The 57,671-nt window shown below is 55.4% G+C and carries 55 protein-coding genes (1 of these 55 running past the window's edge); 27 read left to right on the top strand and 28 right to left on the bottom strand.

The features are described 5' to 3' along the window. Positions 1-578, top strand: partial view of a type I glyceraldehyde-3-phosphate dehydrogenase gene (gap, locus tag DL239_RS15710; RefSeq protein WP_167685052.1) — the 3' portion only. The gene continues 451 nt to the left of window position 1, outside the view; only the last 578 of its 1,029 coding nucleotides appear in the window; its start codon lies off the left edge, out of view; it ends in the stop codon at positions 576-578. 247 nt (positions 579-825) lie between these two features. After that, positions 826-2,775 carry a cache domain-containing protein gene (locus DL239_RS15705; protein WP_167685051.1) on the top strand — a complete coding sequence of 650 codons (1,950 nt, stop codon included), beginning with the start codon at positions 826-828 and terminating at the stop codon, positions 2,773-2,775. 87 nt (positions 2,776-2,862) lie between these two features. Here DL239_RS15705 and DL239_RS15700 read toward each other — a convergent pair whose 3' ends face one another. The 9 genes from DL239_RS15700 to DL239_RS15665 all read right to left on the bottom strand — a co-directional run bounded on the left by DL239_RS15700 (position 2,863) and on the right by DL239_RS15665 (position 11,408). Continuing rightward, a complete protein-coding gene (locus tag DL239_RS15700) occupies positions 2,863-4,212 on the bottom strand; it encodes a sigma-54-dependent transcriptional regulator (protein WP_167685050.1) in 1,350 nt (449 codons plus the stop codon). Further along, positions 4,212-4,346 carry a hypothetical protein gene (locus DL239_RS21810; RefSeq protein ID WP_255456301.1) on the bottom strand — a complete coding sequence of 45 codons (135 nt, stop codon included), beginning with the start codon at positions 4,344-4,346 and terminating at the stop codon, positions 4,212-4,214. Before DL239_RS21810 ends, DL239_RS15700 begins: the two co-directional genes overlap by 1 nt. Before the next feature lie 115 nt (positions 4,347-4,461). Beyond that, positions 4,462-5,634, bottom strand: coding sequence for a formate dehydrogenase subunit gamma (locus tag DL239_RS15695; protein WP_167685049.1), 1,173 nt, complete (start codon positions 5,632-5,634; stop codon positions 4,462-4,464). A gap of 129 nt (positions 5,635-5,763) precedes the next feature. Then, positions 5,764-6,357: a formate dehydrogenase FDH3 subunit beta gene (gene fdh3B / locus DL239_RS15690; RefSeq protein ID WP_167685048.1), complete on the bottom strand. Its 594-nt coding sequence runs from the start codon at positions 6,355-6,357 to the stop codon at positions 5,764-5,766. 12 nt (positions 6,358-6,369) lie between these two features. Continuing rightward, positions 6,370-9,264 carry a formate dehydrogenase subunit alpha gene (locus DL239_RS15685; protein ID WP_167685047.1) on the bottom strand — a complete coding sequence of 965 codons (2,895 nt, stop codon included), beginning with the start codon at positions 9,262-9,264 and terminating at the stop codon, positions 6,370-6,372. A 111-nt stretch (positions 9,265-9,375) separates the two neighbouring features. Beyond that, entirely contained in the window at positions 9,376-9,567 is a 192-nt protein-coding gene (locus DL239_RS15680) for a twin-arginine translocation pathway signal protein (protein WP_167685046.1), read from the bottom strand. A gap of 43 nt (positions 9,568-9,610) precedes the next feature. After that, the gene (locus tag DL239_RS15675; RefSeq protein WP_439650872.1) at positions 9,611-10,228 is read right to left on the bottom strand and encodes a TorD/DmsD family molecular chaperone; all 618 of its coding nucleotides are present in this window, start codon (positions 10,226-10,228) and stop codon (positions 9,611-9,613) included. 14 nt (positions 10,229-10,242) lie between these two features. Then, positions 10,243-10,872 carry a DUF3306 domain-containing protein gene (locus DL239_RS15670; protein ID WP_167685044.1) on the bottom strand — a complete coding sequence of 210 codons (630 nt, stop codon included), beginning with the start codon at positions 10,870-10,872 and terminating at the stop codon, positions 10,243-10,245. Beyond that, positions 10,869-11,408, bottom strand: a complete 540-nt coding sequence (locus tag DL239_RS15665; RefSeq protein WP_167685082.1) for a DUF3305 domain-containing protein — start codon at positions 11,406-11,408, stop codon at positions 10,869-10,871. The genes DL239_RS15670 and DL239_RS15665 overlap by 4 nt, the downstream gene beginning before the upstream one ends. Before the next feature lie 374 nt (positions 11,409-11,782). Between DL239_RS15665 and DL239_RS15660 the strand changes: the two genes are divergently transcribed. After that, on the top strand, positions 11,783-13,729 hold the full coding sequence (locus tag DL239_RS15660; RefSeq protein ID WP_167685043.1) for a 4Fe-4S binding protein: 1,947 nt from the start codon (positions 11,783-11,785) through the stop codon (positions 13,727-13,729). Here the strand turns inward: DL239_RS15660 and DL239_RS15655 are convergent. Then, entirely contained in the window at positions 13,723-14,466 is a 744-nt protein-coding gene (locus DL239_RS15655) for a hypothetical protein (protein ID WP_167685042.1), read from the bottom strand. The genes DL239_RS15660 and DL239_RS15655 overlap by 7 nt on opposite strands. A 65-nt stretch (positions 14,467-14,531) precedes the next feature. Between DL239_RS15655 and DL239_RS15650 the strand changes: the two genes are divergently transcribed. The 3 genes from DL239_RS15650 to DL239_RS15640 are packed head-to-tail and all read left to right on the top strand — an operon-like array spanning position 14,532 to position 16,779. Then, positions 14,532-15,599: an Mrp/NBP35 family ATP-binding protein gene (locus DL239_RS15650; protein WP_167685041.1), complete on the top strand. Its 1,068-nt coding sequence runs from the start codon at positions 14,532-14,534 to the stop codon at positions 15,597-15,599. Then, complete coding sequence (locus DL239_RS15645; protein WP_167685040.1) at positions 15,596-16,300, top strand: biotin/lipoate--protein ligase family protein; 705 nt, start codon at positions 15,596-15,598, stop codon at positions 16,298-16,300. Before DL239_RS15650 ends, DL239_RS15645 begins: the two co-directional genes overlap by 4 nt. Continuing rightward, positions 16,300-16,779 (top strand): DUF6505 family protein, encoded by a 480-nt coding sequence (locus DL239_RS15640; protein ID WP_167685039.1) that lies wholly within the window; start codon positions 16,300-16,302, stop codon positions 16,777-16,779. The genes DL239_RS15645 and DL239_RS15640 overlap by 1 nt, the downstream gene beginning before the upstream one ends. Positions 16,780-16,866: 87 nt before the next feature. Here the strand turns inward: DL239_RS15640 and DL239_RS15635 are convergent, their stop codons facing one another. From DL239_RS15635 to DL239_RS15585, 11 genes are all read right to left on the bottom strand, one after another. Beyond that, positions 16,867-17,673, bottom strand: a complete 807-nt coding sequence (locus DL239_RS15635; RefSeq protein WP_167685038.1) for an ABC transporter substrate-binding protein — start codon at positions 17,671-17,673, stop codon at positions 16,867-16,869. Then, positions 17,670-18,380 carry an ATP-binding cassette domain-containing protein gene (locus DL239_RS15630; RefSeq protein WP_167685037.1) on the bottom strand — a complete coding sequence of 237 codons (711 nt, stop codon included), beginning with the start codon at positions 18,378-18,380 and terminating at the stop codon, positions 17,670-17,672. The genes DL239_RS15635 and DL239_RS15630 overlap by 4 nt, the downstream gene beginning before the upstream one ends. Next, positions 18,380-19,084, bottom strand: a complete 705-nt coding sequence (locus tag DL239_RS15625) for an ABC transporter permease (RefSeq protein WP_167685036.1) — start codon at positions 19,082-19,084, stop codon at positions 18,380-18,382. The genes DL239_RS15630 and DL239_RS15625 overlap by 1 nt, the downstream gene beginning before the upstream one ends. 207 nt (positions 19,085-19,291) lie before the next feature. Further along, on the bottom strand, positions 19,292-20,719 hold the full coding sequence (locus DL239_RS15620) for a hypothetical protein (protein WP_167685035.1): 1,428 nt from the start codon (positions 20,717-20,719) through the stop codon (positions 19,292-19,294). 5 nt (positions 20,720-20,724) lie between these two features. Next, a complete protein-coding gene (locus DL239_RS15615) occupies positions 20,725-21,480 on the bottom strand; it encodes a class I SAM-dependent methyltransferase (RefSeq protein WP_167685034.1) in 756 nt (251 codons plus the stop codon). A gap of 10 nt (positions 21,481-21,490) precedes the next feature. Next, positions 21,491-21,886, bottom strand: coding sequence for a GtrA family protein (locus tag DL239_RS15610; protein ID WP_167685033.1), 396 nt, complete (start codon positions 21,884-21,886; stop codon positions 21,491-21,493). Then, entirely contained in the window at positions 21,883-22,881 is a 999-nt protein-coding gene (locus DL239_RS15605) for a glycosyltransferase family 2 protein (RefSeq protein WP_167685032.1), read from the bottom strand. The genes DL239_RS15610 and DL239_RS15605 overlap by 4 nt, the downstream gene beginning before the upstream one ends. Before the next feature lie 285 nt (positions 22,882-23,166). Continuing rightward, positions 23,167-24,318 carry an N-acetylglucosamine-6-phosphate deacetylase gene (gene nagA, locus DL239_RS15600; protein WP_167685031.1) on the bottom strand — a complete coding sequence of 384 codons (1,152 nt, stop codon included), beginning with the start codon at positions 24,316-24,318 and terminating at the stop codon, positions 23,167-23,169. Beyond that, a complete protein-coding gene (locus DL239_RS15595) occupies positions 24,315-25,343 on the bottom strand; it encodes an SIS domain-containing protein (protein WP_167685030.1) in 1,029 nt (342 codons plus the stop codon). The genes nagA and DL239_RS15595 overlap by 4 nt, the downstream gene beginning before the upstream one ends. 10 nt (positions 25,344-25,353) lie before the next feature. Then, positions 25,354-26,112, bottom strand: a complete 759-nt coding sequence (locus tag DL239_RS15590) for a GntR family transcriptional regulator (protein ID WP_167685029.1) — start codon at positions 26,110-26,112, stop codon at positions 25,354-25,356. Beyond that, on the bottom strand, positions 26,109-26,999 hold the full coding sequence (locus tag DL239_RS15585; protein ID WP_167685028.1) for a glucosamine kinase nucleotide-binding domain-containing protein: 891 nt from the start codon (positions 26,997-26,999) through the stop codon (positions 26,109-26,111). Before DL239_RS15585 ends, DL239_RS15590 begins: the two co-directional genes overlap by 4 nt. Positions 27,000-27,161: 162 nt before the next feature. On the opposite strand from DL239_RS15585, the gene DL239_RS15580 reads away from it, so the two are divergent. The 10 genes from DL239_RS15580 (at position 27,162) to eda (ending at position 38,955) form a co-directional block, all read left to right on the top strand. Further along, positions 27,162-28,055 (top strand): N-acetylmuramic acid 6-phosphate etherase, encoded by an 894-nt coding sequence (locus tag DL239_RS15580; protein WP_167685027.1) that lies wholly within the window; start codon positions 27,162-27,164, stop codon positions 28,053-28,055. Positions 28,056-28,099: 44 nt separating this feature from the next. Further along, entirely contained in the window at positions 28,100-29,350 is a 1,251-nt protein-coding gene (locus tag DL239_RS15575) for an ABC transporter substrate-binding protein (protein ID WP_167685026.1), read from the top strand. 66 nt (positions 29,351-29,416) lie between these two features. Then, positions 29,417-30,331, top strand: coding sequence for a carbohydrate ABC transporter permease (locus tag DL239_RS15570; protein ID WP_167685025.1), 915 nt, complete (start codon positions 29,417-29,419; stop codon positions 30,329-30,331). Between the two features lie 12 nt (positions 30,332-30,343). Further along, a complete protein-coding gene (locus DL239_RS15565; protein WP_167685024.1) occupies positions 30,344-31,183 on the top strand; it encodes a carbohydrate ABC transporter permease in 840 nt (279 codons plus the stop codon). Then, the gene (locus tag DL239_RS15560; protein ID WP_206188484.1) at positions 31,180-32,208 is read left to right on the top strand and encodes a Gfo/Idh/MocA family protein; all 1,029 of its coding nucleotides are present in this window, start codon (positions 31,180-31,182) and stop codon (positions 32,206-32,208) included. The genes DL239_RS15565 and DL239_RS15560 overlap by 4 nt, the downstream gene beginning before the upstream one ends. 2 nt (positions 32,209-32,210) lie before the next feature. After that, positions 32,211-33,206 (top strand): ABC transporter ATP-binding protein, encoded by a 996-nt coding sequence (locus tag DL239_RS15555; protein ID WP_167685023.1) that lies wholly within the window; start codon positions 32,211-32,213, stop codon positions 33,204-33,206. A gap of 155 nt (positions 33,207-33,361) precedes the next feature. Beyond that, positions 33,362-34,984 carry a glucose-6-phosphate isomerase gene (gene pgi / locus DL239_RS15550; protein WP_167685022.1) on the top strand — a complete coding sequence of 541 codons (1,623 nt, stop codon included), beginning with the start codon at positions 33,362-33,364 and terminating at the stop codon, positions 34,982-34,984. 28 nt (positions 34,985-35,012) lie between these two features. Further along, positions 35,013-36,464 carry a glucose-6-phosphate dehydrogenase gene (gene zwf, locus DL239_RS15545; RefSeq protein WP_167685021.1) on the top strand — a complete coding sequence of 484 codons (1,452 nt, stop codon included), beginning with the start codon at positions 35,013-35,015 and terminating at the stop codon, positions 36,462-36,464. Between the two features lie 31 nt (positions 36,465-36,495). Next, positions 36,496-38,304: a phosphogluconate dehydratase gene (edd, locus tag DL239_RS15540; protein WP_167685020.1), complete on the top strand. Its 1,809-nt coding sequence runs from the start codon at positions 36,496-36,498 to the stop codon at positions 38,302-38,304. 3 nt (positions 38,305-38,307) lie between these two features. Further along, a complete protein-coding gene (gene eda, locus DL239_RS15535) occupies positions 38,308-38,955 on the top strand; it encodes a bifunctional 4-hydroxy-2-oxoglutarate aldolase/2-dehydro-3-deoxy-phosphogluconate aldolase (RefSeq protein WP_167685019.1) in 648 nt (215 codons plus the stop codon). Positions 38,956-39,014: 59 nt separating this feature from the next. On the opposite strand, the gene gph is transcribed toward eda, so the two are convergent. Beyond that, positions 39,015-39,668 (bottom strand): phosphoglycolate phosphatase, encoded by a 654-nt coding sequence (gph, locus tag DL239_RS15530; RefSeq protein ID WP_167685018.1) that lies wholly within the window; start codon positions 39,666-39,668, stop codon positions 39,015-39,017. Between the two features lie 237 nt (positions 39,669-39,905). Here gph and DL239_RS21920 point away from each other — a divergent pair, with 237 nt between their 5' ends. The 8 genes from DL239_RS21920 to DL239_RS15490 are packed head-to-tail and all read left to right on the top strand — an operon-like array spanning position 39,906 to position 48,888. Further along, entirely contained in the window at positions 39,906-40,382 is a 477-nt protein-coding gene (locus tag DL239_RS21920; protein ID WP_206188483.1) for a DUF2946 family protein, read from the top strand. Next, the gene (locus DL239_RS15520; protein WP_167685016.1) at positions 40,373-42,568 is read left to right on the top strand and encodes a NosR/NirI family protein; all 2,196 of its coding nucleotides are present in this window, start codon (positions 40,373-40,375) and stop codon (positions 42,566-42,568) included. Before DL239_RS21920 ends, DL239_RS15520 begins: the two co-directional genes overlap by 10 nt. 12 nt (positions 42,569-42,580) lie before the next feature. Beyond that, positions 42,581-44,497, top strand: coding sequence for a TAT-dependent nitrous-oxide reductase (gene nosZ / locus DL239_RS15515; protein ID WP_167685015.1), 1,917 nt, complete (start codon positions 42,581-42,583; stop codon positions 44,495-44,497). A gap of 4 nt (positions 44,498-44,501) precedes the next feature. Then, entirely contained in the window at positions 44,502-45,758 is a 1,257-nt protein-coding gene (locus DL239_RS15510) for a nitrous oxide reductase family maturation protein NosD (protein ID WP_167685014.1), read from the top strand. Then, on the top strand, positions 45,751-46,644 hold the full coding sequence (locus DL239_RS15505) for an ABC transporter ATP-binding protein (RefSeq protein ID WP_167685013.1): 894 nt from the start codon (positions 45,751-45,753) through the stop codon (positions 46,642-46,644). Before DL239_RS15510 ends, DL239_RS15505 begins: the two co-directional genes overlap by 8 nt. Then, positions 46,641-47,465, top strand: coding sequence for an ABC transporter permease (locus DL239_RS15500; protein WP_167685012.1), 825 nt, complete (start codon positions 46,641-46,643; stop codon positions 47,463-47,465). Before DL239_RS15505 ends, DL239_RS15500 begins: the two co-directional genes overlap by 4 nt. Beyond that, positions 47,462-47,983 carry a nitrous oxide reductase accessory protein NosL gene (locus DL239_RS15495; protein WP_167685011.1) on the top strand — a complete coding sequence of 174 codons (522 nt, stop codon included), beginning with the start codon at positions 47,462-47,464 and terminating at the stop codon, positions 47,981-47,983. Before DL239_RS15500 ends, DL239_RS15495 begins: the two co-directional genes overlap by 4 nt. Next, the gene (locus DL239_RS15490; protein WP_167685010.1) at positions 47,980-48,888 is read left to right on the top strand and encodes an FAD:protein FMN transferase; all 909 of its coding nucleotides are present in this window, start codon (positions 47,980-47,982) and stop codon (positions 48,886-48,888) included. Before DL239_RS15495 ends, DL239_RS15490 begins: the two co-directional genes overlap by 4 nt. A 52-nt stretch (positions 48,889-48,940) precedes the next feature. On the opposite strand, the gene DL239_RS15485 is transcribed toward DL239_RS15490, so the two are convergent. From DL239_RS15485 to DL239_RS15460, 6 genes are read right to left on the bottom strand one after another with little or no spacing between them, the layout of a single operon-like run. Then, positions 48,941-49,786 (bottom strand): class III extradiol dioxygenase family protein, encoded by an 846-nt coding sequence (locus DL239_RS15485; RefSeq protein ID WP_167685009.1) that lies wholly within the window; start codon positions 49,784-49,786, stop codon positions 48,941-48,943. A gap of 10 nt (positions 49,787-49,796) precedes the next feature. Further along, complete coding sequence (locus DL239_RS15480) at positions 49,797-50,153, bottom strand: protocatechuate 4,5-dioxygenase subunit alpha (protein ID WP_167685008.1); 357 nt, start codon at positions 50,151-50,153, stop codon at positions 49,797-49,799. 51 nt (positions 50,154-50,204) lie between these two features. Further along, complete coding sequence (locus DL239_RS15475; protein WP_167685007.1) at positions 50,205-51,092, bottom strand: amidohydrolase family protein; 888 nt, start codon at positions 51,090-51,092, stop codon at positions 50,205-50,207. After that, positions 51,089-52,144, bottom strand: coding sequence for a 4-oxalomesaconate tautomerase (locus DL239_RS15470; RefSeq protein WP_167685006.1), 1,056 nt, complete (start codon positions 52,142-52,144; stop codon positions 51,089-51,091). The genes DL239_RS15475 and DL239_RS15470 overlap by 4 nt, the downstream gene beginning before the upstream one ends. Then, positions 52,137-52,829 (bottom strand): 4-carboxy-4-hydroxy-2-oxoadipate aldolase/oxaloacetate decarboxylase, encoded by a 693-nt coding sequence (locus tag DL239_RS15465; protein ID WP_167685005.1) that lies wholly within the window; start codon positions 52,827-52,829, stop codon positions 52,137-52,139. Before DL239_RS15465 ends, DL239_RS15470 begins: the two co-directional genes overlap by 8 nt. Next, the gene (locus tag DL239_RS15460; protein WP_167685004.1) at positions 52,826-53,563 is read right to left on the bottom strand and encodes a PIG-L deacetylase family protein; all 738 of its coding nucleotides are present in this window, start codon (positions 53,561-53,563) and stop codon (positions 52,826-52,828) included. The genes DL239_RS15465 and DL239_RS15460 overlap by 4 nt, the downstream gene beginning before the upstream one ends. Positions 53,564-53,690: 127 nt before the next feature. Between DL239_RS15460 and DL239_RS15455 the strand changes: the two genes are divergently transcribed. From DL239_RS15455 to pobA, 3 genes are all read left to right on the top strand, one after another. After that, positions 53,691-54,908 carry a LysR family transcriptional regulator gene (locus DL239_RS15455; protein ID WP_167685003.1) on the top strand — a complete coding sequence of 406 codons (1,218 nt, stop codon included), beginning with the start codon at positions 53,691-53,693 and terminating at the stop codon, positions 54,906-54,908. Between the two features lie 228 nt (positions 54,909-55,136). After that, a complete protein-coding gene (locus DL239_RS15450; protein WP_167685002.1) occupies positions 55,137-56,081 on the top strand; it encodes a Gfo/Idh/MocA family oxidoreductase in 945 nt (314 codons plus the stop codon). Between the two features lie 137 nt (positions 56,082-56,218). Next, entirely contained in the window at positions 56,219-57,391 is a 1,173-nt protein-coding gene (gene pobA / locus DL239_RS15445; protein ID WP_167685001.1) for a 4-hydroxybenzoate 3-monooxygenase, read from the top strand. Positions 57,392-57,671: the final 280 nt, after the last annotated feature.

The raw sequence follows: 57,671 nt of genomic DNA, 5'->3' as shown, positions 1-57,671 counted from the left end.
GTACCACCAACTGCCTGGCGCCTGTTGCCAAGGTTCTTGACACTGCCTTTGGCATCAAGACCGGCTACATGACGACGATCCATGCCTTTACCGGTGACCAGCCAACTCACGACACCAGCCACAAAGACTTGTACCGGGCCCGCGCGGCATCGGTTTCGATGATCCCGACATCGACAGGCGCCGCAGCAGCCATCGCCGAAGTTTTGCCGCACCTAAAAGGTCGCTTAGAAGGATCTGCGATCCGCGTTCCAACCCCGAACGTATCGTTGGTCGATCTCAGTTTCGTCCCGGAGCGCCCAGCCACAGTTGATGCCATCAACCAAGCCATCCGTACTGCTGTAGACGGCGACCTAGCGGGCATTCTGTCCTACGAAGAGGACCCGATGGTTTCGATCGATTTCAACCACGACCCACATTCCTCGTGCTTTGCGGCTGCTCAGACCAAAGTAACTGACGGCGGTCTGGTCCGTGTCGTCGCTTGGTACGACAATGAATGGGGCTTCTCCAATCGTATGGTCGATACTGGTCGAACAATGGGCCAATTGATGCGGGCCGAGCGGATGTCGCTCGTCAGCTAACGACAAGTGCGATTTCCCAAATCCTATTTCTCAGACCGCCCGTTTGCAGTTGCAAGCGGGCGGTTTCATTTCAAATGTTCGGCACCAGCCGTCCCAATCCAGCGCCCCATTTTGTAAACGTGCGCTCTTCAAGTTCTGCGAGATGCCACAGGCCCCAAGACCTTGCTTGCCTACAGAACCAGTGGCACACTGCACCACACTACGGGGCGTGCTATAGGGACAAGCCCATTAATCTTGGGAATCCACTGTGAGATCTGTCCGGCTCCGCCTTTTACTCCTTGCTCTGTTACCACTTAGCGTGCTGATGCCTCTGTTGTTGGTGCTGGCAATGACCCGTTGGAACGCGGATTACGACGACATGCTCATTGCCAATGTCGACAGTGATCTGCGCATAGCGGAACAATATCTGGGCCGCATTCTGACAAGCACTGGCACCGATATTCGCAGCATTTCGGAATCGAAGCTGTTCGCCGAAGTCCTGCTTGCGCCAGACCGCGAAAGGCAGAGGTTCCTAAACCAACGCCGCATCGCGCTTCAACTTGATTTCCTGTATTTCCTCCCCCGTGAAGACCTTTCTGCCCCATCCTCCAACTGGCCTGTGATTGCCACCGCTGCTGCCGGAGCATTGAGCTCACAAATCGATATCTTCTCTGCCCAGGACCTTGATGCTCTATCACCTGAACTCCAGCAACGGGCCCGCATTCCGCTAATCGAAACCGAAGCAGCAGTTCCAACATCACGCTCAGCCGAAGACCGCGGCATGGTCGTCCATTCGGCCGCTCCAGTTACCGTACTGGGCCACGAAGGTGTTCTGGTTGGTGGCATCCTGCTGAACCGAAACCTCGACTTCATCGATACCATTAATGCCCTCGTCTACCTCAGCGACAGCGCTGGCGAAAACCGTCAGGGAACAGCTACTCTGTTTCTGGACGACACCCGGATTTCGACCAACGTTCGCCTGTTCGAGGATGTGCGTGCCCTCGGCACCCGCGTTTCGGCCTCGGTTCGTAACCAAGTATTGAACCAGGGAAAGACCTGGCTGGATCGCGCATTTGTGGTCAATGACTGGTACATTTCGGGCTACCTGCCATTGACCGACAGCTTTGGCAGGCATGTTGGAATGCTCTATGTTGGTTTTCTCGAAGCCCCCTATCAAGCAGCCAAACGGGCAGCCTATTGGACCATTGTAGCTGTGTTCATCGGTGTTCTGGCTATTTCAGCACCGCTGTTTCTGTGGTTAGCCAAGGGTATATTCTCGCCGCTTGAACAAATGACCCGAACTATGAAACGCGTTGAATTCGGTGACTTGGCCGCGCGCAACGGCGCTGTCGGCAGCCACGATGAGATTGGCCAAGTGGCGGCTCACCTTGATACCCTCCTCGATCAGGTTCAGGATCGCGACAAGGCGCTAAGGGACTGGGCCGGAGAACTGAACGCCCGTGTCGACAAGCGTACAACTGAATTACGTGCCGCCAACAGCAAGCTAGAGGAAACCTTCAAACAGCTGGCAATGAGCGAAAAGCTGGCCTCGATCGGTGAAATCACCGCAGGCGTTGCGCATGAAATCAACAACCCGGTGGCGGTGATCCAGGGCAACGTGGATGTCATTCGCATGACACTCGAAGATCAGGCCAGCGAAATCGAAACCGAGCTGAACTTAATCGACAACCAAGTGCTGCGCATTGATGCCATTGTCGGCAAGCTGCTGCAATTTGCCCGTCCCACCGAATTCGGCGCCTTCGAGGAAAGCGTTGAAATTGCACCCTTGGTCGAGGACTGTCTGGTTCTGGTCGATCATGTCATTTCCAAACAAGACATCACTGTCCACAGAGCTTTCCAAGAAGCGCCACCAGTCAGGATCAACCCCGGAGAACTGCAGCAAGTGGTCATCAATCTGGTGATGAATGCAGCGCAAGCCATGAGTGGTGCCGGAGACATCACATTGAGCCTTAGCCCCAACGAACGCGATGGCCAAGCTGGGGTCCAGTTCAGCGTAGCTGACAGTGGGACGGGTATCACCTCTAAAGACATCAGCTCCGTCTTTAACCCGTTCTATACCACTAAACTGGGCGAAGGCACCGGCTTGGGGTTGTCGATCAGCCAGACCCTTATACAAAGAGCGGGCGGGCTGATCTCAGTCCGTAACTGCGACTGCTCAGGTGCGGAGTTCAGCATTTGGTTGCCTGCAGCCGCATGAACAGCAGCTGGGCTGGGGTCCAAACTTCATCTGGCCAGAAGTATCCCGGGGTGAATTGCCCGGAACGGGCAAGAGGGGCAGCGCACCTCAGAACCCCCAAGAGGCGCATTTGCGGTCAATGGTCTTGCGCGAGACACCTAAGCGACGCGATGCTTCGGCCCGGTTTCCATCACAGGCATCCAGAACATGCATGATATGGCGCTGTGTGACCAAATCCAAAGTCTCGATTGCAGCGGCCCCTGTGATCGACCCGGTGCCCGAAAACTCTTCTGGGATCTCGCCCAGGATCACCGAACGCTCGATCAGGTTGCGCAACTCGCGCACGTTGCCCGGCCAATCATAACGACTAAACTTCAGCAGGGTCTCTTCGTTCAACTCCAACGCAGGCATGCCCAATTTGACCGAAAACTGTTCCATGAACAGAGAGGCCAGTTCGACGATATCCTCGACCCGCTCACGGAGCGGCGGCATAACTATCTCCACCACATTGATGCGGTGATATAGATCCGCGCGGAAACGCCCCTCGGCCACAGCCTGCTGTAAATTGGCGTTAGTGGCAAAAAGAAATCGCAAGTTCAACGGAATGTCACGTTCTGCCCCAACTGGCCGAATACGCTGATCCTCTAGCACACGCAGCAAGGCGGCCTGCACTTGATCTGGCATCTGAGCCACCTCGTCCAGAAACAGAGTTCCTCCATCTGCGTGCAGAAACAAACCGTCCTTGCGGCGGTCCTGATCGTCCACCATGCCAAACAACTCATGTGCGATCCGGTCTGGTGCGATGGCTGCGCAATTAACCGCAACAAAAGGTTTACCGGCGCGTTCAGACTGCGAATGCAGGGTACGGGCAGCGATTTCCTTGCCCGTCCCGCTGGCCCCCGTGAACAGGACCGGTGTTGGCAACGGGGCCAGCCGGGTCAGCATCTCGCGGGCCTGAGAAATCGCAGCGGATTTTCCCAACAGGCGACCTCGCGCAGCTGAGCCCTCGGCGGAAAGCTCATGCTTTAGCAGGTAGTTGTCGCGCCGCAAGTATTTACGGTCTAGGGCACGCGCCACCGAGTTGAGGATTTGATTGGCCCTGAAGGGCTTCAACACAAAATCGGCGACGCCTAAACGCAGCGCCTGAATGGCGGTTTCAAGATCGGCATAGGCGGTGACCAGAATAGTATCGGCAAACAGCCCCACCCGTCGTTGTTCCTGCACCCATTCCAATCCAGTTTTGCCCGGCATGATGTTGTCCAGAACGACCAGGTCAAAATGGGATTGATCCAGAATGGCACTGGCCTCAGCCGCCGAGGCCGCCTGCTCCACCCGCTTGCAACGTGGCGTCAGGATCTTAGTCATGAAATTACGCATTCCCGGCTCATCATCGATCACTAGGATCGAAGCACCGGCCAGGCTCTCGCCATATTCGTCGCTCGCTGCGGTCTTTTGCATTAGTGTACTACATCCAACCGGACAGAAGACCCGGAATGTTTCTGGTGTGAGGCAAATCCAGCCTGCTGCAGCAGGAAATTTGCGCCTACGGCAATTACCAATATGGCGGCAAACCCGGTCAACATGGCTTTCATGGCTTTAGATCTCCATCGAGGAAAAGAGTGATACTGGACTGGTTCAGGCCAGACCCACAGCCAGAGGCTAGCAGATCTGGTGTATCTTTACGAACGATCAAACGCCCGCACTATTTCAGTCGTTTGCCTGCTTGCCGGAAGGTGAATTCTGAACCTCTTCCAGCCAGATGCTGTGGTGCTGTTTGGCCCAGGCCTCGTCAACTTCACCGCTGCCCATGGCATCGTAGGCGCCCTCCATACCAACTGAACCGATATAGATGTGCGCAATAATGATCGCCATTAAAACAAAGGCCAGAATGGCGTGCCACAGTTGGGCCAACTGCATCTCTTCCTGAGGCGCAAGTGTTTCTGACAACTCACCCAGACCAAGAAGACCAGACAGGCCAATGTCATTGGCCAGTGCAAAGCTCTTGGCAAATAGGGGCAATTCATAGGGAAACAGAAGCGAGAGCCCGGTTATTGAGATCGAAGCACCAAACAGGACCACCGACCAGAAAATCACCTTCTGGCCTGCGTTGAATTTCTTGGCCGGAGGGTGTTTGCTACCGACGATACCACCAGCCTGACTGATCCAGACCAGATCGGTGCGGTTCGGCAGATTGTGAATGACCCACATGACAAAGATGATGACCAGCCCGGCAATAAAGGCCCAGGCGACGTTATTGTGGACCCATTTGCCCAGTTCCAGCAGGGTCGCGTTGGCCTCCTTGCCCAGATAGGGCGCAATCCAGATCCGACCGAACAGGTTGAACAACCCGGTGATGCCCAGCAGGATAAACGACCCAGCTAACAACCAGTGGCCAAAACGCTCAAAGGCCTTGAACCGGGTCACGGTACGGCCTGTCTTTTCACCGTCGATCAAGATTTTTCCGCGCAAGACGTAGAACACCACCAGCAAGGCAATGGTTCCCATCAGAAGCCAGCCGCCATATTGGCGCAAGGGCCCTGCTCGGAAAGTCAGCCATTTCATACCGCCGTCCTGTACCAGAACCGTGGCAACCTCGCCGCCAGCAGAGACGGTAACATCTGCGGATCCATAGCGCAGGCCGCGCCAGAATTCGGGATCCGAGACACCGCCCCGAGTGCCCAAGTGCGATACACCCGGCGTACCAGCAGGGTCGCCTATGTTGTCGCGACGAAAGGCATCGTCCACCGCCTCGCCATTTTGGCGGGCCATGATATCGGCAAGGGTTTGTGCACCGCCAGTGGCAGTACGATCAGGGGTGGTCTGTGCCGTCGCAGGCATAGCCATGGTCAAACAAACCAAGAGCCAAAGAAGAACGCGCATCGGGTCCTCGACATTCTGTAAACAATTAGATCATCCGTTTCCTGAGACAGAAAACGGGCCGGGATTTTCAAAAATTCCGGATACGGAGGCACCGGCGACTGTCAAAGCCGCCGGTACTGTTAACGCAGATTATTCGCCCTTTTGGTCGTAGGCAGTGCCCCAACCCCAAGCACCAGCGCCAAAGCCGCGAGACACAATGCGTTCGCGGTACACCGAAGAGACGACATCACCGTCACCGGCCAACAGCGCCTTGGTCGAACACATTTCGGCACAGATCGGCAGTTTGCCTTCTGCGATCCGATTGCGGCCATACTTGGCGAACTCGGCAGTGGAGTGGTTTTCTTCGGGGCCACCGGCACAGAAGGTACATTTGTCCATCTTGCCACGGCTGCCAAAGTTACCCGCTTGCGGATACTGCGGCGCGCCAAACGGACACGCGTAGAAGCAGTAGCCACAGCCGATGCACAGGTCTTTGGAGTGCAGCACCACACCGTCGTCTGTCTGGTAGAAACAATCCACCGGACATACGGCCATGCAGGGTGCATCCGAACAGTGCATACAGGCGACAGAGATCGACCGTTCGCCGGGCTTACCATCATTGATCGTGACAACACGGCGGCGGTTGATACCCCAAGGCACCTCATGCTCGTTCTTACAGGCAGTGACACAGGCGTTGCATTCAATGCAGCGGTCGGCATCACAGAGGAACTTAGCTCTTGCCATCTTTATTTCTCCTTATGCTGCGCTGATGCTGCAGAGAGTACATTTTGTCTCCTGCATTTGGGTGACTGCGTCATAACCATAGGTCTGAGCCGTGTTTGAGCTTTCGCCCAACACATAGGGATCAGCCCCATCAGGATACTTATCCCGCAGGTCCTTACCCTGGAAATGCCCACCAAAGTGGAACGGCATAAAGGCTACACCTTCGCCGACCCGTTCTGTGACCATGGCCATTACTTTGACCTTGCCGCCTTCAGGACTTTCGACCCAGACCTGAGCACCGTCACGAACGCCGATATTGTTGGCGTCACGGGTGTTGATCTCGACAAACATGTCCTGCTGCAACTCGGCCAGCCATGGGTTGGACCGGGTTTCTTCGCCGCCGCCCTCATACTCGACCAGACGGCCGGATGTGAGGATGATTGGGAAGTCCTTGGACACGTCTTTCTTCTGGATCGAAGCATAGAGGGTTGGCAGACGATACGACTGACGGTCCTCGTATGTTGGGTAGTCTTCGACCAGATCCCGACGGTTGGTGTACAGCGGCTCGCGATGCAGTGGCACCGGATCCGGGAAGGTCCACACAACGGCGCGGGCCTTGGCGTTACCAAACGGAGCACATTCGTGCTTGATCGCAACCCGCTGAATACCGCCCGAGAGGTCAGTTTTCCAGTTGGTCTTTGGACCAGCCACGGCATCGATCGATGCGCGTTCTTCGTCGGTTAGATCACCATCCCAACCCAGATCCATCAGCATCTGCATGGTGAATTCCGGATATCCGTCTTGGATTTCCGAGTTCACCGAGTAGACGCCATCGGCCAGCAGGTTGTCGCCGTCCCGTTCCACACCAAAACGGGCACGGAAGGTGAGACCACCCTCAGAAACCGGCTTGGACATGTCGTACAGGTTCGGTGTACCGGGATGGTTCATTTCGGCAGTGCCCCAGCATGGCCATGGCAGACCGTAATAGTCTCCATCTGCCGGACCACCAACTGCCCGCAAAGTGGTGCGGTCAAAGGTATGCTGGTTGGCCATGTGCTTTTTCAGGCGCTCAGGGCTTTGACCGGTATAGCCAATGGTCCACAGACCTTTGTTGAACTCGCGTGTGACGCTTTCAACATTTGGCGTGTTTTCGTCTTCCATCTCGATATTGCGGAAGAAGCGATCAGCCCAGCCGAACTTGTTAGCAAACAGACCCATAATTTCATGGTCCGTTTTGCTTTCAAACAGCGGATCAACAATTTTATCACGCCACTGGAACGACCGGTTAGACGCAGTCACGGACCCGCGGGTTTCGAACTGAGTACAGGCCGGTAGCAGGTAACAGCCATCGGTACGGTCATGCAAAACAGCCGAGACGGTGGGATACGGGTCGATCACGACCAGCATGTCCAGCTTCTCCATCGCTGTTTTCATTTCCGGACCACGGGTCTGCGAGTTTGGCGCATGACCCCAAAGAACCATTGCCCGCACATTGTTGGGCTGGTCGATGTTGTCTTTGTCTTCCAACACGCCGTCAATCCAACGGCTGACCGGAATACCCTTCAGGTTCTGCAGCGACTTGTCTTTGCCGTCAGCACCTTTCAGCATGTCGAACTGACTGTTCAGCCAATCGGGATCTTCATCCCAAACACGCGCCCAATGGGCCCATGCGCCTTTTGACAGACCGTAGTAGCCCGGCAGAGTGTGGGACAGTACGCCAAGGTCGGTTGCGCCCTGAACGTTATCGTGACCACGGAAAATGTTGGTTCCGCCGCCGCTTGCGCCCATGTTGCCCAGCGCGAGTTGCAAGATACAATAAGCGCGAGTGTTGTTGTTACCGGTGGTGTGTTGTGTACCACCCATACACCAGATCACGGTGCCGGGACGGTTGTTGGCCAATGTTTTAGCAACCCGGTGCAGCTGAGAACCGGGAACACCCGTTACTCGCTCAACCTCTTCTGGGTTCCATTTTTTGACCTCATCCCGAATCTGATCCATGCCCCAAACACGGGTGCGGATAAACTCACGGTCTTCCCAGCCGTTTTCAAAGATATGGTACAGAATACCCCAGACCAATGCGACGTCGGTACCAGGACGCAGACGGACGTATTCGTCAGCATGCGCGGCAGTCCGTGTAAAACGCGGATCGCATACGATCAGTGGTGCATTGTTCTGCTCTTTGGCTTTCAGGATGTGCAGCAAGGAAACTGGGTGAGCCTCGGCAGGGTTGCCGCCAATCACAAAGATGGCCTTGGAGTTGTGGATGTCGTTGTAGCTGTTGGTCATGGCGCCGTAGCCCCATGTGTTGGCTACGCCAGCAACGGTGGTCGAGTGACAGATACGCGCCTGGTGGTCGACGTTATTGGTGCCCCAATAGGCTGCAAACTTGCGGAACAGATAAGCCTGTTCGTTGCTGTGTTTGGCCGAGCCGAGCCAGTAGACGCTGTCAGGTCCGCTTTCCTCGCGGATGTCCATCATTCCGCCGCCGATCTCGTCGATCGCCTGCTCCCAGCTGATGCGCTTCCACTCACCACCTTCTTTTTTCATCGGGTACTTCAGGCGGCGTTCACCGTGAGCGTGCTCACGAACCGAAGCCCCTTTGGCACAGTGAGCGCCTAGGTTGAATGGGCTGTCCCATCCTGGTTCCTGCCCGATCCAGACACCATTCTGAACTTCGGCAACAACGGTACAACCGACCGAACAGTGGGTGCAGACCGATTTTACAGTTTCAACCGCACTATTAGCTGCGGATTGCGCATTGGCTTGGGTCACTGACCCGCCAGTGGCACTGATTGCAGTCAAGCCACCAATGGCCAGACCTGAACCGCGCAAAAATGTGCGGCGATCAACGGAACTATCCGCGACCTTGGAGAGGATACTTGTCCGCTGGGGGCGTCTCGCAACCCCGTTGGTCTTTTTCCTAAGCATTATAACCTCCCTTGCTACCCGTTAATTCGGGCTTGCTAGGTTAACAAAAAGCAGCAGGCGGTCGGGCGTCTCGCAACCAGTTGCCTGCAGTGAATTATGGCGTCCGGTTACTTAGAACCGCACGCTGTCAAGGTAAGCGCGAGTATGCGCCGTATCCTGCATCTTGTTTGATGACAGGTCGGGTTCTGCGGCCTGCGCCTCGCCCCCGGTGGTCGCTACAGCCACCGCTGCCAGCGGTGCCGACGTTGCGGCCAACTTCAGAAAGTCGCGGCGACTTGATGTCTCCTCGGTCTTTCTTGTCATGAGAATTCTCCTCCCCATTGGTGAAAGACGGTTGCCCGTCCAATTATGCGGATTGCTCCGCGCTCATTCGGTAGCCTTCGGTCTCGATCTCCATGAATACCCGGCCAACTGCGCCGACAGCGGCATAAAGGACCGAGTTCTTGGCGCTCTCGAGATCTGAAAAGAAGTGACTGGCCCAGGGGCCGATGTGTTTATTGAAGAAGGCCTTTTGGTCAGCCAAGCCGGCCGGCTCGCCAAAACGGCCAACGATAAGCGCGCCCATCATTTCCATCAGAGAGGCGATATTGTCCTCCGGCTCATAGACGTTCTGCGCACGGGTCAGACCGCGTGCAGCCATGTCGCGCCGCAGCAAGGCCAGTGGTTTTTCGTTTAGGAACCCAGTCAGGTAATAGCTCGCATAGGGGAGCAACTCACCACGGCCCATTCCGATGAACAGCTTGTTGAACTCGCTTTCAACCGTGTTGGGTTTAGACAGGCTTGCCAGCTTGGCCAGCGCGTTAATCGCGGTGCCCAGATCACCTTCGTCACCGGACAGGCCTGCGGTTTGTTCCAGCAGCATTTGTTCCGGCGGTGCGGACAACAGAAGACCCAGGAAATTGTATAGATCCGCGCGCAGGCGATCCTCTTCCATCACTTGGACCTGTTGGGCCGTAGTTGTCATTGGAGTCTCCTGTGTCATGTCGTGGCTACCTCGTCTTCAAACGCAAAACGCATGCGGCGCGGGGCAACAAAGGCGGGGGTATCATCCACCTCGGGTTCGTATGGTGCAAAGGCAACCGCCACAGTCGGCACTGTTTCGAGTTGCTCTAGCTGTTCTGTTGGGATCTCTTCGGCTTCTTCTTCCGTCGACGCATCGTTGTCGGCTTCGACGCCTTCCGCCTCTAGCGCTTCGGCTTCAGCAGCTTCCTGACGTGCCATTTCTTCGACATGGTGGGTCATCCCCTTACCAACCTGATATGCGGTCTGAATGTTCTCAACTACGCAAGAGGCATCAGTGAAATCTTCGCCGTAGTCGACCAACCCATCGACGTTAGCCAGAACCGGATTAGTCAACCACAACCGGCGCAGGGCACGGGTGCGTATGCGGGCCGGAATGGTTTCGGTCAGGAACACAGTGAAGTCATCACCCTCACCCAGTTGTTCGGGATCTGGCAATTCCAGATCAGCAAGGATCTCTGCATCGCTCTTTTCCGACAAATCGGCGTCGCGCTGCTCGGCCAGTTCGGCAGCTTTGACACGTGCTTCATCAGCAGCTTCGGCCTCAACTGCAGCCTTGCGGCGGGCCCAGAAGTCACCACCTCTCATTGCAGCCGTTCCTTCTTGGCCTGCACAGGCGAGCGATAGACATCAGCCATCTGGGATATACGGGCATCACCGATGCCATCTTCGGTGGCACCGATGTCGGTCTTATCGCGACGACGTTTCTTGAACTTTTCCTCGTGGTGGTGCATCTGCGCAAAATCCCGAACCCAGGCTATCAAACCATCTGGCATCGGCACTTTTTCGACAATCTCTTCGCTGCTGTCGGCATAGTCCTGTGCTTCATAGGGCGAGGCCGTGACCAATGTCACCTCAAGCGGATGCGTCACGTCATCACTTTCGCGCAACACGACGTAGATACAGGGGACTTTAGTGCTGAGCCCATGCAGATAGGCCTCGGCATCTGACCCATGAAGTTCCAGAGGCAGTGTGGCGGCGTGGAACTCGTTCACTCCACTCTCTTCGCGCAGCACTTGCCAGCTCGCTTCCGCCGCGCCGGGGAGGACGGCAACGGCTTTCCACGAATACTCAGCCCACCGAGTGACACCTGGTGCGCGTCGCAGCACAACGCCAAGCGGCATCGTGTCGAATTTGTCTGGATTGTGGATCACGCCGTTGCGGCCCCGTTTTCTGGTTTACGCTGTCAGGTTGCAGCAGCCACCTGCGTTTTCCAAAGCTGGTTTTTGCGAAATCCCGTTATTTCTTCATATCCGGACAATTTGGGGCGACCGTTTTATCCCAGTGTAACGGTCCGGTCGTTTTGTCTAATTCGACTAATTCACTCAACAAATAGAAAGCGCGCATATTATTCGAATCACCTGCCCTGATTCGCGCTACTTTGGCGCGCTTCATGATTCCAAAACTGGTTTACGAGCCTACAGAATCATGCCTAGTTTGAGGTTCGGATTTGGTGAGTTTCGCCCCATCTGCCAGCCTAAATGCAAGCGAGGAATATATGGCTAAGCAACTGATTTTATGTGACTGTTCAGGATCACAATCAATCGACGCCCAGGGCCTTTCGCAGGCAACCGGGATAAGCTGTTCCAAGCTGCATTCGGCGCTGTGCACGAGTGAGATCGAGGCCACTGCAACCGCGATTGCCGGGGGTGAAGCAACAATTTGTTGTGCCCAAGAACAGCAGATTTTTGAGGAGTTGGCAGCCGAAATTGAGGCCCCCTCGCCCTCTTGCTTAGACCTCCGTGACCGGGCCGGGTGGAGCGATGATACCCGCTCAACACTACCCAAAATGTCCGCATTGATCGCCGAAGCGGGACTTTCCGTCCCAGCCGCCAAGAGCATTGATGTAATCTCGGAAGGCGTGTGCCTGATCCTTGGACCGTCCGAAATTGCATTGGAGGCCGCAGCCAAATTACAGGAAACGCTGGCGGTTACAGTGCTGCTGGACGATGGGACCGATCCCCCAATGACCCGCGCATTCGAGGTAATCCGCGGGAAGCTTAGCCATGCTTCGGGAGCGTTAGGACAGTTCGATCTGCGTTTTGATGCGCTGCAACAGCTGGAACCCACAGGACGCAACTGGGGCTGGAATGAACCGCGTGATGGTGGGCGCACCAGCTGCGATATTATTCTAGACCTGAGCGGAGATACATCACTGTTCCCCGCGCCTGAAAAACGTGAGGGTTACCTGCGTGCTGATCCAAAGCACGCCCCGTCGGTGGCTGACGCTGTACTAGAGGCAGTGCAGATGGTCGGGACATTCGAAAAACCGCTGTATGTGCGTAATGAACCGCTTTTGTGCGCCCATTCACGCGCAGGTCAGACTGGGTGCAGTAACTGTCTGGACATCTGCCCAACCGGCGCAATCACTGCCAAAGGCGACCACGTCAGCATCGACCCGATGATCTGTGCTGGCTGCAGCTCTTGCGCTACATTGTGCCCATCAGGTGCGCTGACATATGATGCTCCGCCCACCGAGAGCCTAATGCGCCGTATTCAGACACTTGCGACAGCTTTTCTTGGGGCTGGAGGCACCGCGCCACGCCTTTTGGTGGTCAATGACCATGGCGGGCAGATGATCAGCTATGCTGCGCGCTACGGACGTGGGTTGCCCGCCGATGTCGTGCCGCTGGAGGTTGAGGCCATAAACACATTTGGCCACGCTGAAATCCTTGCGGCTTTGGCCGCAGGGTTTGCTTGGGTAGACATTCTGCTAGCACCCACTTCCGAGCAGGAGGTACTTGAACGCGAAGTGGCCCTTGCCAACGCAATTGGCGGCGGTAAATCGGCTTTGCTAGACCACATCGATCCTGACGCACTAAGCGAAGCACTGTTTGACGCCGAGATTCCCGCAGCCCTAGCAGAGGCGGTTCGGCCAATGGGCAACCGCCGTCAAATCACCCGCCAGGCCGCTAAGTCATTGGCACCTGCGTCTGAACTAATGCCACTACCCGCTGACGCCCCTTATGGCGCAGTGCTGGTCGATCCAAACGCCTGTACCCTATGCCTGTCCTGCGTGTCGCTATGTCCCTCAGGTGCATTGGGTGACAACCCGGACCTGCCACAGCTGCGTTTCCAAGAGGATGCCTGCCTGCAATGCGGCCTTTGCGCCACCATATGCCCCGAGAAGGCGATATCTCTTGAACCACGTCTAAACCTATCCGACAGCGCCTTGTCACAGGTGGTTTTGCACGAAGAAGAACCCTGTGCCTGCATCGAATGTGGTGCCCTGTTCGGGGTAAAGTCGACCGTCGACAAGATCATCGAAAAACTGGCTGGCAAACATGCAATGTTCCAGAGCTCAGACGCAGCCCGAATGATCCGAATGTGTGACAATTGTCGTGTCGATGCTCAATATCACCAAAAAAATGCCCCCTTCAAAGGTGGCGATCGCCCTCAGGTACGCACTACCGACGACTACCTTAGCAAGCGCCGTGATCACTGATGCTGCAAAGGCGCGCCCAAATCAGCCGGCTCCAGCCGGGCAACATATGCAAGGATTGCTTCCAGTTGATCAAGGGTCATCTCCAGGGGCACAATCGGCGGTGGTCGGGTATGAGCAAAAGGAGCGGTCACATCTTGAACCTGCGTAAAGGAAGGGTGCGGGTTCAGGACATAAAATGTTTGGAACCGATCAGCCCAGTTCGCCAAAGTTCGGAGCACAAAAAACGATGGGGTCGAACCGATATCATTCATCCGCTCCGTCTCCGACACCACATGACACCGTCCGCACAATTGACGCGACAGGTCCCTCCCCGTGGCGACGTCTCCGACAAACTCCAGTTCGGGCGAATCTGTATCAGGTTCCCGAGGCAGGTCGAACATCTGAACACTATCAGGCGCATAACTGGTGATAGTGCGTTGACCAACGTCCGAGAGAAGCCATTTAGTAAACCGCTGCACGCCAGGATGCTGCGGCGCCAGAACCTGCATGTGCCAAGCTGTATCAGGCCCAACGAAGACCGCCACCCCCTCTGCCCCAAACGCAATATCATGCGCCTGCCCCTTGGACACGATCAAGACCCGGACTTGGGTCTTCAACGAAAAGCGCGGCAACAGATGTTTTAGAAAACCGCTCTCGACCAGCTCCGCCGGAGCAAACAACCGTACCAACCTGTCATCCGCCCGTGCAATCGGTGCAAAACTCAGGCAGACATAAATCAGAACAATCAGACGGGTCATACGAAACGGTAAAAATCTAGAACCTATTCGTCAAGCACCCCCACATCCCAAGGAGCAAGGCCAACGTGTCTCTCACCCGTGAAACCGTCCTAGCCGCATTGAAAACCATCTCTGACCCGATCAGCGGTAACGACATCGTTGAGGCCGGCATCATGCGCGCCCTAACCGTGGACGGCGCCGAAGTGCGCTTTGTCCTCGAAATCGACCCCGCCAAGGCCGATGCATACGGCCCCATACGGGATGCTGCCGAAAAAGTTGTCACAGCGCTTGAAGGAGTCGATAAGGTATCTGCGCTACTGACAGGGCACGCGGCCAAAACGCCGCCACCTGATCTAAAGCCATCCAAGCCAGCCCAGCCGCAGGGGCCACAGAAAATCCCTGGCGTTGATCGCATCATTGCGGTGGCTTCGGGCAAAGGCGGTGTGGGTAAGTCCACGGTCTCGGCTAATTTGGCCTGTGCATTGGCCGCTCAGGGCCGTCGCGTCGGCTTGCTGGACGCGGATGTCTACGGCCCATCTCAACCACGTATGCTTGGCATCTCGGGGCGTCCGGCCAGCCCGGATGGAAAGACAATCTTGCCGATGCGGAATCACGGCGTCACCATGATGTCGATCGGGCTGATGACCAACGAGGATCAGGCCGTCGTCTGGCGTGGCCCGATGCTGATGGGCGCACTGCAACAGATGATGATGCAAGTGCAATGGGGGGCGCTTGATGTGCTTATCGTTGACCTGCCGCCTGGAACCGGCGACGTACAAATGACACTGGCGCAAAAGGCCGAAGTCGATGGCGCAATCATCGTATCGACACCTCAAGACGTGGCGTTGATTGACGCCCGCAAGGGTATCGATATGTTCAACCAGCTGCATGTGCCGATCCTTGGCATGATCGAAAACATGTCGACACACATCTGCTCCAACTGCGGCCACGAGGAACACGTCTTTGGCCACGGAGGAGTGGCTGCCGAAGCCGACAAACTCAACGTGCCACTACTGGCCGAGGTCCCACTTCACTTGGACGTGCGGCTAGCCTCGGACGGCGGCGCACCCATTGTGGTCAGCAAACCCGACAGCCCTCAGGCTCAAGTGTTTCAATCCATTGCCCAGACTTTGGTGGAACGAGGCGCTGCATGAGCGAGGTCGCCTTTCCGCCTTTACTGTCAGGCCATGAAGTCAGTGGTCATGAAGACCCTTTCGGCACCGCGTGCAAGAAGGCAATTCTGGGCTGCGATGCCGGATTGGTAACGTACAATCTGGCTGCTGATAGCCTGCGTGCCGCACTGGTCTTTGCACCCGAGGTGCCACTGCGCCAGGCAATGGCAATGCTGCCCACCTGCGGTGTGGGGTTCCAGAACGCTCTAGGCGCTCTGGCCCCACCCGAAGTTGCTGTGCATCTGGAATGGCAGGGACAAATACGCGTCAACGGCGCACGCTGCGGTGCCCTGCGAAGCGCCGCCAGCAGCACCGACCCGGACACCCCCCCTGACTGGCTGGTCATTGGGCTAGAGGTTCCACTCTGGCCCGCCTCTCAGGACAGCGGCAACACACCCGATGAAACCGCTCTCTACGCCGAAGGCTGCGCTGATGTCGAAGCCCCAGCGCTCCTCGAAAGCTGGGCCCGGCACAGCTTGCACTGGATTACCCGATGGGAAGACAGTGACGCCAAGGCCCTGCACGCCGAATGGCGCGGCCTTGCCCACGGCATTGGAGAGGACACTGTCCAAGCGGGAATGCCCGGCACATTTCTTGGCATAGACCAAGATTTCGGCATGCTTCTGCGTGACGAGGAAACCACCCATTTAATTCCCCTGACGACCCTGCTGGAGACCCCCTAATGCAGCTTGCCCGCGCGATCCATCTAGATGAAAGCGACCAGAACGTCTTTGCCAGCCCGGCACGCACCGGCGAATGGTGCATCTCAGGCGGCTTTGAGTTCTCCAACTGGACAGAGGCAGACCTGATCGGCAAACCACGTCAGGCCTTTGCCAATGGCTGGATGGGCTTGGAGACTGCAGGCAGGGTTACTTTTGTCGCTGCGACCCGGATTGAACCGGATGAATTCGATCGTTTATCCGAAATGTTGGCTCAGCAATTTGTAGAGATCTACGGCGCCCCAAACATAGAGGCAGCCCGCCCCTTTGCCAAAGAAGAACTCCATCAAATGCGCGACCTTTGCGACGGTCATGCCCCCAACACACTGCTTACCGTATCACGTGAACTCACACCCGCTGGTGTAAAAGAGGCATTCCGCGTGATTGAACCTCAACAAGCGGGCCTCGACCAGTTTGCGATCCACGGCGACATCGACGCCTAAGCCTTCTTTTTGCTAAAAATACTTCGGGGTCCGGGGCAGCGCCCCGGGACCTCCTCAAGATCCAAACTTCAAAAGTCTAACGGCCGCCTATTGCTGCACAGCATTGAACACAAACAATGTCTCGCCGTTGATCTTATACCCATCAATCAGTGCCTTCGCGCGATCCGAAACCAGCCAAGTCTCTAATTCCTCGGCAAGATCGCTTTTTACATGCGCATGTATCTCTGGGTTCACCGGGATATATGCATACTGATTGAACAACACCGGATCACCGGCAAACAACAGGGCCAGGCTCCCCTTGTTGCCAAAGTTCAGCCAGCTGGCCCGGTCAGCCATGATATAGGCATTCATCCCCGATGCCGTGTTCAAGGCCGCGCCCATCCCTGCTCCAACAGAAGTGTACCAGTCACCAAACGCCTCGGCATGCAGCTCAGCCGACGCCCAAAGGCTCAACTCCTTTTTATGCGTCCCGCTGTCATCTCCCCGGCTGACAAATACCGCCTCAGCAGTTGCAACACTCTGCAAGGCTTCCTTTGCATCCACAGCAGCCGACACTCCGGCGGTGTCTTCCATGGGACCAATCAGAACAAAGTCGTTATACATGATTTCACGACGGTGCGTACCATAGCCACCAGCCAAAAACGCCTCTTCGGCTGCCTTAGAGTGAACCAAGATAGCATCCACATCACCGGCCTCACCCAATCGTATCGCCTGGCCAGTACCGACTACTAACAGCTGGACCTCCAGGCCCAGATCCTTCTGAATTGCTGGCAAAAGAACATCCGACAGCCCCGAGTTATGAAAAGAGGTGGTCACAGCCATTTTCATCTCTTCGGCAAATGATGCCGTGGTCAATGAAAGAGCAGCGATCGCTCCGATCAACGTTCGTTTCATTCTACAATATCTCCTCTAAGAAACGCGCGTCCCTGTTTGGTTTCTGGTCCGGTAAAAAACTGGTCCGCCGGTGCGAACTCTTGAATTTTTCCGTGCAGAACAAAAATGACTTCATCTGCCAATCTCTGAGCCTGCCCCATGTTATGGGTCGACATGATCAACCGCGTGCCATTGGCTGCAGCCCGGATTAGGATCTCTTCAATCTCACGAGTGGCGCGTCCATCCAGCGAGGCACAAGGCTCGTCCAGAAACAGCACTGCAGGATCACGGATCAAGGCCCTCGCCAGCGCCAGCTTTTGCTGCTCACCACCGGACAGCAATGTAGCCTGCTGCTTCAACGCGTGACCCAAACCGACCTGCACAGCCCATTCTTGCGCCCGCTGTCTGGCCTCCGCTTTTGCAACACCGATCAAGCGCAAAGGATAGGCGATATTTTCAACCACTGAACGTCGCATCATCACTGGTCTTTGGAAAACAAAACTCTGCCGTTTCCGCGCCTCGACCGTTGGACAGGCCCACTCTAGGCTACCACTGTGCAGCCGAGCAATTCCATGCAACATTTTCAGCAATGAGGTCTTACCAGCACCGTTGGGTCCAATGACGATCGTGACGCCCTGCCCCTGCAAAGTCAGATCAATGGGACCAGCCAGCACCTTGCCTTTGCGTCGCACTATGGCCTGACGCGCCTCTAGCGGGAACATTTGCATCACCAGCGCCCCTCACTCTCAGTATGGCTCAACCGGTGGATCAACAGGTTTACTGTTACAGCCAGTGCGATCAGCACAAAACCAAGCGCCAAGGCCAGAGCAAAATCTCCCTTGCCAGTTTCCAACGCAATGGCCGTCGTTAGAACGCGCGTGGCATGGTCGATATTGCCGCCAACGATCATAATCGCACCGACCTCACCAATAGCACGTCCGAACCCGGCCAGCGCCGCGGTCAAAAGTGCCCTGCGGCCATCCCATAGCAGCGCCTGTATGCGTTGAAATTGCGTGGTATTCATCGAGATTAGTAGGTCGTGATAATCCCCCCACAATTCGCGAAGTGATTGATGCGCGATTGAAGCGATCAGTGGAACAATAATGATAACCTGAGCGATGATCATCGCAGATGGTGTGAACAGCAGCCCAAAGACCCCAAATGGGCCTGAGCGGGACAAGAACACATAAACTACAAGACCAACAACAACTGGCGGCAGGCCCATCAATGCGTTCAGCACTGCAATCGTCATGCGGCGCATTCGGAACCTGCGCACAACCAGAAAAGCCGCAAATGGCAGCGCAAATGCAGAGGCAATTAACAGCGCGGTCAAAGTCACCTGTAGCGACCGCAGACTGATCTCGACCAGATCAGCATCCAAGGTCACCAACAACCAAATGGCTTGTGTTAATCCGCCCCACAAGTCAGACATTTATTCTAGTTTTCTCCTGCAGGACCATGGCTGCCAGCAACCTAACACGGGTGTTACCAGATCAAAAACACAGCTGCAGACTTAGAAATAGACAAAAACGACCATCACCTTAGAAAAGGTCAGATTGACCACTGAAAATGCTCTCCAGCCTGAATGGTGGGTCAGATTGGTCGGCAGACGGTCTTTCCATCTTCCGGGCCTCGTTCATTAACGTGCGGAAACGACCTGCTTAGACAATCGGACAACCACTTTGTCAGCCAGATGATGAACCTGAGTTTCACCTGGTGGTAGATCTTCCAGCATATCAGGTGGCAGGGCCACACACTCCGCAGGTTGCTCTTCACAGGTAATGACTATCCGCCCTGTCAAATAGGTCAAGCGCAGCCGTAGCCCCCTTGGGTTCTGTATCCCGGCACGATCTGCATTCAGCAATGATTTGTAAGTTCCCGTAACAAATACACTCCCAGATCCCTCACCAATTTCCGCCGCCATTGCGCGGGTCTCTTTTTGCCAAGCCGCATAGATTAGCGACTGCTGGAACGTTCCTGCCGCATAGGCCATCACCAAAAATATCAACAGGTTGCGAGTTAGCCGTTCGCGTATCCCGCCATTTTCAGACAGCTGCAGCACCATCAACACAAACAGAACAGCATGAAGGGCCCATGCAAAACTTATCACGCGCACTGGTAACGAAATTCCAGACTTTACCGTTTGTAAAAAGACTAAGCCCAACCCAGCAGCAATCCCACTCAACAGATAGACAACACGCCAAGGGTCACGGCGGCCAACCACCGCTATCCCCGCAGCCAATAGTACCAGATGCGCCATTGTTAGTGGGGTAAAACCAAACCCAAGCACGCGGCCACTTTGGTACAAGAACATACCGATCTGCTTGGCGTTCTCGATGGCCGAAGCCAAATCATGTGCCGGAGTTGCATTTCGCCAAGGCGCCATTGGGACACCAAAGACACCATGTTCAACATAGTTCAGAGTAAATATCACCACCAAGCCTAGCGCAAAACTGGCAATGAATAAGATCATCACACCAACAAGATCACGAAACGATCGCAGTGTATCCGCACGAGCCAGGCACAACACCAACAAGAACAAGGGATAGGTCGTATAGGCCATCAGTGTCAGCGGCACGAACACGACCAGCAAGCCTCGTGCTATCCGTTCATCGACCTGTGTCGATAGCCAAGCATACAGCGCCACCATCGCCATTCCGGGCATCAAAGTATTGAACCACAATGATATAAGCAAGGCCGATGGAACCAGCGCCACTAGCAACGCCATCGCAACGCGATGCCAAAGCAAACCTTTGTCCCCTAAGGCTAGATTTGCCAGGCAAGCTGCAAATACAGACCAGAAGAATTGGTAGGCCAGGTAGCTAAGCCAGGAGGGTGTCGCCACTCCGCGAAGGTGCCACAGGTAGTTGATCCACCGCCCCTCATACAGGGTTTTGGGATAGTAGCCGGTCGGGTCTGCCAGCAAGGCCGCAAAATCATCATGGCGCACCATTGGGTCAAAAACCTGGAAACCAGACGACAGCAAAAGGCCGATAGAGGTTAGAACAATCGTCGCAGTTAACACCGAAACACGGCTTAGGACACTGCCGACTCTAGAAAAGGGCATTTCATTCATTTACTTGCTTGCCGTGCTTTACTCACCAAAGCCGCAGCGCGCATTTGGGCAATTTTTGTTACCATCCTGCGAGGCATCAAGGAAACAATCCCACGCCGCAAACGCCAGCTAAAGTTCCCAGCCGAAGTGACTTTTCGCCCAGCTGGAATCTCACACTCCAGCATCTCTGGTGACAGACCTTTGCGACCTGTGGAATTGGCATAAAACACGGTATTATAGCGGTACCACGGCTCAACCCCTACAGCGTCCTTAAGCTGCGGACGGATGCAATCAAACGCTGTGTATCCTTGGGCAGCAAAAAGATCCTGCCAAAATGACAGAGGTTTTTCATTGATATGGAATTCACCGCCCTGTCCGGGAACAGCTGCCGAAAAAAGAACCCTGTCGGCATGCCGGGTCAGACTTTCGACCAAGATCTTCGATGCGCTCTCGGGAAGGTGCTCGCCTACCTCTAGGCTTTGCGCCAGATCAAACCGGCGCCCAAGGTCCACGGGCTTAGTCAGGTCGGCGGCATAAAATTTGTCCTTGGGTACCGCCAACTGGTCACGATCAACGTAATCGCCATCCACAGCCATCACATCTGCAACGCCCGCCTTGGCCCATTCGTTAGTCCAAACACCGCGGCCTGCCCCCAAATCTATCACGCTTTTGATATTCAGCCAGTTTCGCAACACACTTATCATGACCTGCGCCGAAGTGCGCGCGCCGACCTCAATGTAGTCATAAAACTGGTTGGAATAGATATGGGCCATCACCTTCCCCCTAGTGTTGCTGTCCAGCTTCGGCAAAAACCCAAATACGAAAAATAAGATAATTTTGCACCGGTAGAACCACCGCCACGACAATAGCCGAAACAGAGTCTGGCCAGCCAAGGCCCGGCCCCAAAGCACCGGTGATGCCCGCCGACACCAGATAACCTAGCCCAATTGTACAGGCGAATTTAAAAATCTGATCTGGTCGTCCCAAAGGCTTTCGAAACGTCCACCATGTTTGCCCGACATATTGAACTGAAACGGCAATTAGGAACGCCAGAAAGTTCGCCAGCGGTTGACCAATCGATACCGCCAAGAACACAAGGTAGATGCATACGTAGAGCGCAGCCACGCCAGTTCCCACGATTGCGAACCGAAGAAATTGAGCCTGTGCAGCAGTAATCATGACGCTTTAGAGTTGCTGGTTTGGAGAGACACCGCACCGGTAGTGATCTGGTCGACCCCCTGCGGCAACAACGTCGGCTCACCTGTTTCCTGAGACAGGAAGTACAATGGTCGCTGCTTGCTTTCCATATACAAGCGTCCGACATATTCACCCAAAATTCCAAGCGTCAGCAATTGGATACCCGAAAAGAACGATATCGCCAGCAACATAGAAGCCCAACCCGGCGCAGTGTTATACAACAGCAGAGAGCCGAACACATAGATCGCCATAAACACCGTTACGAACAAGCTGACAAACGACAGGCGGGTGGCGATCTTCAACGGCTTTGTCGAAAACCCGGTCAGCGCATCAGTGGCAAAGCGAAGCATGGCTCGGAAAGGGTATTTGGTAACACCTGCAACCCTCGCATCACGTACATACTCCAACCCAATCTGGCGATAGCCTGCCCAGGCAAACATGCCGCGGATAAACCGCGACCGTTCAGGCATATTCAGCACCGCATCTAGCGAGCGGCGGCTTACCAAACGGAAATCACCGGTGTCCTTGGGAATAGCCACATCCGACAGTACATTCAGGAACCGATAAAAAAGATGGGCCGTCAGCTTTTTGAACAGGGTCTCCCCTTTACGCTCGGCACGGCGGCCATACACCACGTCATAGCCGCGATCCATCATTGACATCATGTCAGGCAATATTTCGGGCGGATCCTGAAGATCCGCGTCCAGCATAAAGATGCGCTCCCCTCGGGCAGCTTCCAGCCCGGCAGTCAGGGCCACTTGATGGCCTCTGTTGGCCGACAGGCGTAGTCCGCGCACCTGTGGCACCTGCTGGCTAGCTGTTTCCATGGCTGCCCAAGTATCATCATCGGAACCGTCATCCACTAGGATGATTTCGGCTTTGTCTGCCCAAGGACCGATAGCCTGCGCCAGCCGCTCAACCAGCAGCGGAATAGACTCATCCTCGTTAAAGCAGGGTACTACAACGGAAAGGTACACCTTACACATCCCCACATTTGTTATGTTTGCTCGATGCTGCAGATATTGACCCATTGCGGGACATCAAGCCAACATTTGCCGAAAGGTCCTGTAGTGTAGGATACAAAGGTTAACGTCTTGTGTGGTTTCGGCCACAGACTATGTCATCAACATGGCGAATCTACTTCGAATGCCAATATTTGGCCTTCGTCTTATGGGTTGGAGACTAAAATGAATAGAATCAACCTGAGGTAGTCGGCGGCCTACTGCGCGGTTTTCACACCCCCAAAACAGACAAAACACCAGTTAGATCAGCTGACCACGCTGCCAGACTTTCTCAATCTGCAAGGTATCGTTCAGATGCAAAACATCCGACTGCCGACCCTTGGCCAGCCCACCAACGCGAGAGGCACCAATTAATGCCGCTGGGATTCTACTTGCCATGGCGACAGCAACTTCCAAAGGAACCCCGCACATTTCGACAAGGTTTTCAATCGCAGTTGCCAACTCTAGGTGAGCCCCGGCAAGGGTGCCATCTGACAGGGTAAGCCGATTGCCGTTGCGATGTATCGTGCGAGAATTCAAAGTGAAACTTTCGATGTCAGCCCCGGCAGTTGCCATGGCATCGCTGACCAGGAAAATCTGCCCCGGACCACGCTTAGCCCGTAGGGCGAGTGACATAGAGGCAGGATGCACATGAACACCATCAGCAATTAGACCAGCAGATAACTCACCCAAGGCAAGTGCAGCACCAACGGTACCGGGCTCACGCCCGCTAATCTGACTTTGTGCATTGAACAGATGGGTGACACAGCGAGCCCCCGCCTTGACCGCAGCCAGGCAGGTCTCAAAATCTGCATTCGTATGCCCGAGCGACACTAACGCACCAGCATTGCAAAGGGCCTCAATCTGATCGTTAGAGACGTTTTCAGGTGCGACAGTAACCTTTAGAACAGGCAACCGTGCAGCTGCATCTAGCAACACTTCTAGATCCGTATCGCTCATTGGGCAGATCAATGTCGCATCGTGAGCGCCCTTTCGAGCATTCGACAAATGCGGCCCTTCGAGATGAAGCCCCAGAATGCCCGGCACATTCACTGCAATGGCGTCTTCGACGGCCTGTATCGCCCCCTGCACATGAGCAGGCGTGTCGGTAATAAGAGTTGGCAAGATCGAGGTCGCCCCAATGCGCGCATGCGCCTGTGCAATGGTGCGCAGGGTATCTACATCCTGCGTATCATTCAGCATCACCCCGCCGCCGCCATTGACCTGCAAATCTACAAATCCGGGCACCAGATATCCACCAGCCAGATCAATGACATCAGCATCCACCGGAATATCTTGTGCAGCGACAATCCCATCTAGGCGCGCCCCGCAAAGCAGCAGAGCTTTATCCTGGCAGAACTGCTCTCCATCAAAGATGGATGCCCCCTTCAATGCAGTTAGCAGCTGGTTCATACCGTTTCCGTAACTTTTTTCAAATGCCGCGGCGCATCGGGATCGACTCCACGCGATGTCGCGAAAGCTTCTACCATTGAATAAAATGAAACGATCAGGCTAAGCGGGTCAGTCAGCCCATGCTTGGTACGGATATGTTCGATGCAGGTGGCACCCTGCACCATAGGAGTCGTCGCGAAGACCCGCGCGCCCTTATCCGCCACTTGGTCAGCAACATCCGCAAGAGCCCCTTCTGCTGCATCAGCAGCCGCAAACCCCAGAACAGGGAACTGCTCACCTACAATCGACACCGGCCCATGCAGCACTTCAGCCGAGGAATAACTCTCGGCATGCAACTGGCAGGTTTCTTTGAACTTCAGCGCCGCCTCATTTGACATCGCCAATACGGGGCCGCGCCCCAAAGTAAATAGAGACTGCTGAGCACCAATGGCTTCACGCACCTCTGGCCAATTGATCCTCGCCGCAGCAGCCAATTGGTCCGGCAACGCATGTATCGCCTCAAGCAGCTCCTTGTTTCGGTCCCATTCAGCCAACATCCACAACCCGGCAACGGCCGAAGTAACAAAAGTCTTGGTTGCTGCAACGCTCAGCTCTGGCCCAGCCTGGATATCAATTGGGTGGGCGCTCACCTTGGCCAATGGCGAGGCCATGTCATTGGTCAGCGCCACGGTCAAGGAACCGTCCCGCTTGGCATTTCGCGCCATCGCAACGATATCTGGGCTCTGCCCGGACTGCGACACAGCTAGGCTCAAGCCCTTATTCAGCTTCAATGGCACATCATAAACCGACGCGACCGACGGACCGACCGATGCAACCGGCACACCCAACAACAGTTCCGAAGCGTATTTCATGTAAGTACACACATGATCGGAGGATCCGCGAGCAACTGTCATGATAAACGCTGGGTCCTGTGATCTGGCCGCATTGGCAACCCCTGCAATGCCTGCCGCGCCTTGCGTTAACAGCCGATCAATGGCCTCTGGGATTTCATCAATCTCACGGCGCATTTTTGTGCTCTGGATCATACGTCAGCTCCTATTGGTCGGCCAGTCGTAACTCGGCCACAAAATCATATGCATCGCCGCGATAGACCGACCGAGTAAACTCGACCACGCGACGGTTGGGCAAATACGAGGTCCGCTCGATGCGCAGCCCCGCAGCACCGGTCTCTACACCCAAAACCTCGGCATCCTCTCCCCCCAGATTGATTGCCGAAATCCGCTGCAAGGCGCGTACCGGACGGTTTCCGCTGGCCTCCAAAACTTTATACAGCGAGGTTTCAACCTCCAGCGGGTTGGGTAGAACATCGACAGGTAGCGAAGCCCTCTCGATAGCCATTGGTCGATTATCGGCACGGCGCAGTCTCTCGATCCTGACGACAGATTCACCCGGCGAGAGCGCCAAAATCATCACCTCTTCGGGTGACGGCATATGTATGCCACGCCCTAGCCATTCGCTGGACGCACTCAGCCCGCGTCGAACCATGTCCTCAGTGAAAGATGTTAACACTGACAATGACTGCTCAACTTTTGGCGGAGCGTCTGACACAAAACTGCCAGACCCTTGTCGCTGCACAACGATACCACGGTCCACAAGATCCTGCATTGCGCGCCGAACCGTAACACGTGACAACCCTGTCAAGTTTGCAATCTCTCGCTCTGCCGGTAGCGGCGCACCTTCGGGCAGCAGTCCATTTGCAATAGCCATCTCAATTCGTGAACGCAGTCGCAAATATCGAGGGCCGGTCCCATCACCCAGCCATTCTCCGGGCCCAAAGAGTTCGTCAGGTGTCATGTTTTTTCCTGCCAAATCTGCCTCGCAAAGCGACGGGCCAATTCCAGTGCTCCATCCAACGCCTCGCCCTGAGGGGCAACCATATCGGCAGAGACCTCCGGCGGTAGAAAATCGGCATAATGCGAAGCAACACCACCGATCGCGCACACGGGTTCACCCGGCACACGCCCCAGCGCCACCAGCGCCTTACAGATATAATCCGCCCCTTCAGACATCAAAATACGCCCAACAGAGTCACCTGCCTTGGCCGCACGCACAATTTGCGGTGCGTAGGCTCCATAGTCAGCGGGCTGGGCAGCAGCGGTAAACCTCACGATTCTGGCGGCATCATGCTGGAATTCGGTCAGGCAATTCTCAATCAGATCACTCGTGCTTTCCAAACCGTCCAATGTCAGCAAAGCACGGCACAGCAGAGCCTTACCCAGCCAACCGCCCGATCCCTGATCCCCCAGCACAGCCCCGTAGCCACCGAGCAAGGCAATCTCCTCGCCGGTTTGGCGAGCCAAAAACGAACCGGTGCCAATACCAATCAAACTCCCGGATCGCGCACCCAACGCACCGACAACAGCAGCAGGGCGATCATCCTCGACCTTAGCGTTCCGAACCGGCAACTTATCAGCAACGACCTGTGCCGAGTCCGCATCCGTCACCCCCGCCAGCCCAGCATAAAGAGGGAAGTCAGCCAGCCGCTCGACAGCGATACCGGCCTGTGCAGCCAGCTCAGCAAGTCCGGATTTCAGCGTTTCCATGGCTGCATCGTGCGCCGAGAAAACATTCGCGCTGCCCCGCCTGACAGTCACCACTTTACCAAGCAAGAAAAGCGAGAATCGGCACGACGTGCCGCCGCCATCAATGGCGATATACGAACTATTCAATGGATCTCTCATAAGATACCTATACAATACCTTTTGGAAAATTGAAAGGCCTAGAAGCAGGCTAATCAGCCCAAAGTAGGTCGTGAGGAGCTCCAAAAGTGTCCGATGTGAATTTTAGTGGACAAAAGGTATTGTATAGGTATTTAATGGTCTCAACCGGGGAGGGGGAATCACATGGCTGCGTTAGCATCGTCATCTACAGAAGCACTGCACAGCGATGCTGCTGGACTAGACTTGCGCTCCGACGCTGAGATTCTATCGCAGCTCCTGCGCGCCCAGCAGGAGGCCTTGAGTGCAATGGCCAGCGCGCTCCCTGAGATCGCCGCAGCCAGTGAACTCCTGACCGAATCCATTCGCAAAAATGGTTGCATCCACTATGTAGCGGCAGGATCGTCCGCCCTGATGGGGCTGGCAGATGGCGCCGAAATTCCAGGTACTTTTGGAATAGCGGCGGATCGTATCAAAATACACATGGCTGGCGGTGTACCGATTGACGGAGACATGCCAGGGCACACCGAAGACAATGATGTCGCTGCACTCGCCGCAGCAGGAACCGTACAGCCAAATGATGTCGTCATTGCGATTTCAGCCAGCGGATCCACACCCTACCCTTTGCGTTTTGCCCAGGCGGCACGCGAACGCGGTGCCGCAATCATATCCATCGCCAACAACGCCAGTGCCCCCCTGTTTGCGCTGGCCGATGTCGCCATTCACTTGAACACCCCGCCCGAACTGATTGCGGGGTCCACCCGACTGGGTGCGGCCACTTCACAAAAAGTCGCACTGAACATGATATCAACCCTGACCGGCATTCGTCTGGGTCACGTGTTCGATGGAATGATGGTCAATGTGGTGGCCGACAATGACAAGCTACGCGCACGCGCACTTGGAATTGTCACCTGCATTACTGGTGTTTCAGACAACGTAGCGCAGAGCTGCTTGCAACAGGCAAATGGAGCGGTCAAACCCGCCGTCCTGCTAGCAGCAGGCGCCGCATCACCACAACAAGCAGATAAACTGATCGAGCAAACCAACGGAGATCTGCGCGCCGCCATGCGGCGCCTGTAAGTACGGCCATCAGGCCGATTAACGATTGTAAAAGGGAGAAAGACATGAACCGGAAACTACTAAGCCTAGCACTCTTGGGTTCGACTATTTTGGGCAGCGCTGCTGCTGCTGAAGTAACACTAACCATCGAAAGCTGGCGCAATGATGACCTGACCCTGTGGCAGGACAAAATCATTCCCGCATTTGAGGCTGCAAACCCTGGCATCAAGGTTAAATTCACACCTTCTGCCCCAGCAGAGTACAATGCAGTTCTGAACTCAAAACTGGATGCAGGCAGCGCCGGTGATCTGATCACCTGTCGCCCATTTGACGCGTCACTGGCACTCTATGACGGCGGCCACTTGGCAGACCTCTCAGGCTTGGAAGGCATGAACAACTTCTCAGACGTAGCCAAATCTGCCTGGCAGACCGACGATGCGTCAGCTTCGTTCTGTATGCCCATGGCTTCGGTTATTCACGGCTTCATCTACAACAAAGAAGTGTTTGCTGAGCTGGGCATCGAAGTACCAGAGACTGAGGCAGAGTTCTTTGCCGCGCTTGGGACAATTAAGGCAGATGGCAACTACATTCCATTGGCGATGGGCACCAACGACCAGTGGGAAGCCGCCACAATGGGCTATAACAACATCGGTCCGAACTACTGGAAAGGTGAAGAAGGCCGTCTAGCATTGATCGCTGGTGAGCAAAAGCTTACAGATGCCCAGTGGGTCGCACCTTATGAGGCGCTGGCCAAATGGGGCGAGTACTTGGGCGACGGCTATGAGGCCCAAACCTATCCTGACAGCCAGAACATCTTCACCTTGGGTCGCGCTGCAATCTATCCGGCCGGCAGCTGGGAAATCACAGGCTTCAACGCGCAGGCTGACTTTGAAATGGGTGCCTTCAAGGCTCCAGTGATGAACGCCGGCGACACCTGCTACATCTCGGATCACACCGACATCGCGCTGGGAATGAACGCTGCATCGCCTAATGCCGAGGCCGCCAAAACCTTCCTCAACTGGATGGGCACATCTGAGTTTGCAGGCATCTACGCAAACGCACTGCCTGGCTTCTTCTCGTTGTCCAACCACGACGTAGCAATGGAAGATCCACTAGCTCAGGAATTCGTCAGCTGGCGCGGCGAGTGTGAGTCGACCATCCGGTCAACATACCAGGTTCTGTCACGCGGTACTCCAAACCTCGAAAACGAAACCTGGGGCGCATCGGTTGCTGCGATCAAAGGCAGCAAAACAGCCAGCGATCTAGGCATGGAGCTGCAAAACGGCCTGTCCAGCTGGTACGCTCCGCACAAGTAAGACCACCCACGTATCAAAGTTCCGGGCTACATGCTGGCCCGGAACATTCAACATGAAGAGGTCGGCATGAAGAAATCAGGCATCAAATGGCACGTCGTTGTATTCTTGGCCCCTGCTGTGCTGGTCTACACCGCGATCATGATCTTCCCACTGTTCAACACCTTGCGGCTAGCTCTGTACACCGAGGTGGATCAGGTACGCCAGTTCGCCGGGCTGGACAATTTTCGCACCCTGTTTGGTGATGCCCATTGGTCAGGCCAATTCTGGAATGCGCTCGGCAATAATTTCTGGTTCTTCTTCGTCCACATGATCGTGCAGAACCCGATTGGCATCGCCTTGGCCGCTATTCTTAGCCACCCCAGACTACGCTTTGCCGCGCTTTACCGCACCGCTATTTTTGTACCCACGATCCTGTCATTTGTGATCGTAGGCTTCGCTTGGAAGCTGATCCTATCCCCCATCTGGGGCATCACCCCCGATATGTTGAAAGCAGTTGGCTTGAAATGGCTATACGCTCCATATCTGGGCAAAGAAGAATACGCCCTGACCACATTGGCGCTGATCTCGGTCTGGCAGTTTGTCGGCATCCCGATGATGCTGATCTATGCGGCCCTTCTAACGATCCCGGAAGAAGTTCTTGAAGCAGGCGAAGTGGACGGAATCACCGGTTTCTCGGCATTCTGGAAAATCAAGCTGCCACTGATCTTACCCTCGATCGGGATCATTTCAATCCTGACCTTTGTTGGTAATTTCAACGCCTTTGACTTGATCTACACCACCCAAGGCGCGCTTGCTGGGCCAGCCTTCTCGACCGATATTTTGGGTACGTTTATGTATCGCACCTTCTTTGGCTTCCAGCTGCAACTGGGGGATCCACACATGGGATCAGCCATCGCCAGCGGCATGTTTGGTATCATTCTGGTGGGCGTCTGTATCTACCTGTTTGGTATCCAGACCCGCCTGCGCCGGTATCAGTTCTAAGGAGCCGCAGAGATGTCAAAAGCCCGCCATAACCCGCTGAACAGCTTTGCCGCTCACGCCGCGCTAATCGCATACACTCTGATTGCGCTGTTTCCGGTCTTTGTGATCCTGATCAACAGCTTCAAGACCCGCAAAGCTATCTTTCGCGACCCACTTGCGCTACCTGATGGCGACAGTTTCACAATGATCGGCTATCAGACAGTGATGAAGCAGGGGGACTTTTTCCTCTACTTCCAGAACTCCATGATTGTCACCGTAGCCACATTGTTCTTTGTGCTTTTGTTTGGCGCCATGGCCGCATTTGCACTGGCCGAGTACCGGTTCAAAGGCAACATGCTCATGGGCCTGTATCTAGCACTGGGCATCATGATCCCGATCCGCATCGGCACTGTCGCCATTTTGGAAATGATGGTCAGTACTGGGCTGGTCAATTCTCTGTGGGCGTTGATCCTAGTCTATACAGCACAGGGTCTGCCGCTGGCGGTGTTCATTCTGTCCGAATTCATGCGTCAGGTCAGCGATGATTTGAAGAACGCTGGCCGCATCGACGGGCTGTCGGAATACACAATCTTCTTCCGCTTGGTGCTGCCACTGGTACGCCCGGCGATGGCAACGGTGGCCGTGTTCAACATGATACCGATCTGGAACGACCTGTGGTTCCCGTTGATCCTTGCCCCTGCCGAGGAAACCAAGACCCTGACCTTGGGTAGCCAGGTGTTCATCGGCCAGTTTGTCACTGACTGGAACGCCGTCCTGTCCGCACTATCGATGGCAATCCTACCGGTGATGATCCTGTATGTGATTTTCTCACGCCAACTGATCCGCGGCATCACATCAGGAGCTGTCAAATGATCCGTGTATTAATCGCTGGCCTCGGCAACATGGGGCTATCACATGCGCTTGCGCATCACCATCACGCAGGGGCGCAGATAGTTGGACTGGTCAATCGATCTGGCGAGGTCAGCCACCCTGATCTGCAAGGCTATCCAGTTTTCACTGATTTCCAGGTCGCCCTGAGTGAAGTCAAACCTGACCTCGTCGTCGTCGCCACCTATTCGGACAGCCACGCGGACTACGCAATTGCCGGGATGGAGGCAGGTGCGCATGTGTTTGTTGAAAAGCCGCTAGCAACAACTGTGGATGACGCCAAGCGCGTCACTTCCAAGGCCATTGAACTGAACCGCAAACTGGTCATTGGTTACATCTTACGCCATCACCCATCCTGGGTGCGTTTGATCGAAGAAGCCCGCAATTTGGGTGGTCCATATGTGTTCCGCATGAACCTAAACCAGCAATCCAGCGGCGAAACCTGGGAAACCCACAAGGCTTTGATGCAGACTACCTCCCCTATCGTCGATTGTGGCGTGCACTATGTGGATGTCATGTGCCAAATCACCGACGCCAAGCCTGTTCAGGTCAACGGTATGGGCCTGCGCTTATCAGATGAAATCGCCGAGGACATGTACAATTACGGCCAATTCCAAGTGATTTTCGAAGACAATTCAGTTGCCTGGTACGAAGCAGGCTGGGGCCCAATGATGTCCGAAACGGCGTTCTTTGTAAAAGACGTCATCACACCCAACGGATCAGTGTCGATCACCGAAAAGGACAAGGCCGGGTCAGACGACGTTGACGGCCATACATCTGTTGGCGCCCTGCTTGTACATCGCCCCGACGGCGACCAAGTCATCGACCTCCCAGGTGAACCCGGCCATCAGCAATTATGTGATGCCGAACAGGCCTACATGCTGCGCGCAATCGCCGAAGACATCGACCTGACCCGCCATATGAGTGACGCCGTATCATCACTTGAAATCTGTTTGGCCGCCGACCAGAGCATCCGCTCCGGCCGCCCTGTTGACCTGACTGGATCCTGATCATGACCGCACTCAAACTTAGCAACGTCTGCAAATCCTTTGGCAAGGTCGAAGTCCTGAAGAACATAGATCTAACCGTCGAAGAAGGCGAGTTTGTGGTCTTTGTTGGCCCTTCGGGTTGCGGTAAGTCCACCCTGCTCCGCGTAATCTCAGGGCTAGAGGAAACCACGTCCGGAGACATCGACATTGGGGGACGGTCCGTCAATGACGTGCCGCCAGCGAAACGTGGCATCGCCATGGTTTTCCAATCCTATGCGCTCTATCCGCATCTGACAGTGCGCGAAAACATGGCACTGGCCTTGAAACAAGAGCGCAAGCCCAAGGATGAAATCGCCGAACGTGTGGCCGAGGCCAGCCGGATGTTGTCGCTTGCTGACTATCTCGACCGACGCCCCTCTGAATTGTCTGGCGGTCAACGCCAGCGGGTTGCCATCGGGCGGGCCGTTGTGCGTGAACCCGAGCTGTTCCTGTTCGACGAACCACTGTCCAATCTGGACGCTGCGCTTCGGATGAATACCCGTTTGGAAATCGCGCGACTGCACCGTCAACTTGGCGCCAGCATGATCTATGTGACCCACGACCAGATTGAGGCGATGACGCTGGCCGATAAGATTGTTGTGCTACGTGACGGGCGTGTGGAACAAGTTGGCAGCCCTATGGAAATCTACAACAATCCTGCCAACCGGTTTGTTGCGGAATTCATTGGTTCTCCGTCTATGAACTTTGTTCCTGCCACAATGTTAGGCGGACCTGAGGGGCAGTTTGTTGGAATCCGCCCCGAGTACGCTCAGGTCAACGCCAACGGTCGCCTGAAAGGCAAAGTGGTACATGTCGAAAACTTAGGTGGGGACACAAATATTCTGGTGGATATTGGCGACGACCTAACCTTTACCTCGCGCATGTTTGGCCAATACAACGCGCAAGTTGACCAAGAAATTGCGCTCGATTTCGACGAAGGTAAGTGCTTGATATTTGATAAAGATGGCCAGCGCATCTGACCCCAACGAACTGTCGATGGACACCCCAGCTACATACTGAGACAATGTAGCCCTCGCTATTTGCGAATGTTGGCGCTATACACCGCAATGTTACCGCTAACTTTTCGCCATCATCTAGGCAATTTGTCCGCTTTAGCAGCAAGGAACAGGATCAGATGGAAGCCATTTGGCAGCAACTAGAGTCGCATAGGGTCGAGTCGGCCAATACTCCAATTCTGTCGCTGTTCGGGGATGCGGAAAGGTTCGCATCTTTCTCGGCAGATAGTGACGACCTGTTGCTGGATTATTCCAAAACCAGCTTGGACAGTACCGCTCTGGACCTACTCCTACGACTGGCCAATCACGTGGATCTTGACGCCAAGATCAAAGCAATGTCTGACGGGGATCAGATCAACACCACCGAAGGACGTGCTGTGCTTCACACTGCACTGAGGGCGCAATCCGACACTCCAATCTTAGTCAACGGAGTGGATGTGCTTCCCGAAATCCGTTCAATTCGCCACCAGATGGAGATCTTTGCCAAAGGCGTACGTAGCGGGGAGATCCAATCTGCTGATGGTGGACGGTTCACTGATGTCATCAACATCGGCATTGGCGGCTCTGACCTAGGCCCGGCCATGGCGACTTTAGCATTGACCCCCTACCACGATGGCCCTAGGTGCCATTTCGTTTCTAATGTGGATGGAGCACACATCCATGACACACTGGCCAATTTGGATCCCCAGCGAACATTAGTCATCGTTGCCTCCAAAACATTCACCACAATCGAGACCATGACCAACGCCGAAACGGCATTGGTGTGGTTACGGGCGGCACTAGGTGACAATGCTGCAGATCATCTGGCAGCCGTTTCAACCGCACAGGATAAGACGGCCGCACTGGGAATCGCGCCTGAACGTGTCTTTGGCTTTGAGGATTGGGTCGGGGGGCGCTATTCGCTCTGGGGGCCTGTCGGGTTACCTATCATGTTGGCGGTTGGACCAGAGAATTTCACTGACTTCTTGCGCGGCGCCGACGCGATGGACACCCACTTCAAATCCACTCCCCTGAGAGAAAACCTACCGGTTTTGCTAGGGCTAGTTGGCATTTGGCACAACAACATCTGCGGCTATGGCAGCCGTGCTGTCCTCCCCTATGATCAACACCTGCAACGCCTGCCCGCTTATCTTCAGCAACTCGATATGGAGAGCAATGGCAAGCGAGTCGCCCAAGACGGAAGCGCCCTACCCCGCGCCTCTGGCCCGGTGGTCTGGGGTGAGCCCGGCACCAATGGTCAGCACGCGTTCTATCAATTGCTGCACCAAGGCACCAAAGTTGTCCCAGCAGAGTTCCTGATCGCCGCCGAAGCGCATGAATCAGACCTGCAACATCACCACAACTTGCTAAAGGCCAATTGCCTGGCCCAATCCGAGGCCTTGATGCGTGGCCGCTCCCACGCCGAGGCCCGCGACGTCGCTGCCAAGCGTGGTTTTGAAGGCGCAGAACAAGACCGCATGGCGGCACATCTCAGCTTTCCGGGCGACCGCCCATCGATCACCATCGCCTACCCTAAACTCACGCCGTTCCACCTGGGGCAGATCATCGCCCTTTATGAACACCGCGTGTTCACCGAAGGCGCGATTTGGGGGATCAACTCATTCGACCAATGGGGTGTTGAATTGGGCAAAGAGCTCGCAGTTGCACTGCTGCCAATGGTCGAAGGCGCATCCGCAGAAACCAAAGACGGCTCAACCAAGGGATTGCTCTCCAAATTAGCCGCTTCCCCTAATCAAACCTAACCTCAAGCTAATAACGTCAGAGAAAACCATGGTTTCCCGAGTCATACCCGTCCAATCTTTTGACCTGGTGCTTTTCGGAGCAACCGGCGACCTCGCCCGACGAAAGATCCTTCCTAGCCTGTTCCACCGGTTCCAGCTGGGTCAGTTTAGCGACCAATCACGCATTATCGGCGCGTCTCGTAGTGATATGGACGTGGACAGCTTTCGCCAACAGGTGGCCGAGGCCGTTTGGCAGTTTGGTCAAAAAAATGAGGTAAACGACAAGGATGTCGCGGCCTTTATTAAGTTACTGGACTATGTCGCAATTGATGCCAAAGGTGAACGCGGCTGGGACGAACTGGCCAAACATATGCGCCCGGACGTCGTGCGCGCATTCTATCTGTCTGTTGCGCCCAGCTTGTTCGGCGACATTGCGACCCGCCTACGTGGCACTGGCATCGCAACTGATGACAGCCGCATAGTTGTAGAAAAACCCTTTGGCCACGATCTGGAAAGCGCTCAGGCCCTGAACAAGGCACTGCGGGCCAATTTCGAAGAATCTCAGATCTATCGGATCGATCACTACTTGGGCAAAGAAACCGTGCAGAACCTGATGGCCCTGCGGTTTGCCAATTCACTGTTCGAACCGCTGTGGAACTCTTCACACATCGACCACGTACAAATCACCGTGGCCGAAAGCATCGGCGTTGAAGGGCGCGGCGAATACTATGACCGCTCTGGCGCAATGCGTGACATGGTACAGAACCACCTGATGCAGCTGCTCTGCCTGACAGCAATGGAACCTCCTGGCAACTTCACCCCTGACGCCGTGCGCAACGAGAAAGTCAAAGTGATCGAGGCGCTGGAGCCTGTTGAGAACTCTGACATCGCCCGAGGGCAATACCGTGACCAAAATGGTCAGGGCAGTTACCGGGACCATGCAGGAAATCCTGACAGCCAGACCGAAAGCTTTATTGCGATGAAGGTGCAGGTTGCAAACTGGCGTTGGGCAGGCACTCCGTTCTACCTGCGGACCGGAAAATGCCTACGCGAACGGGCTTCGGAAATCGCGGTCTTCTTTCGCGACCCGCCGCACAACATCTTTCAAGGCAGTGATCCGGCCAAAGGGAATGTACTAGTGATCCGTCTGCAGCCCGACGAAGGCATCACCCTGCACACCACAATCAAAGATCCCGGCCCCGGCGGTATGCGCCTGACCCAGGCCGCTTTGGACATGACGTTTGCTGACAGCCTACCACAGGATGAGCGCCCACAGGATGCCTATGAGCGGCTGATCATGGATGTGATCCGTGGCAACCAGACCCTATTTATGCGTGGTGACGAAGTCGAAGCGGCCTGGGCCTGGGCCGACCCAATCATCGCAGGTTGGGACAACGGCCGAAATGTACCTCTCCCTTATGACGTCGGCAGCTCAGGCCCCGAAGACTCCCTACGGCTGCTTCATCGCGACGAGCGAAGCTGGCGTAGCATCGGCAAATGACCCAAGGCACTGAACAGAAAAGCGGCACCAAATGACCCTGAATAGAACACTGGCGTCGGTCACCGAACGCATCATCACCCGCAGTGCCCCATCCCGTCAGGCCTATCTGGACCGGATGCAGGCAGCACAAAGCAAAGGCCCTGCCCGGGCACATCTGTCCTGCAGTGGACAGGCACATGCCTATGCCGCGGCTGGGCCTGACCAAGCGGCACTGGCTGAGGCTTCGGTTGGTCATCTTGGCATCGTCACCGCCTATAATGACATGTTGTCAGCACACCAGCCGTTTGAAACCTACCCCCAGATGGTTCGCGATGCAGTTCGCGAGGCCGGAGGCACAGCGCAGGTCGCCGGTGGCGTGCCCGCTATGTGTGACGGCGTCACCCAAGGTGAGGCTGGCATGGAGTTAAGCCTGTTTTCACGTGATGCTATTGCCATGGCCACTGCTGTGGCACTCAGCCACAACACCTTTGATGCGGCGGTCTTTCTAGGCGTGTGTGACAAGATCGTGCCGGGCCTGATTATCGGCGCCCAAGTCTTTGGCCACCTGCCAGCCGTGTTCTTGCCAGCAGGACCTATGACCAGCGGCCTAGCCAATGATGACAAGGCTAAGATCCGTCAGAAATTCGCCCTAGGCGAAGTCGGCCGCGAAGAATTGCTAAAGGCGGAAATGGCGGCCTATCACGGGCCGGGAACCTGTACCTTCTACGGCACTGCCAACACCAACCAGATGTTGATGGAGTTCATGGGGCTGCACCTGCCCGGCTCCAGTTTCGTCAATCCAAACACACCGCTGCGCGATGCGCTGACCAAGGAAGGCGGACGTCGAGCACTAACCCTTAGTGCCTTGGGCAATGCTTACACGCCAGTTTGCGACATTTTGGATGAGAAAGCCTATGCCAATGGCATTGCTGGCCTTATGGCGACAGGTGGATCGACCAATCTGCTCATTCACCTGATTGCCATGGCGCGCGCAGGTGGGATTATTCTGGACTGGCAGGACTTCGCAGAACTGTCTGAGGTCGTACCACTGCTGGCACGTGTCTATCCCAATGGCTTGGCGGACGTGAACCATTTTCACGCGGCAGGTGGCTTGGGTTACATGATCGGTGAAATGCTCTCGGCTGGCTTGCTACATCCCGACACAAAAACTGTCGCAGGAGACGGGCTGCACAACTACACCACCGAACCGTTCCTAAGCGAGGACGGCCTAACCTGGCGCGAGGGCACAGACAAAAGCCTGAACGACAAAATTGTACGCCCTGCCTCTGATCCATTTCAAGCAACAGGCGGGCTAAGCCGCCTAACTGGCACGCTTGGCACTGGCGTGATGAAGATCTCAGCCGTCGCAGAGGAACACCGCACTGTCGAAGCCCCTGTTCGGGTCTTCCACGATCAGGAAGAAGCCAAGGCAGCGTTTAAGGCCGGCGAATTCAACGGCGATGTTATTGTGGTTGTACGGTTCCAAGGCCCCAAGGCCAACGGCATGCCCGAGCTGCACAGCCTAACGCCAATGCTGTCGATCCTGCAGGGTCGCGGACATAAGGTGGCGCTGGTCACGGATGGTCGCATGTCCGGCGCCAGCGGTAAAATCCCCGCCGCAATCCATGTGGTCCCCGAAGCACTGGACGGTGGTCCAATCGCCTACATTCAGGACGGTGATATCTTGCGCGTTGATGCAATTGCCGGAACCCTAGACATAGTGACCCCCGGCGTTACCGAACGCGAACCAGCAACTGCGGACCTCTCTGCCAATGCCTTTGGCATGGGACGTGAACTGTTTGCCCCTTTCCGCCAAGCTGTCGGATCTGCCGATACTGGTGCCAGTGTATTTGGAGTTTGATACATGTCTATTACCCCTCAGGCCGCTAGCGCGCGTAATCGCGAGGTCTGCCAGATGGCCCCCATCATTCCGGTATTGGTGGTCCATGACGTTTCCCATGCCCGGCCACTAGCCGAAGCATTGGTGCGCGGTGGATTGCCTGCCTTGGAAGTCACCCTGCGCACGCCAGCAGCCTTGGATGTGATCCGTGAGATGTCACAGGTCGAGGGCGGCGTTGTAGGTGCGGGCACCTTGATTACGCCGGAAGACGTCACGGCCGCTGTCGAGGCCGGAGCCAAATTCGGTGTCTCCCCCGGTGCCACCGACACCTTGCTTGATGCATGCGAAGATATCGGCCTGCCAATGCTGGCCGGTGCGGCCTCGGCGAGTGAGGCAATGCGCCTGCTGGAACGTGGCTACGACATGTTGAAATTCTTCCCAGCCGAGGCATCCGGCGGTGCGCCCGCACTAAAAGCCATAGGAGCACCACTGCCGCAGATTTCGTTCTGCCCAACCGGAGGCGTCAGCCCGTCCAATGCAGCCACTTACCTGTCGTTGCCCAACGTTGCCTGCGCTGGTGGCAGCTGGGTTGCCCCCAGTGATTTGGTAAACAAAGGCGAATGGGGCAAGATCGAAGAACTGGCCCGCGCTGCCAGCCAGCTAGCGCGCTGATCAAGACCAATAGAAATTCCTTGTGCGGGCAATGCGTCCGCTCAAGGAGTTCTGTGTTTCTACGCTGCTACTAGCAAATCCTGTACGAGCTTCGGAAAATCGACATAGTTGTCAAACGCGACTGTGTGGGGCATTTCTTCTACCGGGCATTTTCTATAGCCTTCTGTGTACAACATAAACGGAACACCTGCGCGTTGACCTGTCTCAGCATCAACATCGCTATCCCCTACATATAACTGTGGACCATCGCCCAACTCAGCAAAGGCTGCATGCAAAGGTGCTGGATCCGGTTTGTGCACCGGCAAACTGTCACCGCCCCACATAGTATCAAAGTAGTGATCCATCTTTAGGTGTGTCAAAACCGAACGACATGGGCGGATCGGCTTGTTGGTGCAGATCCCCAATTTGTGGCCGCTCGCCTTTAGATTATCCAAAGCAGCCAACACGCCGGGATAGGGCAGTGTTAGTTCAACGGCGTCATCATAACGCGCAACAAGATCAGCGAGCAAACGCGCCTGCTCACTGTCAGCAATCCCCCGAGCCTTGCGCAACTTGGTCACCAGCACAGCAGCACCGTTGCCGATGAAGTCATGTGTTTGCTCAAGTGTAATGCCCTCGCACCCCTCCTGCTCTAACACCTTGTTTGCAATGCAGTGAATGTCCGGTGCGCTATTAATCAACGTCCCATCAAGATCAAATACTATTCGCGCCATCGGACACCCTTTTCGATATTCAGATACTCCGACCCAGACAAATTATGTCAGCGCCAAAACAGCAAGCCTAAAACGGCGATCCGGCAGATAATCATGCAAGTCGTCATCAAGGGAATTTGACTTCAGTGACCTTCAACTCATCAAAAACTCGGTAAACGCCAATACATTGCGCCAGATCAAAGAACGTTCCAGCCGACAAACGTTATCACGGCGACAACGAACAACTTTGGCTTTTCCATGTCTCCCTTTGGCTCTTCCTCCCACCTAAAAGCACAACGCTCCTCTTGCTTGAACTGGCTGCGGGCGCTGATTGGTGTCTGTGCGCTAACAGTGCAAATGTTGGCCCCAATTGCCGCACATTCTGCAAACACTGGCGATTGGATGGAGATCTGCGGAGAAGACGGGCCCGCTTTGATGCAAGTTCAGCTATCTGATGATGAACAAGCTCCCTGCCCCAAATGTGACGAATGCAAATTCTGCCAGTTGGTTGTTTCCACAGGAAATATCCCTAACCCAGCCTTAAACTCATACAGCTTGCCCGTGGTCACAGCCATATCTGTGCAGCACGAGGGTAACGTCGAGGCCAATCCCGCACAATTCTGGCACGAGAATCGCGGACCTCCTAACTTAATTTCACACACAAATCCTAGCGACGGCATCTGTCGCCCATCCATCGACGAAACTCTTAGCAAAGGAGGTGCGTCATGGACTTAAGACGCGCAATCCCGAGCCTCGCAAAAACACTTGCCTGCCTCCTCGTAACTACACTGTTCATGGTCGCACCGACAGCCAAGGCAGATGACCTTGCCAGCTTTCTTGCAGACCTTACTCCCTCTGAATTAGCCCCCGGTGCCGAGGCCTTTGGCCCAATTTCACCGGACACCAAGGTTGCCCCTGTCCTGAAGGGCGGCAAGCCTGTGGCCTGGGCGTTCCTGACATCTGACTTTGTTGGCACCACCGGCTATTCCGGCAAGCCCATCCATGTTGTTGCCGCAATCGACGGCGATGCGGTGCTGACTGGCGTCAAACTGGTCAAACACTCGGAACCGATCATCCTAATCGGCATCCCAAACTCTAAAATGATTGCCCTGACTGAAGGTTATGCCGGTCTGGATCTCAAAGCTGAAGCCGCCACTGGTGGTGAGGCCCATGATCTGGACATCATTTCCGGCGCCACCGTGACCATCATGGTGATCGACGACAGCCTTGTGCGGGCCGGTATCAAGGTCTCCCGTATGCTTGGCCTTGGTGGCTTGTCGCCTCAGGTTGCCGACGGTCCCAAACGCGAAGTTGATATGGCGCAGGATGCCACTTATGACTGGTCGACCCTTTCCGGTGACGGATCTGTGCGCCGCCTGACTTTGGACATTGGCCAGATCAATACCGCCTTTGCGGCCACCGGTGACGCGCGTGCCGCCAAGCGCCCAGAGCCGGGCGAGCCTGACGACACTTACATTGACATGCACATGGCGCTGGTCTCGGTTCCATCCATTGGTCGCAGCCTGTTGGGCGATGCCGAGTATGAGAACCTGACCGAGTGGCTGGAGGAAGGCGAGCAAGCTATTTTGGTGCTGGGTCGTGGGGCCTATAGCTTCAAGGGATCCGGCTATGTGCGCGGTGGTATCTTTGACCGTATCCAGCTGATCCAGGGTGACAACTCGGTTCGTTTCTTTGACAAGCAACAGCGTCGTCTGGGTGATTTGGCTACTGCAGACAGCCCTAGCTTTACCGAGTTGGATGTCTTCAAGATCCCTGCGGATGCCGAGTTTGATCCGGCTGAGCCGTTCCGTCTGCAACTGCTGGCCCAACGGGCGGTTGGCGCGGTTGAAAAGACATTCCTGACTTTTGACCTGGGTTACAAGCTGCCCCAACAGTACCTGCTGCCCGTTGCAGCACCAGTCATCGTCAACAGCGACACAGATGAGGCCGCAGCCAAGACCGCTCTGTGGCAGCGGATCTGGAAAGATAAAACCGTCGAAATTGGCATCCTGGGCGTCATGCTCTTGGTTTTGACCGGCGTCTTCTTCTTCCAGTTTCAGGCGACCGCAAACGCCCGTGTTTTTTACTGGTTCCGCATCGGCTACCTCAGCTTCACTCTGGTCTTCCTTGGTTGGTACGCAAACGCACAGCTGTCTGTGGTCAACCTGTTGGCCTTGGCTGGCAGCCTGCGCAGTGGCTTTACCTGGGATGCATTCCTGATGGACCCGCTGGTGTTCATCCAGTGGTTTGCGATCGCAGCTGCCCTGCTGTTCTGGGGCCGTGGTGCCTATTGCGGCTGGCTGTGCCCGTTTGGCGCGCTGCAAGAGCTGCTGAACAAGGTCGCCCGCGCACTGAAGGTTCCACAATGGACCCTGCCTTGGGGCCTGCATGAACGCCTGTGGCCGCTCAAGTACATGATCTTCCTTGGTCTGTTTGGTTTGTCGATGGTGTCGATGACACTGGCCGAAACCTATGCCGAGGTTGAACCGTTCAAGACTGCCATCATCCTGAAGTTTGTACGCGAATGGCCCTTTGTCATCTTTGCCGTATCGCTGCTGGTTGCAGGCCTGTTCATCGAACGCTTCTACTGTCGCTACCTCTGCCCACTCGGTGGGGCTCTGGCGATCCCGGCCCGCATCCGCATGTTCGACTGGCTACGCCGCTACAAGGAATGCGGTAGCCCCTGTCAGACCTGCGCCAACGAATGCCCGGTTCAGGCCATACACCCAACCGGAGAGATTAACCCGAACGAGTGCGTCGACTGCATGCACTGTCAGGTTCTTTATCAATCCGAAAACAAATGCCCCGTGGTCATCAAGCAGCTCAAACGCCGAGCCAAAACCGGCTCTGCTGATCTGAAGATGCCCCTTGGACAGCCACCGGCGAACCACCCGAACGCCAAGAAATCACTCGTTTCCTAAAGGAGAAACACAATGTCAGAACAAGACAACACCCTGAACGTCACCCGTCGTGGCCTGTTGGGCGCGACTGCAACCGGAGCCGTGATGGCAACAGCCGGCGTTGGCGCGACCTTGATGTCCGCCAAAGAGGCCAGCGCTGCCGCCAAGGCCGCCCTGGAGCCAGGTGAACTGGATGACTATTATGGCTTCTGGTCCTCGGGCCAGACCGGCGAACTGCGCATCATGGGTGTTCCATCCATGCGTGAATTCATGCGCGTTCCAGTGTTCAACCGCTGCTCGGCCACCGGCTGGGGTCAGACCAACGAATCCAAAAAAATTCTGACCGAAGGCCTTCTGCCAGAAACCAAAGAGTTCCTGGCTGCCAACGGTAAGGAAATGTACGACAACGGTGACCTTCACCACCCTCACATGTCGTTCACAGATGGCGTCTATGACGGTCGCTTTATCTTTATGAACGACAAAGCAAACACTCGCGTTGCCCGTGTGCGCTGTGACGTGATGAAGTGCGACAAGATCATCGAGATCCCTAATGCCATGGACATCCACGGCATGCGCCCACAGAAATACCCACGCACCGGTTATGTCTTTGCCAACGGTGAGCACGAAGCACCACTGGTCAACGATGGCAAAATCCTGGATGAGCCTTCGGAGTACGTGAACATCTTTACCGCCATCGACGGCGACGAGATGGAAGTGTCCTGGCAGGTGATCGTATCGGGCAACCTCGATAACACCGACTGTGACTATCAGGGCAAATATGCCTTCTCGACTTCGTACAACTCGGAAATGGGTATGACCCTGGCCGAGATGACCGAAAGCGAAATGGACCACGTTGTTGTTTTCAACATCAAGGCCATCGAAGAAGCCATCGCTGCGGGCAACTACGAAGAGCTGAACGGCGTAAAAGTTGTCGACGGTCGTAAGAACGCGGGTTCGAACTTCACTCGCTACATTCCGATCCCGAACTCGCCACACGGTGTGAACGCTGCGCCTGACAAAAAGCACATCATGATCAACGGTAAGCTGTCGCCAACCGTTTCTGTGATCGATGTTGAAAAAGTCGACGCACTGTTTGCTGACAACGCGGACGAGCGTTCGTGCATCGTTGCAGAACCAGAGCTGGGCCTTGGTCCTCTCCACACTGCGTTCGACAACAAGGGCAACGCCTATACCACTCTGTTCTTGGACAGCCAGGTTGTGAAGTGGGACATCCAGAAGGCAATCGACCTGTATGCAGGCGCGGATGTTGATCCGATCCTCGACAAAGTCGACGTGCAGTATCAGCCGGGTCACAACTCGACTTCGATGGGTGAAACTGCCGACGCTGATGGTCAGTGGCTGATTTCGATGAACAAATTCTCGAAAGACCGCTTCCTGAACGTTGGTCCGCTGAAGCCAGAGAACGAGCAATTGATCGACATCTCGGGTGACAAGATGAAGGTTGTCCACGATGGCCCAACCTTTGCCGAGCCACACGACAGCATCATTGTTCGCCGTGATATCGTGAACCCGGTCAACGTCTGGGACCGCAACGACCCAATGTGGGAAGATGCACGGGTTCAGGCGGCTGCCGATGGTATCGACCTGGAAGAAGGTGCCGAGGACATCATCCGTGACAAGGATGATCCAACCAAGGTTCGCGTCTACATGACCAGCCAGGCGCCTATGTTCTCGATGGAGAAATTCACAGTCAACCAGGGTGACGAAGTAACAATCTATGTCACCAACCTTGATGACGTGGATGATGTGACCCACGGTCTGTGTATGGCCAACTTTGGTGTCGCCATGGAAATCGGCCCAATGGCAACCGCATCGGTTACCTTTATTGCTGAACGTCCCGGCGTACACTGGTTCTATTGCCAGTGGTTCTGCCACGCGCTCCACATGGAGATGCGCGGCCGGATGATGGTCAAACCTCGCGAGGCTTAAGAAAATGCGTTGGCTCCTACCCATAGTTTCACTGATCTGCTCACCTGCTTTGGCGGCTGAGTGGGATGTGCCCAACCGGGCGGGAGCCATTGCGGCAACATTGGCGCAGGCGGCGGATGGTGACACCCTCCGCCTCGCCCCCGGTACATATACCGAAACAATTACATTAGACCGGCCCATCACCCTGGATGGGCGCGGTGTCGCCGTGATTGACGGCGGCGGAACCGGAACTGTGATTACTGTTACCGGACCGGGTGTTACCGTCTCTGGCCTGACGGTTATCGGCTCGGGGTCGGATCACGAGACCCTCGACAGTGGGATCAAGCTAACCAAGACGGCCAAGGCGCCGCAAATTCTGAACAATACCCTGCGCGGCAACCTGTATGGCATCGACATTCATGGCGCCCGCGATTCACTGGTTGCTGGCAACACCGTCGAAGGCCGTCAGGATCGCCACATGAACGCGCGTGGCAATGGCATCTATGTCTGGAACGCACCCAGCGCAGTAGTCGAAGACAACTCGGTCCGCTGGGGTCGCGATGGCATCTTTGTCAACAGCTCCAAAAAGAACATCTTCCGCAACAACGAGTTCCGCGATCTGCGGTTTGCGGTACACTACATGTATGCCGATGACTCTGAAGTGTCCGGCAATGTCTCAATCGGCAACCACCTAGGGTATGCCGTGATGTTTTCCACCCGTGTGCGTGTCACCGACAACGTGTCACTGAATGACCGCGATCACGGGATTATGATGAACTATGCCAACAAAAGCGTTGTGACCGGGAACTATGTCAAAGACGCAGCGGGCAAATGCACGTTTTTGTACAACTCGCACAAGAACGATTTCAGCGGCAACTGGTTCCAGGGCTGCGACATCGGCATCCATTTCACCGCCGGATCAGGCAACAACCGCATGGTAGAAAACAGTTTCATCGGCAACCGGACGCAGGTCAAATACGTCTCTTCCAAATGGGTGGAATGGTCCGAACAGGGCCGTGGCAACTATTGGAGCGACTTTGCCGCCTATGACGTCGACGGCAACGGCATCGCCGATACTCCCTACAGACCAAATGATAGCATGGACCACGTCTTGTGGACCCAACCCGCCGCAAAAATGCTGCTTGGCTCACCCGCTGTGCAGCTAGTGCGCTGGTCGCAGGCCGCCTTTCCGGCGCTGCTGCCGGGTGGGGTGATGGACAGCCATGCACTGATGGCCCCGGTCAAACCAGCGGCAAGCAATAAGGTACCCCAGGATGGATAACAGCCTGATCATCAAATCCGTTAACAAGTTTCGCGGCAAAGCACAGGTGTTGCAGGACATCGACCTGACAGTCGCCCCCGGTGAACGCCTAGCCCTGTTGGGCCACAACGGTGCTGGAAAATCGACCCTGATCAAATCGATACTGGGCCTGACGCCGATCCATGGCGGCAGCATTTCGATCAACGGCGCAGCGCCCGGCTCGGCAGCCGCTCGCCGGGATACTGCCTTTCTACCCGAGGCCGTGAGCTTTCACCCTGCCCTGACAGGGCGCGAGCAGCTAAGCCTGTTTGCCAACCTGTCTGGCGCATCGGCTGATGTCCCCGCCCTGCTCGAACGTGTTGGGCTGGCAGATGCACTGGACCGCCGCATTGGCACCTATTCCAAGGGCATGCGGCAGCGTCTGGGATTAGCACAGGTTCTGCTGGGCCGCCCAAAGGTGGCCCTGCTGGACGAACCGACCAGTGGCTTGGACCCGATTTCACGGCAGGATCTATATGCGATCATTGATGAGCTGGCTGAACAAGGCACTGCTGTGTTGATCGCCAGCCACGCGCTGACCGAGGTTGAGGCGCGCACCGACCGCATCGCCATCCTGCGTAAGGGGGTGAAGGTTGCAGACAATACACTGGCCGAGCTGTCGTCAGAGGCAGCCTTACCCACCCGCCTGCGCATTACTGCCCGTGCAGGTGAGATTGAAAAACTGGCGCAGCAGGTTGGCGGAACCCGCGTCAACGGTGCCTCGGTTGAGCTGCGTTGCAGAGCTGACCAGAAAATGAATGAGCTGCGCCGGATTGCAGCGCTGGGGGATGTGGTTGTTGATGTCAGCATGACCCCGCCCAAACTGGAAGACCTGTATCGCCATTTTGCCAAGGAGAACCGTCCATGACCCCGCGCGCCCTTGCCATCGCCGGATCCGAGCTGCGGATCCTGCGTCGTAACCGCTGGCTGTTCATGGCCACGCTGATCATGGTGCTGTTTGCCCTGGCGCTGACCTTTGCTGGCAGTGCGCCCACCGGAAGTCTGGGCGTGGATATGCTCACCGTTTCCGTGGCCTCAATGACCACCCTGTCGGTCTACCTCGCCCCATTGCTGGCGCTGATGATGTCCTTTGATGCCATTTCCGGTGACCGGGATCGTGGTAGCCTGTCTCTGTTGTTGTCTTATCCAGCCGGGCGCGGGGAAATCCTGTTGGGTAAATTTTTGTCCCATCTTGCCGCGCTAGCCTTTGCCATGACCGTTGGGTTTGGCACTGCTGGTGCCCTTGCCGCTTGGTCGGGCGGAGCTGGTGTCGACAGTCTGCTGGCGCTTGGACGTTTGATTGCCACCTCAATCCTGCTGGGGGCCGTGTTCCTGGCCCTGGGCTATGGGGTATCTTCGATCTCTGGCAGTTCTACCGCTGCGGCTGGAATGTCGGCGGCCCTTTGGCTGATCTTTGTAGTGTTGTATGACCTTGGACTGCTGGGCGCTGTGGTCATGGATGAAGGTGGCGTTTTCACCCAGTCTATCTTCCCTTGGCTGATGGTCGCAAACCCCGCCGATGCATTCCGGGTCTGGAACATTGCTGCGTCCGAGACCATCGCTGTGACCAGTGGCATGACAGGTGCCGCTAGCGCCCTACCTAGCTGGGCTGCCCCTTTGTCGTTGCTTATTTGGCCGCTAATAGGTCTTGGCTTGGCTCGAGTTGCGTTCGGAAGGGTCGAGCCATGAAGCTGCACATCCCGATCCTCCTCGCTTTAGCCCTCACCGCCTGCAAAGAGGAAGAGGCCAAGGCACCACCACCGCCAGTGGAGTTGAACACTGCCGCGCTCAGCTTTTTCTGCCAGATGAACGTTCTGGAACACGGCGGGCCAAAAGGACAGGTCCACCTAGAGGGCTACCCTGCCCCGTTGTTTTTCGCGCAGGTTCGCGACCTTGTTGCCTATATGAAGAGCCCCGAGCGCGATGCCCAGATCACCGCTGTATACGTGAGTGACACAGGCAAGGCTGCCAGCTGGGACGATCTGGGGGAAGGCAACTGGATTCTCGCTAATGACGCCCAGTTCGTCATCGGTGCCAACGTCGCAGGCGGAATGGGAGCCCCCGAAATTGTCCCTTTTGGCGACGCTGCCTCAGCAAAGCCGTTTCTTGACAAATATGGCGGGCAACTTTTGCCTTTCACTGAAATACCAGACGATGCCGCATTGGCTCCTGTTGATCTGTCCCAAACGCTGGAAACCCCCTCATGAAGAACTTGAACCGCCGTCGGTTTCTGACAATCTCAGCCGCCGCGTGTAGCCTGCCAATGCGTGCAGTAGCTGCTGCGCCGCCAGCCCGTTGGCGCGGCATCGCGCTAGGTGCTCAGGCGACACTTCAAATTTCAGGGGTAACTCAGACCCAGGCGAATCCGATCTTCATGGCCGTCGAGAATGAGCTGTCGCGCCTTGAGGGTATCTTTAGCCTGTACCTAGAGATGTCTGAAATTGCGCGACTGAATTCCACTGGATACCTAGCAGCCCCCTCACATGAACTGCTCGAAGTTCTCAGCATTTCGAACATGCTGAATACAGCTTCTGACGGTGCGTTCGACCCAACAGTCCAATCGCTCTGGCAGGCATCCGTAACTGCGGACAATGCAGGCTCTGCGACAGGCTGGAAGTATCTGCAATATAATAGCAAACGGGTGGAGTTCACTCATCCAGACACTGCCAAGATGGGGCTTACCCTCAACGGAATTGCGCAGGGCTATATCACAGATAAAATTGCTGAACTCCTCCGCCACAAGGGTCTAACCGACGTCCTGGTAGACTTTGGTGAGATCGTTGCAAGCGGCCAACGCAGCACTGGTCAGGATTGGCGCATTGGCATCAAAGCACCTGACCAGCAGTTGATCAAAAAAATGACCATGGCAAACCGCGCCCTTGCCACCTCGGCGCCAATTGTTCCCGTCGGCAACGGTGCCCAACCAAGCCCGCATATTTTCTCGCCAAACGCCGATCTCCGGCTTCAACACGGCCTGGTGTCTATATCCGCCCCGACAGCCGCCATCGCTGACGGTCTTTCAACGGCGTGCTGCCTGCTCTCGGAACACCAGATCCAAGCTGCACTGGATCAGATCCCCGGCACCAAAGTTGAAGTGCTGCAATCGCTCTGAAAATCAGTTGCGACCACCCTTGTTCAAGAGCGGTCGCAAAACCACGTTCTTATTACTCGCACTCAAGCAAAAGCGTGCCCGAGGCGGTGTTCGAGATCGGGATGTGATAGTTACGCGTAATCTCGGTCACGTTGTCGCCCAGCGCACCACGCATCATCATCCACATCAGAAACTCAGTCCCCTGAGCCCCGGCTTTTTCTACCAGTTCCTGACGGGTGATTTTCGTCAGCTCTTCAGGATTGTGGGCAATATTTTCGATGCAGTATTGGTCAAACTCTTTATTGATAAAGCCCGCACGTTCACCTTCCAATTGGTGACTAAGCCCACCAGTTCCAAGAACAACCACCTTCAGATCCTCAGGGAAGCTTTCAATTCCCTTGCGCAAGGCCTTACCAAAATCCAGCGCCCGTTTCAGCGTTGGGATTGGATGCTGAACAGTGTTGGCCGAAATTGGGATAGCCCGTGGCATATCAGGATTATGCGGCGCGCCTGGCCAGAACAGCTGCATGGGAACGACAAAACCATGGTCAACCGCCAGCTCTTGGCATGAGGTGATGTCGAATTCATCCGCGACCATGCTCTCAATAATGTGCCAGCTCAATTCAGGGTGTCCGGGAAACGGATCCAGCGACGGCAGCCCCCAGCCCTCGTCCTCATTGCGGTACTCATGCGCAGCACCGATAGCAAAGGTTGGCATCTGATCTAGGAAGAATCCCAAGCCATGGTCGTTGTAGATGTTGATCACAACGTCCGGTTTGTTCTCTTTGATCCAGTTGTGAATTTTAGGGTAGCCGTCAAAGAACGGCTTCCAATAAGGGTCATCGTGCAACTCGTCCTGAATTGCCTTGCCCACGGCAGGAATATGCGAGGTCGTAATACCACCAAGAATTTTCGCCATTTCGCTCTCCTTACGCCTGATCCAGCAAGTGCTGTTGAAACTCTTCAGTGGTCATGCCGGTTTGTTGTCCGCCCACGTCCTGAACTGACAATTTGAAAATCCCAGCGAGTTTGGCGAGATAGTAGATGTTGCCACCTGCCTCGATCATGGCAAGGACATTACGATCCCGAACAGCTTGCTTCTGAGTGTTATTGAGCCCGTATTGCTCCATGAACGCCTCTTCGTCAGCTTTGAACGCGTTACGGTTTTCTTCCTTGTTGAACGCGTAGCACATCTTATTCAGCGCATAGCCTTTCATGGCCTGCTTACCGTCAAAAAGTGTCGTCCCAGGAATGTCGATATGATAGTCAAAGCCCGGTTGGTCCATCGGGGATCCTCCGCTTTTTGTTACGCGCCTGATGTCAGGCGAATGCAATGTTCACGCCCAGTATAGACGCATCGGGTTGTCAACTAGCAACTGCTGCTGCTGTTCCTTCGTCGGTGCAATTCTCGTAATGAAATCAACCAGCACACCGTCATCAGGTATGTGCGATTTCATGTTCGGATGGGGCCAGTCAGTGCCCCACAACACCCGGTCAGGAAAACGCGCGACGATTTCTGCACAATAGGCCACCACATCGTCGTAGGGCGGGCCCTGCTGCGACAGACGATCCGGACAGGTCACTTTGGACCAGATGTTGTCATTCTCTTCCATCAAACGGATGAAACGCTGGAAATCAGGATGATCGACGCCTTTGGAAACATCCGGACGGCCCATATGGTCAACCACTACGGTGGTGGGCAGCTGCTTTAGAAACGGTTCAATCTCTTCCAGATCCTGAGCCTCAAAGTAGACCACAATGTGCCAGCCGAAATCCTTGATCTTGTTCGCAATGGAAAGGAACACGTCTTTGGGTGTGTCATCCACCAGACGTTTGACAAAGTTAAACCGCACCCCGCGCACCCCGGCCTCGTGCATCTCGCGAATTTCAGCTTCGGTGATGTCCGCTCCAACAGACGCAATCCCCCGCGCCAGATCACCGGCGGATCGGCAGGCGTCAACCATGGCCCGGTTGTCCTTACCGTGACAGGTGGCCTGCACGATGACATTGCGCTCAAACCCCAGATGATCGCGCAGCGCGTATAGCTCAGCCTTGCCCGCATCGCAGGGAGTGTATTTTCGCTCAGGGGCAAAAGGGAACTCAGCAGCCGGGCCAAAAACGTGACAATGCGCATCCACAGCCCCCTTAGGCAGCTTAAAATCCGGCACCTTCGGCGCGGGATGGAATACCAGCCAATCCGCGTCCATTTTTTGCACCTCGGTCATGCGTATACTTCTCCGTCCATCAGTTTGCGGGCAGTTCTAAGGATCGCGGCGGATGCGACATCTCCGGTTTGGTCCAGCGTTGCAACAACTGTCATTTCGCCAGCCGGATGTTCGACCGAAAGCGATCGAACTTGGCCCTGACCGGTTTTGGCCAGTTCTTGCGCAGGCGTGCCGTCTATCAGGCAGGCAGTGGCGACACTAACCGCCCCCAGCACACCAATTGTCTTGTGACAGCGATGCGGAATAAAGGTCCGAGTGGAAATCGCCCCCCCCGAGTGAGGCGCACTGACCATTGTCATTTTCGGTACCGACTTTTCCACCACATCGCCGAGGCTCATCATGGGCCCACATTTCAAGCGGATCGCCTCTAGCTTGGCGCGCAAAGCAGCATTCCCCTCAAGCTCCTCAGGGCTTTCCTGACCCGTAATCCCCATATCAGAGGCCCGCATCACCACGCAGGGCATGCCGTTGTCGATCATCGTCAGTTCAACACCTTCGATAACATCAACCGCATTTCCAGTCGGCAGCAACGCACCACAACTGGACCCAGCTGTGTCCTTGAACTCGACTGGCACAGGGGCCGAAGTACCAGGCACGCCGTCAATTCTCGCGTCACCCTTGTAGCTAACCATACCACCAGGCGTTTGAACCTGCGCAACCGCAGCCTGCCCAGTGTTTTCCATATAGATAGTGACCGGGGTCTCGCCGTCTTGCGCTTTCACAAGGCCCCGCTCAATGGCGAATGGCGCGACGCCTGCCAACATGTTTCCGCAGTTCTGCGCATCTGTGACAATAGGCTGATCGGTGAACACCTGTAAGAATAAGTAGTCAACATCCACGCCTTCGCGACTGGACTTACGAACCACCGCAACCTTAGACGTCAACGGATCAGCACCACCCATTCCGTTGATCTGTCGGGCGTCAGGTGATCCCATCAGCCCCAGCAACAGGTAATCCCGCGCCTTGGTATCGTCCGGCAAGTCCTCGGCTAGGAAATAGCCCCCCTTGGACGTGCCACCACGCATCCACATGGCCCGAATGCCGTCAGACATACTTCAGGCCCTTTTCAGCCAGCCGTCCGCGCATGTCGTAGATATCAAGCCCCAGTTCTCCGGCCTCAAACCGAGCGCGCTTGCCCGTCTCGTTCGCTTCTCGGGCGCGGGCCTTTTTCAAAACCTCAGCAGCCTCATCGCGACGCACCACGCAGACGCCATCATCATCCGCGACAATAACATCCCCGGGATTGACCAGCGCTTCGGCACAGACCACTGGCACATTTACCGAGCCGAGCGTCTCTTTGATCGTACCTTGGGCAAAAACAGCCTTGGACCAGACCGGAAAATCCATCTCAGTCAGATCACGCACATCGCGCACGCCGGCATCAATGATCAAACCCTTGCACCCATGCGCTTTGGCCGAAGATGCCAACAGATCGCCAAAATAACCCGCAATACTGGGCGAGGTCGGAGCAAGCACCATGATGTCGCCCGCCTGCAACTGCTCGATAGCCACGTGCAGCATCCAGTTGTCGCACGGTGGAGCCGAAATGGTCACCGCACTGGCAGCAACCCGCGCGCCAGAATAAATCGGTCGCATATAGGCCGCCAGCAGCCCCTTGCGCCCCTGCGCCTCATGCACAGTCGCCACGCCACATTCAGCAAGCCCGTCGATGACAGACTGATCGGCACGTTCGATGTGCTGAACGACAACACCTTGGGTTCCGACAGGATAGCTCATGCCAGTTCATCCACTGTCTGCGGGAATATCATCTCAAAGCCTTCGGCGTACTCTGCTTTACGGCCACCGGCCATTCCGCCCGAGTTGCGGCGGAAGTGGTTGCCGCGGTTTTCAGCTACGTTGGTATAGAAATCCCACAGATGTTCCTGCCCCTGCATGCATTCAATCGCCGCGCGCTTCTTCTCCCAGACAGACGTGATGTCTAAGAAAACATTCGGCTTCCACGCCATCTGTTCAGTCTGGTGTGGCTCAAACAGATACATCTGCGGCGCGCCGAGCACCTTTTGCCCCGGGTTATGCCCCCAAGCCTGCGCAATCATCCGGCACTCCAACGCGAATTGCGTCGTATTCATGTGGTCGGTGTTATAAGGATCCCACTTTGAATGGCTCATCATCCACTCGGGCTGAACCTCGCGGATAATATCAACCATCTGATCTTGCGCATCACGATCCAATCGAAGCGGATAGTCCCCTAGGTCCAGAAAACGAATATCATTGACACCCAGCGCATCTGCCGCAGCCTGCGCCTCTTCCTGACGGACCTTCTTGACCGTATCCAACGTCATGCCATCCTGCTTCCACAGCTTGGCACTTTCGCCACGCTCCCCAAACGACAGGCAGGCGACGGTCACCTCATAGCCCAGCTCCTGATGCAGGGCGATTGCTCCACCGCAGCGCCAAACGAAGTCAGCCGCATGTGCGGAAATTACCAAAGCGGTTTTCTTGTCAGCCATTATGTGCATCTTCCACGGTTTTCACAGGATACCAAAGTGTAGGAAAGAAATGCCCCTTAAGGCCACTTTGTTTCCTGACAACCACATTTGATTTTGTTACAAAGTGGAAAATCACAAGGCAGATCCAATGCCCTCTCTTCCCCAAATTCGGTATCTTTACGTCGTCCACGAGATCTATCGCCACCGTAGAATTAGTGCGGCTGCGGATATTGTTCACGTGTCACAACCTGCTGCAACCCAATCCTTAGCAAGGGTGGAAGAGGCGCTTGGGGAAAAGCTATTCAATCGGCAACCAAAAGGAATGTTGCCCACCAAGGTGGGAGAGTTATTCGAAGGGCGTTTGGCCCGAATACTCGAACACCTACGGCGCGGCGAAAGCCTTGCCCGGAAAAAGGCCGCTCGAAAATCGAACCAGACCTCACGACAGGCGTTCCACAAATTCTGTTCACCAGTTCAACTACGAGCTTTGATTGCGATCGAAAAAACAGGCAGCTTCAGCCAAGCAGCAACTGAATTAGGCGTCAGCCAGCCCGGAGTTCACCGCGCCATTCGCGAACTCGCCTCACTATCTGGCCTGCCCCTTCTTGATCAGACCCGAGGCGGCGTAGAACTGACAGCCCCCGCCGAGGTTTTCGCGCATCAGGTTAGACTGGCCATGAGCGAATTTCAGCAAGCGATATTTGAAATCAACGAACATCTCGGCCGGGATGTCACACGCATCAATTTGGGCTCTTTGCCATTATCACGCACAACCGTCCTTCCTGCCGCAATTGATGAGCTCTTGAGCCAAGCTGGGGTCAGCGTTCAGATTAACTGCGTAGATGCAAGATATCACGCCCTTCTCAGAGACCTGCGGTTCGGCGATTTGGACTTTCTACTGGGGGCATTACGCCACCCACAACCCGCCAACGATGTTGTGCAGGAAGAGCTATTTGTTGATCGCCTCGCCGTAGTCGTTGGCCCCGACCATCCACTGATCAAAAAGAAAGATGTCACACTCGAAGATACACTTTCTTTTCCCTGGATAGCTCCTCCTAAGGAAACACCATCGGGGGCATATTTGTCGGATCGCCTACGCATACAGGACATGCCCCAAACTCCTGTCCGCATCGTCTCCAGCTCAATGGGCCTGCTACGCGGCCTGCTATTGAGAGGCGATTACATCTCAATTGCCTCTAAACGTCAGATCGAAATCGAAGAACAACACAGTACTTTGGTCCAACTGCCGATAGACTTACCCGAGTCTGAGCGGGCAATTGGCCTGACATTCAGGGCCGGATGGGCACCGACACCCGTTCAGCAACGATTCATAGAAATCATCCGCAGCACAGCCGCCAACGAATAGAACCTGGCGCCAAGACTAACAAAATCAAATATCACTGCCTGCATTCAAATCCCATATTTGAACTAATCGGTGCTATGCATTGATCCAACCGCCATCCGTCTCTTGCTGCGATCACAGACAGCGGCACAGGGCAGCGGTCGCAATAACAGCGTCAAACGCATGCGACCACCTGCCTTTTGCAGCCCTTTTTCGCCCCAAGAAGTCAAAACCAACATGGGGAAACATGTGATGAGAATTTGCGTTGCAGGCGCCTACGGCGCGTTTGGTTTGAAACATCTGGACGCATTATCCGATATCGAAGGTGTCGAAGTGACCTCTGTTATGGGGCCTACCAAATCCAAGATTGAGGCGCTGGCGTCCGAACGCGGAATTGGTCACGCCAGCACGACCCTTGAGGAATGTCTTGCACGGGATGATGTTGACGCAGTGATCCTGTCGACCCCCACCCAAATGCACGCAAGCCAGGCGATTGCCTGCATGGACGCAGGGAAACACGTGCTGGTCGAAATTCCAATGGCTGACAACTTGGAAGACAGCCAAGCCGTGGTCGCCAAGCAGAAAGAAACCGGTTTGGTTGCTATGGCGGGCCAAGTGCGCCGCTTTAATCCAAGCCACCAGTGGATCAAAAACAAGATCGACGCTGGCGAGCTGAAAATCCAACAGATGGATGTGCAAACCTATTTCTTCCGCCGCACCAACACAAACGCCAAGGGCGAGCCACGGTCCTGGACCGATCACCTTCTATGGCACCACGCTTGCCACACAGTTGACTTGTTCCAGTATCAGACCGGCAGCAAAGCGGTAAAAGCCTTTGGCCTACAGGGGCCTGCCCATCCTGATCTGGGCATCGCAATGGATATGGCCATTGGCATGAAGTCCGAGGACGGCGCGATCTGTACATTGTCTCTGTCGTTCAACAACGACGGGCCATTCGGCACATTCTTCCGCTACATTTGCGACAACGGCACCTATCTCGCCCGCTACGATGACCTTTATGACGGGAACGAGAACCAGATCGACCTTAGCGATGTTGCCGTCTCCAACAATGGTATCGAACTAATCGACCGCGAGTTTATTGCAGCGATCCTCGAGGGCCGCACACCCAACGGCTGTGTATCCGACGTCCTGTCAGCCATGAAAACGCTGGATGAGATCGAAAAATCAATGATGTGACCAACAGGCCCGTCACAAGGCGAGCCTACTGGTACAATGTCACTTCGGCCCGCCGAGTTTTGGCCAGATACCTCCAATCAATTGCCACACCCTTCCGTCGGGTGCTGACAGATGATCGGGAAACCTGAGGAATGAACATGAAAACCAAAGTCGGAATCATCGGCGGCGGGCCGTCAGGCCTCTTGCTAAGCCAACTCCTCGACCTGCAAGGTATCGACAATATTGTGCTAGAAAAGCACAGCCGCGAATATGTACTTGGTCGCATCCGGGCCGGTGTTCTGGAACATGGATTTGCCGAGTTGATGCGCGAGGCTCAGTGCGGCGAACGCATGGACGCCGAGGGCGAAATACACGAAGGTTTTTATATCGCCGAAGGTGGTGAGAAGCGTCGCGTTGACCTAGACGGACATACGGGCGGAAATTCTGTTGTGGTCTACGGTCAGACCGAATTGACCCGTGATCTGTACGATGCCCGTGCAAAGATGGATGGCAAGGTCATCCACAACGTCGAGGACGTGACTCTACACAATCTAAAAGGCGACGCCCCCCACATTACCTACCGCGAAGGCGACAATATCATTCGCATCGATTGTGACTATATCATCGGCGCAGACGGGTTTCATGGCGTCAGTCGAAAATCGATCCCCAAGGATGTGCTGAAAGAGCATGAGAAAATCTACCCTTTTGGCTGGCTCGGGGTTCTAAGCCGAACTAAGCCAGTGTCCCCAGAACTGATCTACGCCAAGAGTGACCGAGGGTTTGCCCTGTGCTCGCTACGTAGCCAGGTCCTTAGCCGCTACTACATTCAGGTCCCAATGTCCGACACTGTCGAAGACTGGTCCGATGACGCATTCTGGACGGAGCTAAAGGCACGCCTCCCCAAAGAGGTCGCGGAAGGATTGGAAACAGGCCAGTCCATTGAAAAGAGCATCGCCCCTCTACGCAGCTTTGTGGCGGAGCCTATGCGCTATGGCAATCTGTTCCTGGCCGGCGACGCAGCTCACATTGTGCCCCCAACTGGTGCGCGTGGTCTGAACTCGGCGGCAAGCGATATCTACTATCTGTATCATGCCCTGCTGGATCACTACAAAAACGATGACGATACCGGCCTTGAAAACTACAGCGAGAAGGCCCTGGCCAGAGTTTGGAAAGCCCAACGTTTCAGCTGGTGGATGACCAGCCTTCTCCACACGTTTCCTGAAAACAACGCCTACGACAACAGGTTGCAACAAACGGACATGGAGTACCTATTTTCGTCCAAGGCGGCCCTCACCTCGTTGGCCGAAAACTATGTCGGCCTGCCATTCTGATTATCAAGGCAGGATCGTTCACCATATAGATCAATATCATTTCTTTTCATAACAGCCTACTGCCACACTTGGGGGGCAGTAGGCTATGTGGTCGTTTTAACTTCACATGGCTTCTACCTAGTGGACCTGCCGACGCACAGATTCCTCCCCTTTGATAGCATTTATTGCACCAAAGGAGACTGACTATGGGACTGAAACGGAAGGATAAATTTCGGCGGGATGCTGTTCGCATTGCACTGACAAGCGGGTTAACGCGTACTCAGGTTGCTGATGACCTTGG

This window comes from Parasedimentitalea denitrificans (genome assembly GCF_011813015.1).
GTDB lineage: Bacteria > Pseudomonadota > Alphaproteobacteria > Rhodobacterales > Rhodobacteraceae > Parasedimentitalea > Parasedimentitalea denitrificans.
This window is presented reverse-complemented; position numbering and strand designations above follow the sequence as displayed.

Bases quoted from the DNA above. Each gene is read 5' to 3' on its own strand.
- DL239_RS15700 (WP_167685050.1), bottom strand. From the start codon at position 4,212: ATGCAAAAGACCGCAGCGAGCGACGAATATGGCGAGAGCCTGGCCGGT.
- DL239_RS21810 (WP_255456301.1), bottom strand. From the start codon at position 4,346: ATGAAAGCCATGTTGACCGGGTTTGCCGCCATATTGGTAATTGCCGTA.
- DL239_RS15695 (WP_167685049.1), bottom strand. From the start codon at position 5,634: ATGCGCGTTCTTCTTTGGCTCTTGGTTTGTTTGACCATGGCTATGCCT.
- fdh3B (WP_167685048.1), bottom strand. From the start codon at position 6,357: ATGGCAAGAGCTAAGTTCCTCTGTGATGCCGACCGCTGCATTGAATGC.
- DL239_RS15685 (WP_167685047.1), bottom strand. From the start codon at position 9,264: ATGCTTAGGAAAAAGACCAACGGGGTTGCGAGACGCCCCCAGCGGACA.
- DL239_RS15680 (WP_167685046.1), bottom strand. From the start codon at position 9,567: ATGACAAGAAAGACCGAGGAGACATCAAGTCGCCGCGACTTTCTGAAG.
- DL239_RS15675 (WP_439650872.1), bottom strand. From the start codon at position 10,228: ATGACAACTACGGCCCAACAGGTCCAAGTGATGGAAGAGGATCGCCTG.
- DL239_RS15670 (WP_167685044.1), bottom strand. From the start codon at position 10,872: ATGAGAGGTGGTGACTTCTGGGCCCGCCGCAAGGCTGCAGTTGAGGCC.
- DL239_RS15665 (WP_167685082.1), bottom strand. From the start codon at position 11,408: ATGCCGCTTGGCGTTGTGCTGCGACGCGCACCAGGTGTCACTCGGTGG.
- DL239_RS15660 (WP_167685043.1), top strand. From the start codon at position 11,783: ATGGCTAAGCAACTGATTTTATGTGACTGTTCAGGATCACAATCAATC.
- DL239_RS15655 (WP_167685042.1), bottom strand. From the start codon at position 14,466: ATGACCCGTCTGATTGTTCTGATTTATGTCTGCCTGAGTTTTGCACCG.
- DL239_RS15645 (WP_167685040.1), top strand. From the start codon at position 15,596: ATGAGCGAGGTCGCCTTTCCGCCTTTACTGTCAGGCCATGAAGTCAGT.
- DL239_RS15640 (WP_167685039.1), top strand. From the start codon at position 16,300: ATGCAGCTTGCCCGCGCGATCCATCTAGATGAAAGCGACCAGAACGTC.
- DL239_RS15635 (WP_167685038.1), bottom strand. From the start codon at position 17,673: ATGAAACGAACGTTGATCGGAGCGATCGCTGCTCTTTCATTGACCACG.
- DL239_RS15630 (WP_167685037.1), bottom strand. From the start codon at position 18,380: ATGCAAATGTTCCCGCTAGAGGCGCGTCAGGCCATAGTGCGACGCAAA.
- DL239_RS15625 (WP_167685036.1), bottom strand. From the start codon at position 19,084: ATGTCTGACTTGTGGGGCGGATTAACACAAGCCATTTGGTTGTTGGTG.
- DL239_RS15620 (WP_167685035.1), bottom strand. From the start codon at position 20,719: ATGCCCTTTTCTAGAGTCGGCAGTGTCCTAAGCCGTGTTTCGGTGTTA.
- DL239_RS15615 (WP_167685034.1), bottom strand. From the start codon at position 21,480: ATGGCCCATATCTATTCCAACCAGTTTTATGACTACATTGAGGTCGGC.
- DL239_RS15610 (WP_167685033.1), bottom strand. From the start codon at position 21,886: ATGATTACTGCTGCACAGGCTCAATTTCTTCGGTTCGCAATCGTGGGA.
- nagA (WP_167685031.1), bottom strand. From the start codon at position 24,318: ATGAACCAGCTGCTAACTGCATTGAAGGGGGCATCCATCTTTGATGGA.
- DL239_RS15595 (WP_167685030.1), bottom strand. From the start codon at position 25,343: ATGATCCAGAGCACAAAAATGCGCCGTGAGATTGATGAAATCCCAGAG.
- DL239_RS15590 (WP_167685029.1), bottom strand. From the start codon at position 26,112: ATGACACCTGACGAACTCTTTGGGCCCGGAGAATGGCTGGGTGATGGG.
- DL239_RS15585 (WP_167685028.1), bottom strand. From the start codon at position 26,999: ATGAGAGATCCATTGAATAGTTCGTATATCGCCATTGATGGCGGCGGC.
- DL239_RS15580 (WP_167685027.1), top strand. From the start codon at position 27,162: ATGGCTGCGTTAGCATCGTCATCTACAGAAGCACTGCACAGCGATGCT.
- DL239_RS15575 (WP_167685026.1), top strand. From the start codon at position 28,100: ATGAACCGGAAACTACTAAGCCTAGCACTCTTGGGTTCGACTATTTTG.
- DL239_RS15570 (WP_167685025.1), top strand. From the start codon at position 29,417: ATGAAGAAATCAGGCATCAAATGGCACGTCGTTGTATTCTTGGCCCCT.
- DL239_RS15565 (WP_167685024.1), top strand. From the start codon at position 30,344: ATGTCAAAAGCCCGCCATAACCCGCTGAACAGCTTTGCCGCTCACGCC.
- DL239_RS15560 (WP_206188484.1), top strand. From the start codon at position 31,180: ATGATCCGTGTATTAATCGCTGGCCTCGGCAACATGGGGCTATCACAT.
- DL239_RS15555 (WP_167685023.1), top strand. From the start codon at position 32,211: ATGACCGCACTCAAACTTAGCAACGTCTGCAAATCCTTTGGCAAGGTC.
- pgi (WP_167685022.1), top strand. From the start codon at position 33,362: ATGGAAGCCATTTGGCAGCAACTAGAGTCGCATAGGGTCGAGTCGGCC.
- zwf (WP_167685021.1), top strand. From the start codon at position 35,013: ATGGTTTCCCGAGTCATACCCGTCCAATCTTTTGACCTGGTGCTTTTC.
- edd (WP_167685020.1), top strand. From the start codon at position 36,496: ATGACCCTGAATAGAACACTGGCGTCGGTCACCGAACGCATCATCACC.
- eda (WP_167685019.1), top strand. From the start codon at position 38,308: ATGTCTATTACCCCTCAGGCCGCTAGCGCGCGTAATCGCGAGGTCTGC.
- gph (WP_167685018.1), bottom strand. From the start codon at position 39,668: ATGGCGCGAATAGTATTTGATCTTGATGGGACGTTGATTAATAGCGCA.
- DL239_RS21920 (WP_206188483.1), top strand. From the start codon at position 39,906: ATGTCTCCCTTTGGCTCTTCCTCCCACCTAAAAGCACAACGCTCCTCT.
- DL239_RS15520 (WP_167685016.1), top strand. From the start codon at position 40,373: ATGGACTTAAGACGCGCAATCCCGAGCCTCGCAAAAACACTTGCCTGC.
- nosZ (WP_167685015.1), top strand. From the start codon at position 42,581: ATGTCAGAACAAGACAACACCCTGAACGTCACCCGTCGTGGCCTGTTG.
- DL239_RS15510 (WP_167685014.1), top strand. From the start codon at position 44,502: ATGCGTTGGCTCCTACCCATAGTTTCACTGATCTGCTCACCTGCTTTG.
- DL239_RS15505 (WP_167685013.1), top strand. From the start codon at position 45,751: ATGGATAACAGCCTGATCATCAAATCCGTTAACAAGTTTCGCGGCAAA.
- DL239_RS15500 (WP_167685012.1), top strand. From the start codon at position 46,641: ATGACCCCGCGCGCCCTTGCCATCGCCGGATCCGAGCTGCGGATCCTG.
- DL239_RS15495 (WP_167685011.1), top strand. From the start codon at position 47,462: ATGAAGCTGCACATCCCGATCCTCCTCGCTTTAGCCCTCACCGCCTGC.
- DL239_RS15490 (WP_167685010.1), top strand. From the start codon at position 47,980: ATGAAGAACTTGAACCGCCGTCGGTTTCTGACAATCTCAGCCGCCGCG.
- DL239_RS15485 (WP_167685009.1), bottom strand. From the start codon at position 49,786: ATGGCGAAAATTCTTGGTGGTATTACGACCTCGCATATTCCTGCCGTG.
- DL239_RS15480 (WP_167685008.1), bottom strand. From the start codon at position 50,153: ATGGACCAACCGGGCTTTGACTATCATATCGACATTCCTGGGACGACA.
- DL239_RS15475 (WP_167685007.1), bottom strand. From the start codon at position 51,092: ATGACCGAGGTGCAAAAAATGGACGCGGATTGGCTGGTATTCCATCCC.
- DL239_RS15470 (WP_167685006.1), bottom strand. From the start codon at position 52,144: ATGTCTGACGGCATTCGGGCCATGTGGATGCGTGGTGGCACGTCCAAG.
- DL239_RS15465 (WP_167685005.1), bottom strand. From the start codon at position 52,829: ATGAGCTATCCTGTCGGAACCCAAGGTGTTGTCGTTCAGCACATCGAA.
- DL239_RS15460 (WP_167685004.1), bottom strand. From the start codon at position 53,563: ATGGCTGACAAGAAAACCGCTTTGGTAATTTCCGCACATGCGGCTGAC.
- DL239_RS15455 (WP_167685003.1), top strand. From the start codon at position 53,691: ATGCCCTCTCTTCCCCAAATTCGGTATCTTTACGTCGTCCACGAGATC.
- DL239_RS15450 (WP_167685002.1), top strand. From the start codon at position 55,137: ATGAGAATTTGCGTTGCAGGCGCCTACGGCGCGTTTGGTTTGAAACAT.
- pobA (WP_167685001.1), top strand. From the start codon at position 56,219: ATGAAAACCAAAGTCGGAATCATCGGCGGCGGGCCGTCAGGCCTCTTG.